The following is a 53,355-nucleotide window of genomic DNA, read 5'->3' as shown; positions in this document are numbered from 1 at the left end:
TCTGTCACCTATTTAGTTCTAAGTTTGTTGATTAAATTCATGGTTTGCTTGCGCGATTTATAGATTAATTTTGATACTGGATAGCGATGCTTAGCCGCAAGGCGTTTAAGCGTATTGATTTGCTCATCTGAAGGGGTTAGCTTCTTTTTACACTCATCGATGAATACATGACACTCACTGGCCGTTTTCTTGGCTTTTTCGGGCATTCGTATCCCTGATTGTTTTGATAATTTTATCGCTTTGAGCATCTGGGCTTGTGTTGGAGGGTTTGAGCTTTTTCCTTGTATCGCCTGTTTACGGATATCAATTCGACGCTCATCACGTAAAGTATTATTACATGTTGATAACCCTGATTGTTCCAACTGCTCTTTCATACTGGAGTGCATAACTGAAGCATTAGCAAGTAGCCATTTCTCTGCAAGCGAATTACTATTTAATACTTGAACAGGGAGCTCAAGTTGCTTCAATCTAGCTAACTGTTTAACCTTGAAAATTAATTCTTTTGAAGGCAACGTATCATTTCCAGACGAAACGCCCTGTACATTACGTCCGTAACGTTTATTCAAAAATTTAATGTATGTTTCTAGTTGAGTGTATATTTTTCTAATAAACCCATCACGCATCTGTTTAGCAAGTTCAAGATCATTACACGTCTCTATCTTATAGAACTCATGTTCCCATATTGCTGTTGTCACAGGGCTTTTAAATTGGTTCGGTAACGTACTTAAAATGGCTTTTCCTTTACCTGTAATAATAATGCAACGACGTTCATCAATAATTGAAATTTCAACATAATCACGCTTAAGTAAAGACGCTACAATTTTATCTCGTGTTGAAGCAGAACCAAGCCCTTTTGTTTCATGCAGTAATTTGGCAACTACTGGATCTGAAACTTGATCCCCAACCTTAAGCATGACTAATGGGATCTCATTTTCTGCATAATATTGAGGGATATCTAGCGCCTCAGCTCTGACATTGATTTTATCCAATAAGATAATATCGCCTTCATTTAGCGCTATGTATTTGCTTTTACTTTTCTCTAGATTTGAAGTGTATGTAGATTTTTCAAATGAGAAAGGGGCGTCTTGCTCCCCCAGCATTCCATTCTTATCATTGGCAAATTTTCCAGTGACCGTTGTTATACAAACAGACTTCTCCCCCTCAAGTGCCGAGGTGAAGCGTTCGCATATTTTGGAATAAACAGCGATTTCAGTATCAGTTAAATTTGATAAATTCGCTTGTGCCGAGGTTGGTGATAATGCCGTATGAGCGGCTGAAATATCATTGCTTTGATTATTATTATCTGGTAATGCATTTTCAATTAACGACTCATGTTTTTCTAAAAAACCTCTTGATGATTTAGAGGTTCGGTCTGACACAGAATTAAGGTTATTGTCCATACTGGCAAATAAAGCGCTTAATTTATCAGAAGTCATATCATCGTCAGGTAATGCCGTCTCATCTGTTCTTGGATAAGTAATCAATCCCTTTTCATACAGTGATTGTAAAACATCAAGTGTTTCAGTTGGCGATAATTCTTTCATATCAGCTTGCATTGAAGCCGTATCATACATATCTGGGGCTGCGACCATATGCATTTCATTGATGACTGATTCAATAACAAATTCATCATTGAGTGATTTTTGTTGAATATATTTTTGAGCTAGACGTGGATCAGATAAAGCCGATGCTGGTAAACCAAGTCGCTGCCAATCATAGTAAAAAGTAACCTTAGCCCCTGATTCCGTTCTTCCTTCGACGTAAGGGCAATGAACTTGCTTTAACTTAACATTTTCAACAAGACAACACTGATCATCAATCAGTTGTAATACAGGAATAAGTACTCTACCGACAGACACAACACTTTTTTGTTTATCTGTATAGCCAGCAAGCAAAGGATGTAAGCACCCTTTTCTACCATAGAACGTCATAACCGATGTTAATAATGCATAACCTAAATCGCCACATAACCGAGCTTGTGCTGAATAATGCTTAGCCTTCGTTTTTCTTGCATCAAACAAATTGTCATACGCAGCGTGGATCAATGACTGAGTAATACCTTTACTCAAATCTAAACGTAAAACTACAGCACTGGTTTGAGCAGAATTAAACAGATCATAAAAAATACGTTCGCCTTCTTTATCTGGGTCGCATGCGTTTACAATAACATCATGCTCTTGCATGAGCATAGGCACACGCTCACGCAAATAACCTGTAGATAACGATCTTTTACGAACACGAATAGTGTAATCAACCGTTGGTAGCATAAACAGCTCTGTAGGCAACGATTCAAATGGTTTCGGGTTCGACCAAGTATACAGTTCATCTTTTAAATGCTTTGGTTGAAATAAATGACCTTGAGAATATGCAATGACATCCCCTGCCTCATTATAAAAGAATGGCCATGAGAACTTCTCGAATTTTAAAACCTTCGCTAATACATGAGCCATGCGATATTTTTCAGCAACGATCAACATAAATTCACCGATTCATTACAAGTTGATTAGATTCATTACAAGTTGATTAGATTCATTAAAACGTTCTTTTTCTTTTTGAAGTCGTTTGTATTTTTTGGTGATGTGCTTTCTATAAACAAAGTGAGGCGCTTTATTCTTTGCATTCACAAACCAGTGATAATTCGCCATTGCTGTTAATGCATTTTTCGCAGTACCTTGACGTAATTCTATTATTTTCGTTCCAACAAATACGTTATCGCATAAGTCATAAAGTACTCTTGACCAATCAACCTTAAATCCTAAACGTAAAAACTCCTCAGCCCATGTTTCATAGTTAATCTGCATCTGCCCTATATCATGCGTACCATCACTTTTATTTCTACGGTATTCCCCTGTAGTTCCAGCTTCTTGCTTTGCAATGGTATAAATATAATCAGGGTGGATTTTATAGTGTCTCGCAGCTTTAATTACACAGGTAGCTAGCTTTTCACCCTTATTGGCCTTGTATTCATAAAAAGCCAAATCCATTGAAGTAATGGTGTTATCTATAGGGATATCCATATCTCTTCCGTCCTAATTCATGTCACCAAACATATCGTTCAATAGATCATCTGCCATTGAGCTTTCTGTTTTGGTTATTGTTGAATGTACCGTTTCTACATAATGCTTTGCGTCATCTTCACTTAACGAATCCAGTACTGGCTTTTCTATGTAATTAGATGGCGCTATATATGCTTCTTTAATCTCTTCGAAATTCAAGCCTGTTATTTGTTCACCATCATTAAATAATTTGGTCACTGTTTTGCTAATCGCTAACTCGCTTTGTTGCCCACTAGAATCAGAAACATTCGAATCATTACTCTCTTGAGTTTCATCTGTTTGGTCACTTTCATCATTTGCGTTATTAGCTTCTGAATCACTACCTTCAAGCGTTCGACCAAATGGTAAAGACTCGCTTTGATTATTTAAATGAGATTCAAGGGCTTCACCTGAAAGTAATAAATGAGATAATGACAACTCTTCAGTCTCTTCATCATCACTTAGTGCTGGTATAGGTTCCTGTTTTTCTGAAAAATACGCTAAATAATCATCATCAATTTCTGGTCGTTCATCGTCTCCGAAATCAAATTCACCGTTAACCTCAGCATTAAACGTGACACCGTCACTCGTCGTTTCATTTTCATCATCATTAATAAGAGGGAAATCACTAACACTTTCAATTGAAAGCCCTAAAGACGAAGCGTTTCTTTTCATAATAGCTTCAGGTGTTAAGTCGTCTTCTTGAGTGTCTTTGGTTTTATCTTCTATTGCCTTCTCTGGGGTATTAGAGCTATGACCATGCGAAGGCAAAGATTCATCACTTTGAGCGCTCTCTGTATCATTGGCTTGCTCTGGTGCGGAAAACTCAGAGAACTCAGAAAAATCATCTTCCGTTGGCTCACTAACAATCACTTCATCGTTATTGCTTGTTATTACATGACGAACATCTACATCAACATTCCCCGTTCTATGCTTCAATTCAGACGTATTTTCTAAAGCACTTATTGCACTATCAAAAGTATCTTCTTGATCTAATAGCAGCTCATCAACGAGTGTGTAAGTCATGATATGAAGCAAATGACGATACTGACTTCCAATATCTTTTGCGGCAGCTAAATTAGAATTTAAAGTGTCAGTAAATGCCTTAATAACTGCATTAGATGATTCTGTTTCATCAATCTTATTAAGGGTATTCGCTTTAACTTGATTATTCATATTCAGCATTGATTTAACACGCTCAACGTCGTCATCAGGTGGTGTTAACAGTTCTGCGAAGATATTTAATTTAAAATAATCTAATGTGCCATCTCTTTTATCATCAGGAAAAAATGTTGCTGATTTAAATGGAGTAACGCTACCACGATAAAGATAGATACCTTCCATTGGGTCAGCCGCAGCCATATCACGAGCATCTATCAACTCTTCTTTCGATAATTGCAAACGGTCTGCATTTCTCCAACCAAAAGTATTATTCGCTTGTAATTCACCTAATTGAGTAGAAACAACAGAACCAACAGATTTAGAAATCAATTCCATTGTTTCGTATACATCTTGAGTAGAAAATAAGAACTTGTTGTTTAAGTTAGCAAGTGACTGACGACCTTCCGATTCCCCTGCATCATAAATACCTTTAAGCGATTGCCCAAGCATTGAGATAGCCACATTAGATGAGCGAAGTAATGATAAAAACTGACTCATACCACGAGTGTAATAGTTAAGAACCTCATCAAAAGAGATCCGAACAGGGATAATTCTGTTTGAAGGTAAAGCATCAACCACTTCAAGCTTAGAACCTTGGATCTTAAACCCTAATAATGGAGCACAGGCTGGACGTAACGCGCCCACAACCATACGCCCCAATTCGGCCATAGCATCAGGCTCTTTTTCAATTGAAGGAAGTAACACAATTACAATTTGGCCATGCGCTATTGCATTACGTAAATTAATATCACTTCCTGTTGAACAAAATATATGCCCTAACGATTCAACCATTTCATTGATTGTTTTTGCGAGCATTGAACGGTTATAAGTATGTTGTTCTTCTGCCTTAGCATTAATTTCAAAGCCTTGATCTACATCCATCGCAAAATGAGCGTCTTCGACGGCATTCAATGTTTTTAAGTATTCGCGTAAAGGCTTAAGTACATCGAGAGGCATACTATTATCAGCCGCTAACCTAAACATGGTTTTTAATTCAATATTTCTTTGAATTACAGCCGCATCTAACGGTTCACCCAGCTCATCACGACGCCAACAAAGAACAGAGAAAACCCCTGTAAGCATGGTATTGGCACGGTCTCTAAAGAAATCTGAGTTACCACCCTCTGAGCTTCGACCAAAGGACATGATTAGCCCTCTCGCTTCTTCTTTATTTAAAACTGAAAAAGGCTGGAATTTATTTGATGACCAATCATCATCTAACATGGCCTTTAAATCTTGGGTTATACCACCAGTTAGAAAGTTTAGAATTCGAAGATCATGAATACGGCCAGCACGAACTATATAAAAAAGAAAATCGTACAAGCCTGCTATAGAGCCTTTACCATCAAAAAGCAGCATAGGCGCACCGTATTTAAAATGGCCATGCAAACACGTTTGATATAATTGAGCATTTTGAGTAACTGTCTTACCTGACCCTGTAGTTCCTAAAATAAGACTCATTCGAGTCTCTCTATCAATAGGGATCCACATCTGGCGGCCAAACAATAAATCATAGCCAATCAACATAAATGCTTTGAGCTTATGTTGTTTTTTGTTTCGTCCATCTTCAGGAATCCACCCGTTACCTTTAGAAAAAGTCGGTGCAGATATTAGATAATCAAATTGAACACTAACGGCATAGATACCAAACAATAAAAATAGAACGAAAATAAAATAACTATATGATGGTAAAAACAACACAGCTAAAGCAGCTAAAAAATACAACACATCTAGAACACAAGGGATTAAAGCAATAATGCGAGCATAAATAGGCCTCGTATCAATGTGACGTGATTTATTCTCAAATAAGTCATTACTCATTGCTAAACGGGTTTTTTGCTTAAAGGTACTCGCAATTGGATCAGACATGCAATCCTCCTCGTATCAGTATCAACATAATCATTTAGCAACCTTCGTGTCATTAAATGAAGCTGAGTTACAAAGAAAAGGAATTTCAATAAATTGTTGCGAATAAATGTGACATAAGAAAACGGACTCTTTCTCATTTAATTGATCATGATGAAAGTCAGTGCAATGAGAACAGTTTTTATTGTGTTCTAAATGAGTGAATACGTTTTCTGTTAATATCATAAATTTGGCTCCAGCTTAGATTTTAATAAACTCATTGCCTCTTTATCGTTAAATTCAAATGCACGAGATTCTGACAAGTCATTATCCTTAAGCATTTGCTGGTTTAACTCTTCAATAAGGTTACGTCTTGGTGGCTTTTTCGCAGCTATACGCATTGCATCTTTTTCCAATACGCTAATTCCAGTATCTACATACGGCTTAATTACTTTTTCACCTGCCAATTTTTCCATAGACCAATGCGCCATAACCCCTAAAGCTTCATAGAACGGTTTCTCTTCACTGGCGCTATATAAGGTAAAATACAAAATACGATCACGACGTTGGATCATATAAAATTCAGTTGATGCGATAATTGCATTAAGACGCACCACCCTTAGTAGCTCAACTAAATAAGTTCTTCGATAGGCATGACGTTTAGTAAGATTTAAAACAAAATCAGCAAGAGGTACTGACGGGTGGTTATATCGAGCGCAAAGCGTATCAAAAACACTTCGTTCGATACCGTTGAACAATAAGCGTAATTCAGAAGCCGTGCCGTTATATTCACGGCCATTATTAATTAAGCCATCTAAAGAGAATCCACCTTGAATCTTTAGTTCCTTCGTTTCAGGGTCTTTAACCACAACAAGCTCAATTAATTCACCACTTTTATCAAATAATCGTGGTACAAAATCCTCATCCAAATAATAGCCACCATGTGAAGGGGGATCTGTTATCTGACGTTCAAGAGATATTCGAGCGCTAATACGACAAAAATCTACCTGCTTTTTATAGCGGTTGATAATGGCAATAGGCCTAAATGATGTTTCTTTTTTATTTAATTCTGCTTCTGAATGTTGCTCTAATTCTTCATTAGAAGCGTTCATAGGTGGGCAAGCTTCAATATAAGTTTGAGGTGAAATAGCTTGAGCATGTCTATTGTGATAGTCACAGCGATTCGAAAAATCATACTTACGATTATTTTTTAACGGATTATCATGAACCAAAGACTCTAATGATTCAGATTCATCAGCATACTGCTCTAAAAGAGTTTGGACATTAAACTCCCCTGTGACTTTCTGTGAATTAAAACGCATACGAACAGCAATAACAATTAACACCCCTGCATATAGGAAACGCAGATATGTATTTAAGCTTGCTTCAAATGCAGAGACAAACTTCCATCCAATTCTATTTGGTGGTGTTTTTTCAAGTTGAGAAAGGAAATGTTCGAAATACTCAATACCGACCAGTTGAAAAGTCGCATTCCACCACCACAACTCAAGTAATCGCATGCCACGCCACACCGTTATGAATTTCTCTGAATGCATATATAGCATTACAATGACTAAAGTTAAGACAATTAGCCAACTAAACCATGCTCCCAAAACTTGAAATGCGCCATCTGGTTTATTCTCTTGCACTTTAATTCCTCCCCTTAGCTTTTCGCTTTAAATTCTAGCCACATATTACGGACTAGTTTTTTAGAAAAACGGAATAACCAAACCAAAAAATATCTAACAGGATCAAGAAGTCTGGTCATTGGTGGAAGGCCCAAGTGCATGCGAACAGCGTTGGATATGAAGGCCAAAAGTAAAAATAAAATAGGGAAAGGAACTAGATATAAACTGTTATTAACAATAAATGGGGGAACCGTAGTACTGCTGTAAAGACTGAAGATAATAAAAGCAAGGAAAAGGGTCGTAATGACAAATCGTATGCAGAGCTTGCCAATAGCGCTAAGGTAACTAGCCATTAACGCTATAACATCACTGTCTTCTCTTTTTTTGAGCTTTCTTGCATAAAGCAATGAAGATGCGCCCAAGATAGAAAAAAGTATGACACTAACAAATACTGACGTTATAACAATAAACATATAAGCATAAATAAAAGACTTACTAGGTGAATTAAACCATTCAGCAAATTTACTTGGCTGAGTAGAGTGTTTTCCATCTTCTTTTAAGTGTTCTGCATCTAAACTTGACATGATTACATTTCCATATGATTTATATTTTTTTTATAATACACTTACACAGGGTTTATACAAGTATCATGAAGTCTATGAAAAAACAAAACAATAGAAATAATGCTGTGGTGGAAGTCAAATTTAATGATGTGATAAGTAAACTACCAGCATCAAATCAAAGACAAATAAGAATTGGTCCATTTTATTTTAACATGCCTAAATTTTGGCTAGATGACAGGAAGTGTGCTTTCGTCGCTAGAGTACTGAGAAATATCACCGTTGTAATGGTGGCTCTAAGCTTAACGCTAGCCACGGTATCCTTAATTATCAACGATAAAAAAAGAGAATGGAATCTACATACATACAATCAAGATGGAGAAGTTAAATGGATACAGAAACTAAACAAAATTCAATAAATGAGAATCAAATCATTGCCGATCACTTCCGTTCAGTTTCATTTAAATCGAGCAGAACGCCATTGATAATACTCGTTACTCTCAGTCTATTATTCTTGGTTTTGGCTGGTTTCTCAAAAAATTTACTAATGAAATCTTCAGGGGTTTTTGAACTACCTACAGACACCTCAAGTGGTGGTATAAATACCTCATTAATTATTGATGAAAAACATTACTTCGATGATCGTGTTGCTTTGGTTCAATCTGTTTCAGCAAGAAATCTTACCGCCATTCTGACACAAACCACCTCAACATTTACCAACATCCACAACACTCTAATTAAATACGCCACCCCTACGGGTTATGCAGATATCAAAGCAAATCTAAAACATTATGGATTAGAAAAAGAACTTACAAATAATGATAAAATACAACGTTTACATATGCGTTTTTCCAAAGGCGTACCACTTGTCATTGTTCCTCACTACCCTGACTGGGTTAATGAAGAAGAAATAAACAATCCATTAGCAAGGCAATTACTTCCAATTGAAAAGTGGACATTACAAGCTGAAGCTATGATAATTTTAGGTGAAAGCTCCAAGTCTCCCACTACTCAGTTTCGTATCAAATTCAACTTTGACATACTCCCAACACAGCCTAACTACACACCTGAAAGTTTGTTGATTGATAGAATGTCGCTATGGGAAGTAATACGATGAAACATTATTTCACTGCTGCTTCTTTGGTATTCATTCTTTTATCATGGGTAGCGGTTATCGCCATGAATTCTTTTATTACTCAAGAACCTGAAAGAATAGCGGTGATGAAAGTAAAAGATAATGATCAAGATAAATTGAAACGGGTTCCCGTTCGAAGTACTGCGAGCTTAACAGACCAAAAATTAATTAACTGGCTTGAAAAAACGATACCAACGTGTTTTTCATTCACCGTAGTTAATATCACATCAAAGTCTGAATATTGTTCAAGCAACTACTTTCAAACCAGTGCAGCAAGAGCTTATAGGAATAATTATGTAAATGAGCTAGAACCATTATTGACATCTAAAGGGGCGAATATCTATGTTGGTCTCCCTTACTCTCCAATAATCATGTCCTCGCCTTCGCGTGAAGAGAAACGTTTCTATTATGTTGTTTATGCTCAAACTATTTCGTCACTTGTGGAAAGGAAAACAACGTCCCCATCATCGAGAGGAATAACATTATGGATTGCACCACAAAAACACGCTAAGAATCCAAATCAGTTTACGATTATAGGGATCAGAATGTAATGAGCAAAAATATCTCGCACGAAAAAGTTGACCCAGCAATGCAAGCTGCAATTGAATATGGCCAATTCATCCGAAAAGAAATTGTTTTCTGGTTTGGTATTATGTGGGTTAGTTTTGGCTTAGTTATTCATACAGCTTATCAGTTTTATACAATTCAAAGTTTTGATTACAATCGTGGGTACATCGCCATAAATGACCATGAGACCCCATTAAAAACAACGCCTTTAACCCAGCCTCATCCAAATAAAAGTGATGCAGAAATCATCGAATGGGCCATTAAGAACCTTACTTACTGCTTAACTTTCGATAATGTCAGCTATGCCATGATAAGTTCAGAATGCAACGCTAATAAATTCTCATTGAATCGACAAAAAGAAAACAGTGAATTTAATCATGGCCAACTCTTCTACCGTGCATTAGAGAAATCTGAATTAATCAAAATAATGATCAGTAATAGCACATCAATGACAGTAGACATTAAAAATGTAGTATTAAAAAACAAAGGAATAAAACAACGAGCAACACCAAGCGGCATGAAAGGTTTTTACACATATGAGCTAGATATGACGCTCCGATTTCTTATTTACGGACAAAGATTAGATGCTCCAATTCGATACATTGTTACCTTGGAGCGAATGAGTGAAATATCTCGACGCGAAGCGATTGGCATTAGAAGCATGGTAAGTAATGATTAACATGTGATATAGCCTCCCATTTTTTAAAAAAATAATGATTTTTTTTATAATGTAGTTATTATGGGTTTATCTTATAAATAATATATCTATTTGTTGACTTATGACTTGTGTATGGAAACACTTTTACATCATGCTAAAAGCTACAGTGAAAACTTTAATCAGTATTTTCATTGTGGCTACTAGTGCGTATGCATCAGTATCCATCGTGACACAAGATGGTATCTTACCTATTGAAGAAATAGCTAAAAATAAACCGCAACCCATCTCTACAAGTTCTGTTAATTACAGCCAAGAACAACAAACCGTTACCCCTTTATCTTTACTTCGAAAATACGGAACAATTGAAAATGCTCTATTTAATCTTGATAATTTATCTCAAGAAGAACAAGAGGTATTAAGAGACTTAGCAATTCAAGAGCTGGTCGCCACTCATCGTAAAATTGAAACAAGAAAAAGAAAAGTTAACTTGAACCAGATTACTAGTGATATCAATTACAGTAATGATTTACACGCGACAACAAATAACCCAGAACAAATTAAACAAAGACGAATTATCAATGCCAGTATAGAAAAAGCTAAAAGTGAGGATATCTATACACCGCAACTATCTATTGAAACAAAACCGATTGATCCCGAAGGGAATGATGTAATATCTGTAAATACAAAGGTAAACAGCCCTGCGGCAGTTTCTTTTTTCGATCAACTAGGAAACCCTTATCCAATTGTAAAATTCTTGCCTAAAACCAATACCGAATTCGACATTGAAACTATTAATGAAAATATATTAATCATTAAAGCCAATAATGATTTTAAAACGGTTAGTGGCTTTATATTCCTCAAAGGCATTAGCCAACCAATTCCGCTCTATTTAACTTCTAATCCAGAATTTTCATTAAACACAAAACTGAATATACAAGTGCCTAAAATATCCCCTGACGCATCACAAACTATTGAGTCAGCTTTAGATCACTATACCAGCACAAGCAATAAAGATGACCCTGCAATGTATCGATTTTTAAATGGTCGAAACGTACCAAATTCTCAACGTATTAACATTGAAGGTCTTCCTCGCAATAGTCAAAGCTGGCGCTATAACAAACATGTTTATATAAAAACGCCACAAAACATGCTGTATGACATGATCGATATTAAGCGAATTGGTAATTGGAAAATTTATAAGGCTCACCCTCGTTCGAGCTATTGGTTTTCAATAAATGGTCGAGATACAGAGGTATTCGTAAATGAGTAAACCATTAGATAGCGGAAGCAACAAAGCGATCCTTTCAATTAAAGAAAGAAAAAAACGTCGTCGCGCAATAATAATTTTTTGTGGTGTGATGTTTTTTGTCGCTGTAGGTAGCATCGCAGCTTACGTCCAATCAGCTAAATCAGCCCAACTATTGACATCAAGACAGAATACTAAAGCTGCTCGCTCAAACGTAAAAACCTCTGCGGCTGAAATTACAAGAGCATCAATGTCTGACGTAAAGCCGAACACTTCACCTTCTATTGTGGCAGCAAACGACGCTCAGGAATTAGAAAAACAAGAAGCTATAAAAAATGGGGTTTCTCATATTAATAACTCCAGTGCTTTATCTTCAACTCCTACCAAAGAAGTTGAGCTTAGTTCTGCGTCGAGTAAAGAAGAACCAAAAAAAGAAGAAAAGCCCAAAACTAAATCAAAGACCAAAGTAGAGAAAAGTAAACCAGTGAAAGCAGAAGTGGTTGCAAAACCACCAACACGAAAAGAAATAGTAAATGGGAATATGGTTAAGTTATTTAAATCTGAAATGAAAAGTTATCAGCCATCGCCATTTAATACCGTTGACTACGTAACCACTTTCGCAACCACTTATACGATGGGGACAACGCCTTCGGTTATACCTACAACTGATATCGGGCTACATAAAAACATTCATGTTAAAAGCATCAAAGAAGATCAATTAGCCAAAGAGCAAGCTAAAAAAGCCCAACAAGAAAAAGACCAAATAACCTCTGAAGAGCAAGGGAATGACTCTAATGGTACCAAGACAGAAGATATGGTCCGTATCCTTAATATGGGAGATAAAGCCGTTGGCCAAATAACAGAGGCAATTAACTCTGACTACGGCTTAGATGTATTTATTGATTTGTATGATCCACCACTAACAGGCGTTCGTATTCGTGCGCAGTTTGAATTAAACCCATACCAAGATGGCATCTTACTAAAGGTAAGTGAATTGCAGTTCAAGGACCATACACAAGCAATTAGCGGTTATGCCGTTGATATTCTACAAGGTAATAAGCCTTTATTTGATAACGATGTAGATACTCACTTTGCGGAACGATTTTGGGCCAGAGGAAGTGCCGCTTTTATCGCGCCTTGGCTAGATTTCGTCACAGCTTCATCAACAACAATTGTTAATGATGGTGTGGTCATTGAAACCCCAAATGTTATCGGGGTAACAGATAGAATTATTGGGAGCTTAGCAAGCGTTGCAAAAGAATTTTTACCTGATTTACAAAAAAGAGCAGACATCCCATCAACGGTATCTGTTCCTATGAACTACCCAGCAGCCGTAGTTTTCTCTGAGCCTTTATATTTACCAAAAGGGCTCTTTGATGCTGATCCTGAAACTGAACCCGATCAATCATTTGAAACGGTTTTCCCTAACTATTATTAACCAAGTACGGAGGCATATTATGTCTGACGAAGAAAACCCTTTAAGTTCTGGTAAGAAAGCCAGTAAAAAAAATAACCTTGCATCCATAGCAGTCATACTTGCGGTATTGAGTTTATTGGTTGGTATCGGTGGTGCTGTTTACAATAACATGAACTCTGAAGCACAAAATAAACGGATTATTATTGCTGTTAATCAAATGTTTTCAGAAAACGATTCTCAACCAGAATTCAATGCTGAGCAAATAAACGCAATTTCAATTGCCGTTCTTGACACTTTGCGTCCTGAGTTACCAGAACTGGTTAGTGGCAATGTTTCAGATGCGTTTGATCATAAATTTGATTCATTAGTTGAAGCCACAACAACGGCAGTTATTAAAAACTTACCCTCTCAACCAGCAACAGAAACAGGATTAACCGAAATACAAGTAAAACAGATTATCGACACTGCTTTTAAAGATCGTTCAGCACGAATTAACGTGTTAATTGGGACTAAATTGAAAGAGTTAGATGACATAAAGGAACAACATCAACTAGGCATTAAAGAACTCAATAAAGCGCAAAAACATATGACCCAGATAAAATCACAAATTGCACAAAGCAATGGTGATACGACGGTGATCATTGAGCGCCAACGTTTAAAAGAATTCAAACTGATTTCTAATTTAAAAAATAACACCCTTTTTGTTGTTGATGCACCGAAACGAGATGGTAAAGACAACACTATTACTTTAACTATTGGTGAAAGATTTTTTAGTAAATTTGGTCGCCATAAGGTAGAGAAGCTAATTTATATTGATAAAAAACCACGCCTTCTAATATCAGGAGGCTGGTTTATTGATGATGTTAGAGAAGAGTTATCAGAAGAAGAAATTAAGCTTTACGCTGAAAAAATAGCCGCACGAAAATCTACAAAAAGTAAACAGAAAAAAAAGGTCGCGCCAGAAAATAAAGTTGTAGAACTACGTGTTGCTAAGACTCAAGAGAAAGAAAAAATTTATCTTAATAGTTGGAAAATAATCACTCCAATTAAAGAGCAACAACGTGTCGTTGCTCTTGATGAAAAAACCAACAAACTAGTTCATTTAAAAATGAATCAGTATGTTAGTGGGCTAGGAACAGTGCGAAACATTGATTACCAAACAGGTGAAACTTGCACTGAAAAATATTGTATTGCAGGCGTAAAATTTAAATAAGGGATAGAAAATGATTTTTCCAAAAAATATCATTAAAAACATACACAATAAGTACTTTACTTGCTGTCTAGCTACCGCAGGTTTTCTTATTAGTCCATCAGTATCAGCCGAAGGTAAAGGCCGTAACTTTCTAAATTTAGTTGAAGATGCAGGCACTCTGGCTGACGCCTCAAGTAAAGCAAGTTTAAGTGTCATCATGCTTATCGGTATTGTTTGTGCTGGTGGTGGCTTATTAGGGGTTGCACTCGCCAATAAAACCAATAATGCACAAACTACTCGTTCTGGTGCGGCAATAGTTATGGTCATTGGCTTTTGTTTAATGGGCTTTGAAGCCTTTTCAAACATGGGTACAAACACCATTACTAACCAAGACGTTGAATATACAGAATTTATCCAATAATGATTAAGGAAGCTAAGTTAATGAAACATATTAGTTGGACGTTATGGTTTATTCTTAGCTTCCCTACTCTTACTTATGCTAATGAGTTCAACGATGGTAATACCGTCGGTGGCTTTTTTACAAGAATGGCAACTGTTCTTCGTGGGGTACTAGGTGAAAGTTTAAGTGTCGTTGCATTAGTTGGTTTGGGTTCTGTTGCTTCTGGGTTGCTATTCATCGCTTGGGCAAACAAAAGACAAATATCACCACGATTTGGCATGATCTTATGCATTGCTGGATTTGCTTTTATGTCACCAAAGGCATGTAGCAATATGGCAACTCGGCAGGTACTCCAATCTGAAACACAGGTTGTCACTGATATTTTAGACCAAGACAGTTCCTTTATTTCACCAAATGAATAATAACGAGTGAGCAAATAATGACGTCAACACTATTTATTGGGGCAATTAGAAACCTAAGCTCAGTTAGTCGAAGTGATAACCCTAATTTCGATGAGGCAAATAAAGAATTCCAACTCGCTCGTGAAAGCTTTGTTCAAAATCGAAAAGCAAGAATGCACAATGATGAAGAGCTGGAGTGTGAAAAATGTACTTTAGCAATGCCCAAAGGATTCCATGTCCATCACAAAGATGGCGATCATGAAAATAATCAAGAAAGTAATTTTTCAATACGTTGCCCATTTTGTCATTTATGTGAGCATATCGGGTGGGTGGGAAAGAACCGAATGGGAGTAATAATTTTCGCTCCTGATATTAGTCAAGAAAACCTTAATACACTATTACTAACTACGTATTGCTTAGAACTTGCATTATCAAAAACAACTGACAATACATCTGAGTACGACACGTTAGAGCAGATTACATTGCAAGCCAGAAGTATTGTACGAGCTTTTGAGCATACAAAGACAAAGGTATTAAGAAATTATCAAACAAACTGCCCTGCTGACTTTGCGGATACATTTCTTGCTATGTCGGAAGATGAATACCAACAAAGAGAAAAAAATACCTTTTATGGTCTCCGTTTATTTTTTCATCCCGATGGTTTTCAAAAAGAAATAGAGATGTTTTCTAATTCAATATTCCAGATACACGACGCTCGAAAATCGAATCCTCTACACCCTGCGGAATGGTTATCTCGTGCCACCATTTTTAAAAATCAAAAAAAAGGAATTGAACGATGAATTATACAAAGATCGGTATCATCTGGATTGATGATAATAAAGCGCTAGGCTCTGGAAGTCGCCTTGTAGATAATGGCTATGAATGTATTTCAAGTCATCCGAACGAAGTAAAAAAAATCAATTTAAATAACCTAAAATCAAATTATATCTACATTACAAACATTAAGCCAAATAACTACAAACGCTTTGGGTTGGATCGATTTAGAAATATTAATTCATCAAAGTTTTTGGGGGTAACCCTCAGCACTATAGCTATTGAGCTTGGATTAAGTGAAAAACTAGATGAAAAACTGCCAATTTTTTACACTGTATGTCAAATGCTGGCTAATAAATTAGAAGCACAATTTGGAATTAATTTGATGAATACTGAATTTACCGCAATAAAGGAGATTCATTCAAAATTACTACCAGATCATCAAAGAAATAGACCATTACTCGCAATGGCTTCAAACCTTGAATTAGAAAGAGCAATTGCAAATTCTATGCAAAAAATGCAAGCAAATAGCTTAAGACAAAGTAGAGATATACAAAGCATTACCTCCGCTCGCTTTCCACGAGTGCCATACACATTAACCTTATTAAATTTGCTATACCCTGCTAGTAATGAATACCAAATCAATAATAATTTTAATGGTCGTTTAATTGGTCAATCTGAGAAGTCTCATATCAGTGGAGACGACGAAGTTTTACAGGAGTTAATCGAGCTAGCAAAAACAAATTGTGGTTTTATTGAAGTTGAGCAAGTAAATACTATTTCAAAATACAACGATTATTGGCCTTTTGGTAAAGAGCTGCAAGCTACGCCTCCTAGACGTTGGGCGGCACTTCCTGAAGCAATTGATATGGCAAATTATTCACTGCTTAAGCTTGGCAGTGTATATGTCACTGAAGGTAAAAAACTTCCTTTTGCGCCAACAATGCCAGAAGTAAATTCAGTTAAATTTTTAAGCTATGTAAATGGTTTAGTTAATGAGGTTATTTGGACTTCCCTTGGTTACTCACAAATGCAAGATAAGTATCCATCCCCAATTAGTACCTATATACGAGCTTATGACCGAATAATGCTTAGATTAAAAGCAAAGACATTTGTCGATAACCAAATAGAAGTAAGTAGCTTTAATACAGGTGCAATTCGCTTTTATATCGATTCGACTGATTCAGCAGAGTCTAAAAAACTTAAAGATCTAATTTTAGCTGAAGATATGATCCCACAAATAGATCTTCTATAAAGGAATGGTGACAAATATGGATAGTAATTTTTCAGAAAAACCACATGTAGCAGCCGACTATTTTACGAATATGAGTCAACTCACTCAACGAGATTTATTATGGAAAATAGCAAAGCAATTTGGTGAGCGAGGTGCTATTACCGCTAAAACTGTTATTCAGTTAGAAGAGGCAAATACAAAAGAACCACACGAACAGAAAGAATATATTGCCAATATTCTAAAAACGGTAGAAGAACGCTTTTTGACCTCAAAAGATAAAGAAAAACCAATATCCTCACATGGCAATGGACATCAATCGCATCAGCAAGAACAAGAAAAACCGATGACATTACTTTTTTAGGAAAAAAATATGCCTTTAGCTATCCCCTCACTTAACGCAATAACTAGCTTGATATCAGATCAACTATCGCATCATGCTTTAGGTCACTGTCAATTACTCACAAAATCAAATATTTGTGAGTACACAGTAATTACAACAAATGGGGGGTGTATTACCGCATTTGAAATTATAGGTATGAGTCGTTATTTAACAGATGCAACCGAAGAAGCTTACTTATCCGATGTATCTAAAACCCTTGAAACAATATTTAGAACCCCTCATCGAAAGATAGGGATTTATCTAACAAGAGACCCTAATAGAACAGCGACTCAACTTGAAGATGTTTTTAGATCAACACAAGACTCTATTTCTCGCTTAGGTATAGAAGCTAAACACTTCTTTGAAGAGCAAATTAAAGATCTCAAAAGTGAATGTTCATTTGAAAGAACGATCTTGACAGTAACAACCAAGTCATCAATTTCAAGTCGAGACAGTATAACCATACCAACAATGGTCGGTGAATCTGTCAATATAGATCAAATGCCAACTCTCGCACAAAATCAATTTATTGAAACGCAAAGCATACTTCAATCTCATCAAGCATTCTGTACAAGTATTCAAGCGAGGTTAGCTGAACACATTACCTTAGAAAAACAAACATCAGATCGCTACTTACAAATAATTAAAGAAGAAGAAGAGCTTGTCGCCCTCAATCAAACAAAATGGAGGGCAAAAGGCATTGGTGATGAATGTGATTTTGCACTCGCTGAAAATGATGAAGATTTTGTTACCTACCCACCTTTAGCATGGCAACTAGTAACTAACGACAAAGAACGTGCTTATGGTGACAGCAGTATCATTGAATCAAATTCCAACTATATTGCCACAGTGGATCGCGAGTATTTTCCTATCACGCCTGAACCTTTTTCAAAACTGTTACGTTCAATTTCGTCACACATACCTTTACGGTGTGCATATGAATTTGAGACAGGCACAGAAGAAATCGTTACTCGTCTGTCTGCAAAAAAAACATGGCTAATGTTTTTCCTTTTTTCCAAGGCTTCAAGAAATATCGATTCCGCTATTAATGAATTAACCACCTATGCTGAAAAAGAAAATGGAACACTACTAGGCGGAGCCCTAAGTGTCGCAACGTGGGCCAGTACTTTAGATAAAGCAAAAGAGTATAAAAAAGAAATAATCCAAGCATTAACCTCATGGGGATCAAGTACCGTCAAAACACCAGACTGTACTTATGCTGCCTATGCTAGTAGTTTGCCAGCGTTTGCAAGAAAGCCATCAGCTCGAAATTGTGTACAGCCAATTGATAAGCATATAATAACAGCCCCTATCACTCGACCTGCTGCACCGATGGCAACAGGAGGAATATGCAGCTCTTCTTTAGATGGAAGGTTATTCCCTATTGATCCTGCAACGTCAACCCAAAACTATTCACTCAACATCATTACTGGTGGTATGGGTTCAGGTAAAACAGTATTTAGTTCTATCTTTAATAACACTTTTATTTTTGGTAAAGGCAATTCCAATTTACCATTAATGGGATACTTAGACTTTGGCTCGGGTGTACATAACTACATCTCTGCACTAAGAAATTGGCTACCTAAAGAGCAACATTATAAAGTTGAATTAATTCAGTTTTTAAATCAATCTGGAAATGCATTTAACATCCTTGAACCACAGTTCGGGTTAGACCAGCTCGAAGAACAAGAACGCGCTTTTGCTGGCGCATTCTTATGTCGAGTGGTCAATGGTACATCAAGTCAATCGGTTCACCCAAAGCTTGCCGATGTTATGGAAGCCATAATTTCAGAGCTATTTCGTACCAATCAAGAATCACCAATGCCATATACTGAGAGGTTAGGCGTTTACTCAGGACAAGAGACTCGTTTACATACTGAAATTCAAGAGTTATTAAACTCAGGTCATATAAACATAAGTAATACAGAGCGAAAAACATGGTATCTAATACGAGATAAGCTATATCAGTTAGGTGATGAATATTTCTCCCATGCTCGTTTCTGCCATCGTCAAGGGAGCGCTTGCCTTACAGAGCTAATGCAATTATTAACGAGTAGTAGCACCTTGCGTAGCAGATTTGCCACCTACAAAACACCTGCTGGTGACTCTATCATTGATTACATTATTATCTCTCTTGACACCCTATTATCTCGATATTCAAAGATTTTTGCTTATCAGTCGCAAATTGATATCTCACAAGCGCGAGTAATAGGAGTCAATCTAAAAGGTATTACAGGTAATTCATCCGATGCTGAAACGGTTAATACAAAAAAACTATTTGGAATGTTAGGTAAATACGTCGCTGAGAAAAATTTCTGGCGTGAACCAAAATCCTTTATGCCTTTAGTTCCTCCGTTATACAAAAAAATGTACGAGAAAATAATTAGCCTTGATACCAGTATGAAAAAACATTCATACGGTGATGAATATAAACAATACAAATCAGATGAAATGGATTCATTGTTAGATAACTCAGCATTGATTGCTCGTAAATATGGCTTATGTATTACAATCTCAAGTCAAAGTGTGCTTCATATGCCTCATGAAACATTAAAGCTGGCAACTAATTTATACATTCTTAAGATGACAAATGAAGACGCTAACTACTTGGCAGAGACCTATGCATTATCCGAATCATTTATATCAGAAGCAACAAGATTGGTTGGTATGTCCAACTCAAGTGACTTTGGTCGAAACATGCTATATATAGGCCAATTTAAATCAATTAAGGGCTATGTAGTTCAAATTCTACGTAACCAAATTACCCCCTCTTATCTTTGGAATTTTGCATCCGATGCTGAAGATGAAATGATAAAAGAATTAGCGATTTTAAGATATGGGGCTAGAGATGCTTACTTACGATTAGCTAAGTTATTTCCACATGGTTCAGCGTTAGCCACGATAGAAGCACGATTGAAAAACTCAAAATTTGATAGTAAAAGATTCACAAAAGAAGACATTATTTTAGAATTAGTCGGCCAACTTTCAGAAGTTAGTATCTAAAATAAAAAATCCTCTATCTAAATTGAATTAGATAGAGGATCATGTTTTAACCTTCATAAAACTCCTACTTAATATACTTTAAAAAGAACTTCGGCTTCTATTATCTAAGCGGCCCGTAGAAAGCTTTAATGCCTTTTCAATTCGACGACAAGCCCAACTACTACGACTATGAGCAGTGCCTTTTTGAATATAAAGTAATACGTCTTCAAAAGGAGATAGTAGCGTTGACATCTGATTAATAACTTCTGAATAATTGGTAGCAGTGGCAAGGATAGCGGTAAGATTATCTCGTCTGAATCGAGAAACCATTGATTCATTGAAGTAAGGTCGTGCTTTATCAAAGAAATCATCATCAATCATATTTTTCGATTTAAGTAATTCAATAAGCTCATTCCATTGAGTCTCATTAGATGATGAAAGTGTTAATGTTATATATGAAGCATCAATGTCCAGCTTATGAGCGGTTTCACTTACCCCTCCATTAAGTCGAATAGCGATGATTAAATTTTGATAATGAGAAGATGAATAATTCGAAACACTTACTTGAATCTTCTCCAATTCAAGTAAATCAAATCCCTTAGTCGCTAAACGCACACTAAAATCAGGATAAGTATCGACTAAAAATGATAGTAAAGTAGGATCCGAAGATATTGCATTATTTATTTTTCTGAAAAATGCTAACTTGACGTCCATTTCCATAAGTAACCTCTTCAACTGCAAATAATTCAAACATAATTATATTTATAAACCATAATTTAACAGCGTAAAATAAGTCTTCATCTTATTTACTATGAAACCGCGTATGAGGTCGCAAAAAATTCTATAAATTTTGAAAAATTCAAAATATAAATCACCTTTTATTTAAATTGATATTTTTTAATTAGATTTAAAAAATAACATGCCGCTAACGACCGCAATATTTACATTGCAAACACGTCATTTACTTTATAATATGGTTACATTTGTTTATGTCGAAAATTATAACGAAAGGATTTGCTATGAAACCATTCATACAACATGTTTTTTTTGGTTTTTTTATTTTGACCACGCTTGGCTGTTCCACAAAAAGTGTTAACAGTAATGCCCCTTTGCCAAGTAACAAACCACATTACATTGATACCGAAATTGAACAATTAGCAAAGCAATTGATCGATGAAAAAAGAAAGTTGGCCAATATCCGTGAAGCAAAGTTAAAAGCAACTACATCACCACAAACAAACAGAGCGAAAGTGCCTCAAAGTGCCATATTTTCAGGTCTCGAAACTAAGCGAACTCTAAAATGCGAAGGGTGCGATCTTAAAGTAGCGCTTCAAAGTATTGCTGTATTGCTTGGGTGGGATATCAACTCTGTATATGAAGTAGGTAGAAAACCAGCTCAAGGTGTTCCCGTTAGTATTGAATTAAATAACGAGCCTTTACGTATTGCACTACAGCAAATCAAAATGGATGCTGGACATATTATGGATCTTAGAATTGACCCTAACTTTAAATCCATGTTGATCGAGTATAAAACTCTAGGACTGTAGGTTTATCATTATGCCACTAAGATTAAACAAACTTTGTCAGATCATATCAATAGTCATGCTTTGTACTGCACTGCCCATTAATGCAATGACGAAAGATGAACTAAATGATTTAGATGCCTCTAACGCTCAATACAGTGCTGATAAGGAACAATTAAAAGATTGGTATGAACAATTAGAAAGAAATGCACAACGTGTCGGATACAATCATGCCTTTAATCGAACAATGATTGAACATGAAGCCCAATTAAAAAAACGCTCTCAAGAATATGACCGCCTACTCAGCTTTGAACATATTACAAGTCTGATAAAAACAGGTGTGGCCGCTGGAATGTACTTAATTGGGGGGATCGTTGATGAAATTGATTCTTCGACTGAAACAATTAATGATCGCGTCATATTAACTCACGAAAAATCCTACCGTATCGTAAAATACCCATATCTTTCAGCGAGCAAACCTAATTGGCGTGACTATCTTTTCTTTCAACAGAAATTAGATCTTGCACCTCCTCCAACCTCACTCTTACCTCGAAACGAAAAGGAACGATTAATCTGGAAAGAAAGTGTGGATAAAGGCTGGTTACGTGGTGAAAAAGCGGCTCACAGAGAAATAATATCGCGTTGGCAAACCCTATTCGCTGATTTACGTGGAATGACTCGTTATTGGGTAGCCGTTGAGACAAACCAAATAAAGGACGCGACCTTAAGTATTCAAACGCAGCCACTTGAGTATGCAAAATACGAAAATGAAGAAGAACTTAGATTAAACCCGACGGTCATTCAAATAAATTCACAAGCGGCCTTTAATCCTAACTTATCAGATTGGAACGCTGTAATAACAGAGCCCAATTCAAATGCTCGCTCAGATGTAAGAAACTCAGTAATTCAAGGGAGTTTAAATATAGAAGAGCTCACTGATGCTCAAGTTATTGTTGAAACGGCTGAGTTTTCTGATATGCGCAACAGTATTAATAATACTAACGTACATAAATAGGCATGGTATGAGTAATGTTGATGTAGACAACAATAATTGGAAACCTCGTAATGTTTTCCGTATGGAAAGTATCTCTGATCATACCGCACAAGACCTTCTTGAACATTGCTTAAATGAAGGATACAGAGACGTTTATTTACAAAGTAATGATTATATTCGGGGCAAAAAAGGCACTGATTATGTATTGATTACAAATAATAAAATTACTCATAAAGAGATCATTGAATTAGCTGGACAAATTAGCTCTAAGGGCCAAGTAAATCAAGTTACGTTAGGTAAGTCTAGCGGTGGTCGAAAAATAATATCTCTCAAAGAAAACCAAAATAAAATACGATCTTTTAGATATTCTATAAGCCAAATTTCTCAAGGAATGCAAAAAGGCCTTGATGTGGCAATACGACCTATAGCCGAATACGCCCCTACCGTTCAAGATGTAGAGTTAGAGGCTGAATTCATCAACCACGTTAAAAAGATATGGAAAGGGCTAGTGCTCATCATTGGTGCTACTGGTGAAGGTAAAACATCCACTTTAGCAGCTCTCATTCGTGAAATTCTTGAGAAACCATCTAATAAGCGGATATTAGAATTTGCTCGCCCTCCTGAATTTGATTACTCAAATTTAAAAATCCATCCATCTAACTCAATTTGTCACCATGAAATTTTTGAAAGTGAAACTTCTGGTGGTGATCTTGTTAGCTACGATGAAGCAAATGCAATGGCTATGAGAAAAGGGGCCGATTGGTTTGCTGTTGGAGAAATGACAGAGCCAGAAAGTTTCCGCTCTGCCATTATATTAGCCAATACGGGGCATATTGTATCTTCAACATTACATGCTAATAGTGTTTCGGCTGGCTTTGCTCGTGTCTATCGCATGTTTCCGTCACACGAACGCGATGAGGTACTTTACGGCCTAATCAATGAAGGGGAAGTGTTTGCATCGCAAAAGTTGGTTAATCGTGTTGGAGGTGGATTGATTGCCATTCGTGAATTCTTTATTAATACACCTGAAGCAAAACATACTTTAAAAAAATGTGATTCTTTACAATCCATTATAGAAACTGTTGACGCCATTATGTTCGAACAAGGTACGACGTTCAGGCAAAGGGCTTCATTCTTATTGGAATCAGGGCAGATCACGCAACAAACACACGATAACTTTATGGTTAGCGTATAGAAAGGATGCATCAGAATGAATAACTCACATCATGAAAATAAACCAGCTAAAGTGTTTTTATGGGAGTGGCCAGTAGCATTGCCATTATTACCATTAGGTGCGGCCCCATCATGGAATCTATTTTATGCATGGTTAGTCTGGATCGCACTACTGACAATATTAGCATTTTTCAACATTCGTATAACAAACATCTTCTGGAGGTGTATTTCTCAATTAAGAGGTAAAAAATTCTACGCACGTAACAAAAACAATCGATAAGAATATTTGCACTTATTGTTTTTTTTATAATATACTAACGTAAAGATATTATCATATTTGAAATATAGGAATTTAAAATGAAAAGGAATTTCAGTCGCATGAAGATAACACTATGCGCAACTATTATTACCCTTACATGTTCAAACATAGTAAATGCTGCTGTTTATATTTCCTATGATTCAATTCAACCTACCTACGAACAAAACCTATCTAATTCTCAATCAGAGTTTAATCGTGAAATAGTCCGAAGCCTTCAACGACAAAGTGAAGTACAAGAGTTTTACGCTTCTGAGATTATTGATTTTCAAAAAGACCAACAATATCGAATTGACGAACGCTCACAGCAAATTGCTGCGCAAAAATTTATTAACGATCAACAAACAAGACAAAACCAAATTGAAACAGATCGTTTAATACAATCAAGAGCATCTTTAGAAGAGCAACGATTAGCCTCTGTTCTTGATTCGAATCGACGTGAAATCGAAATTCTTGAACGTGGTACGTTGCAAGAAAAAGACCTTCTTGATAAGCATCATCAACGCGAAGAAAATTTCTTGCTTGCTCAAACAGCAATTCAAAAAGAAGTGCATGAATTGCAGGTTGGAGTAAAAGCAAGTCAGGATAAATTACTCGAAGAACAATTGCGTTCTGGCGCTCCTTCCAACTTGATTGTTGCATCTAAAGACGCCTCAAACTTAAAAGCGGTTGTAGACCCTAATCAACCCAATGAACTCAACAAGCTTGGTGCAGCCAAACAAGGTGATGTTGTCGTTAATCTAAACCAATTCGTCACCTCTATTCTTCCTACTTATTGGCATTATGAAGCACCAGCAGGTCTCGATAATGAAACGATTAATGCTGTCCAAGGAAAAAACTGGCAATCAGTTCTTAATGTAATCGCCATCAATAATCCGCATTTAGAATTTGTAGTCGATCCATACAAGAAGGTAGTTTCTGCAAAGAACACTCTACAGTATGCCAAAACCAATCCAACGAACAGAACTACCCCCTATTCAACTTGGCACATGACAACCGAAAAAACACTTAGAGAAAACATAGAGTATTTTGCTAAACAAGCAAAATGGACCGTTCTCTGGGAAGCTAAAAAAGTTGATTATCCAACCGTTGCACCAGCCGTTATTCAAGCTAGATTTGCAGGCCCAGACGGTGTCGTTAATAAACTAATGAAATTAACCGAACGAAAAAATACTCCGCTATTTGCTGATTGGAAATTCGGCAACAAAGTAGTTGTCATTAAACGCAAAGGAGCAAGTGTAAAATGATTAATATGATTAATTTTTCTAAAAAACATTACTTAGCTATCGCTATTTCTTGCGCCCTAATTTCTGGTTGTTCAAATACCGATGAGATGGAAGAAATTGATGAAATCAAAGACATGCATGCTCAACTACAAGAAATGGTTGGAAAGCAGTTTGAACTGAGTAATACACATTACCGCGAAAGCGATGATATCTATGTATTAGGTCAAGCATTTGAAACAAAAGAAGAGCAGCCATTACCTCCAATTTTTGATGTAGAGCTCGACTTTGCTCAATTTGATAAAATTCCTTTAGATGAGGTCTTATCAAAAATTAATCAATACTATCAGCAATACGGGATCATAATTTCTGTTGAAAGTGATGCTGATTTTTACTTGCGTAATGTTGAATCAAAAGATTCTAGTTCTTCGTCAAGTTCACTTAATTTAGCCCAAGACAGTACAGCTACTAATGTCCTTCCGATTCAACAACTAAACACTACAGCTTTATCATCAAGCTCGTATGAAGGGTTTTATCCACATAAGCTTACATTAAATTTCACTCATTCCTCTTTACGCCAAATGATGGATTTAATTACAGCAAGTACAGGGTTATGGTGGAAATACGAAAATGGCAGAATCACTTTAAATTATTTCATTGAAGATACTTTCCCTCTAGATGTATCAAATTACAGCTATGAAATCACATCTACTCAGAATAGTAATACTGAAAGTGACAATGCAACCAGTGGCTTTAATATCAATACAGCCTCGGAAAAAGCAGAGCCCTTGACTCAATTAGAAGAGCAACTTAAAAAATATTTAAGTCGCTCAGGTTCTCTTGCTCTTAATAAATTTGATCGTACTGTCACGGTTAAAGATACACCAAATAATGTAAGACGTGTTGAACGATTTATTGATGATTTAAATTACACTGCACTTACTCCTTACTCAATACAAGCCGATGTATATGAGATTATTTGGGAAGTTAATGATGAGAAACAAATTAGCTGGACTGCGGCTTTTGAAAGTGCCTCTTTTGCTTTAAACGCGCTCTCCCCTACAGTTATCTCTGATTCTGGTTTAGGTGGGATTACAGCAACAAAAATTGGGGGGGACTTTGATGGCTCTAACATTATTGGTAAATTCTTAAATGAAAATGCCTCTGTTTATTCTCGTATTACCAATACGATTAAAACTAAAAATAATATCCCAACTCAGTTAATTAGCTCTCAAGACAGAGCTATCGTATCAGGTCGAGAGGTAACCATTGATTCAAATGGATTCTCACAACAAAGCGTTAATACTAAATTAATTAATGAAGGATTCAATATCACAACCAGACCCCGTTTAACTTCAGATGGTAAAGTTGATATGGAGGTAATCGTTAATACTAAATCTATCGGTGATATTAAAACCTTCGGTTCTGAAGAAGACATGGTTCAGCTAGAAGAAACCAAGCAGCACGGTACAATTTCAGGGATCCCTATCCGCTCTGGAGAAACCGTAGTACTAAATGCCTACGAACGAGATCTAAATCGTGCAGAGCTTGCAAGCCTTGCTAAATCACTTCCTTGGTGGACAGGCGGTGGTAAAACTAATACACGCTACAAGTCATCTTTAATCGTAATGGTTAAACCTGTGATAATGGAGCGTTGATATGTCTTCTAGCAAATATTTCATCGAAAGGTTCTCATATCCTGTTATTACAGATATGGAATGGTCATTTGGTTTAGGTATTAATAATCAACGATCTTACCATGAAAATTTTGGAGCACTTTTTAAATCAAATAACACACGAGGCGTATTAAACAAGATAACACCTACATCAATTGAGGTTGGTGTCTTAAACAATGACGTTGTCAAAGGTGAGAGCAATTGCGTTTCATTAGCTCAAGTAGAAAAAGTGGCGATTTTCGCTCGATCTGAACATCTTTTTACACCAGATAATTTAAACGTTTATGTATTCCAATTAGATAATAATGTTTTTCATGTGTTAGCAATTTCAGGTCAAACGATAAAAATTGATCGTACTTTGAACTACGGTAAAGACTCATTTGAAGTTGATTTATCTGCGCTAAGTGGAAAGCTGGATGACATTCTTTTTGGTAATCCTCAACCAATACTGATTCGTATCTGCATATCAGATGATGAACCTCGAAATACGGCTTCGTCATTCATAAAGAAGATAGCAGGTGCTATTGATACTGATACTGTAGAACTAAACATAAAATTTGAAAGTTTTCATCTCGTTTCTTTATTGTCTGACGTAAGTAAAAGTCAGATCATTTTTCTAAAAAACATTGAAAAACTTAGTGGCTTAAATAGTACTAATTTTAAATATATTTTCTTAATTCTACTGATTGTTTGCTCTGCTGGTGGCTATTGGTACTCAGAAAAAGAAGCGGAAAAGCAAGAACAATTACGAATAGCCGAATTGCAAAGGCAAATCGATGAACAAAATGCCGCTGAGTACAGTAACCAACCTATTGTCAAAAAAGACTTACGAATTGAATTTGAGCTACAGCGAACAGAAAGAATAAATGATGAAATAAGATGGTATGAGGTATTTAAACGAGTATCAGGAGATAAGCTATTTAAAGAAGCTTCTAAACGTATTAGAAATACTATTGTTGAAGTTAATGGATGGAAAACTCGTGATATTAAGATTAATAATACACTTACATTAGTCTCAGAAAATGTAGATATCGAATATTTACAAACGCTGGATAGAGCTGATAGTCAATACGGAGCAAGAGCGTTACTTGATTTTTATCCAGATGCAAAAATAAACCTTGATGGCATGACAGCACTTAATCAAGAAACTGAACTTATTAATAAAAGTGAAATGATTGGTTGGAATTCAATAAAGAAACAAAGTAATAACTCATCATTAATCATTAATTTAATTAATGACTTGCAACGACTTGAGCACGAAAAGAAAATTCAATCATGGTCATTACGTAAAACTAAAATGGTTACCCCAGTGAAGTTATCTAAAAACTTCATTGATGATTACTACAAGTATCAAGTTAATCCAACAAAAGACTTAAAAGACAGTGATTGGTTAATAGAACCTTCTTTTCATAAGTTAATTGTTAATGGTTCAGATACAAAAATCATTAAATCAATTAGTGACATAGTAAATAAATATAGCTCATCATTTTTAAATAAAATAACGTATTCCATTGATACACAAACTACTGTGTTAGAGGTCATTATTCATGAACAATCTAAAAAATAGCATTTTATTATTTGTTTTACTTTTTACTGCCTTACCATCGGTTGCATCAGAGTTGATTACCGTTGAAGAAGCTGAAAAACGTTACAAAGACATTTTGCATTCACGACAAGAGCCTAAAGAAAAACTAGAACAACTTAAAGTATTAAAGCAATTATTGAATACGTCGCGTGAAATCGATTTAATGCTGAATCCACAACGAAATAAAAAAAACGTTACATCACCTAGCCCTGTTGCTAAATCTAAAACTGAGTCTGAAAACAACAAAGAGTTAGAACAACGCCTAAACATTAAAGAAGGTGAAAGAAGACAGGAACAAGCATTAAGATTAATGCGAATTCGAGAATTAAGTACTACTTATGATTCTGGTTTTTATATGTCTGAATATGTACGTATTGGAAAAGCCGTTAGTGCAGATTTAATCGTCAATGGTTCATCACATAAAAATATTGATATCAACAACGCAATTAAAAATAAAAAGGTATTTGATGGCTATAGAATTATAGCAGAAGACTCTCGTGAATTAATTGTGTACAACACAAGAACTAAAGAGACTTCAACGGTTAATCAGCGTTCATCAGAAGAAATAATGAGTGCAATGGCCTTTAATCACCAACTTGTTCAAAAATATGCTGAAGCCGTATTAATGGGTGAATTAGAAGTTGAACTAAAAGCGAAGGTTAACGCAACAAAGGAGACGCAAGACCCTTTAGCCGTTAGCTACCCAACGGCTGCAATGCCAACCCCTTACGATTCATCAAATTAAGATATCGTATGAATAATACTCCTATCACAAGTCTTGATTATTTCGGCACTATTTCATCAGTGGTTAATGCTGAAGAGTTAGGCTTTGATCATGAAATAAGTATGCAAGCTGCAATTGTTGTAGGTAATGACCAAAACAAAATGACGGTCTACGCTCTTATTGATAAGGATATTCAGGTCAAACCAGAAAAAGACAAACAATGGCTTGATCAATTTCTGGCGGCTGGAAGAAAAAAAGTATTACAACCAAATAAAGAACGTTTTAGTGATTGCTCGTTTAAAAGAACTTTTGTATCAAAAGACATTATAAAAAATGCTTGCGAACAACATGGCGTAAACTCAAAAACGAGTGTCGATACGCAAAATACTAGAATTAATGAAATCGAGAAAATGTTACTTGATGCAGATACTTTAGGCGCATCTGACATACATATATCTGGAGATAAAGGTCATTCATTCATTAAATTTAGAGTTAATGGTGAGTTACAGTTATATGGGACAGAGCGTAATCAGGACGAAATATTCAGTTTGATATCGGTTCTATACTCGAATATGGCTGCTACAGAAGGCTCAATCGAAGGTGAGCAATTTAATGAATTAGAACAAGCCGATGCTGTTTTATATAGAGGCATTCAAAATAAACGCTTAGGCCTCCGTATTACCACCCACCCTACAACTCGTGAAAAAAAACAATTCTACATGGTTTGCCGATGCCTCGGAGATCAGAAAGAGTACGCTAAAAAAATCGAATTTGAAGAGCTTGGCTTTATTTTCGACCAAGCAAAAAAAATAAAAGAAGCTTTAAGAGCTCGTGGGATGGTATTAACTATTGGAGAAACAAACTCAGGAAAAAGTGTTTCTCAACAAAACTATTTAATGCAAATTCGTGATGACGAAAACAATACAACTTCTATATACGCGATGGAAAACCCAATAGAGCGTCAGATGAAAGGGATCATTCAATTTAATATCATTGAAAGTGGTTCAAGGGTTGATGGTGGAAGTGAAAGACAAGCGGAAGCATTGCAAAAATTCTTTATGCGAGCGGATCCAAATACATTAGCTCTTGCCGAAATTCGAGATCTAATGTCTGTTGATACAGCTCAAAAATTAGCACAAACAGGCCATAAAGTTTTTGCAACATTACACTGTGAAAGTCCATTTGATGTATATGAACGAATGGTTGGATTAGGAGCAAATGCATCAACGCTATCAAATGGTCAAATTTTAGGTGCTGTTATTTCGCAGAAACTCTTAAAAAAAATCTGCCCTACTTGCGCTCACACGATAGAGACATTGCCACATATTAATGAAGACCAAATGATAGCTTTAGAGCAATTATGCACAATGGAATTAGGTCACAAAATAAAAGACATTCGATTTAGAAATAATAGCTCTACCAATTGTACGCATCCTGAATGTAATAATGGTCTTATTGGCCGTAAACTTGTTGCTGAAGTAGTTAACATTGATGTCAACTTACTCTCATACCTTGCTTCTGGAAACAAGCAAGAAGCTCTGAAATATTGGTTAACTAAAGAGAACTTAACAAAATCTGATGTTGCTTTACATGCCCTATTTAAAGGCGAGGTAGAAATTGAAAATATCATCACTGAAATTGGAGATCTAACCTCTACCTATAACATTCGTAAAGAACTTAACATTAATCATCCGAGTCAAATTTATGTTTAATAAAATAAGCCTAGACGCTTTCTCATATCAAAATATTTTTGCCCCTTTACTTACGACAATAAGAAAAGGATTTCGCTCGATAGTATTACCACGTAAATATATTTACGAATATTTAGATATCTTACTTACTAAACTTAAACAGGGGCAAGATTTAAGTGGTGCTATAAAAACAATTGAAAAGAAAAAACAAGAACACTATCCAAAAAAACACAGAGCGATAAAAAAATTCTATTCAACCATACGAGAAAATTGGGCGGCCTCTGAAGAACCACACCTAGCCGATGTAATGGAAGATTACCTTACAGATATTGAACTAATGATTTTGCGCTCGTCAGATAAAAGCTCAGAAGCAATTAAAATGATTTTAGAAAATAATGAAAAATCCAGTTCAAATATTAAGATCCTTATTTTTGCATCAATTTCACCATTTATTTATATTTTATCATTTATAGGGTTAGTTAACGGAAGTCATGGTGAGGTAATAGAGCCAATAGTAAGAACGATTAGTCAAACAGGCAAAGAGCCTGTAGGGGAGCTTGCTGCATTAATTAGTGTTAACGAGCTAGTTTTAAATAATCAATCCTTATTTATTCCGTTTCTCATAATAGTTGTTCTGACGTATAAAATTACATTTGAACTTTTTACTCATCCATCGAGAATATTTGTAGAAAAGATTTTAGTTATTGGGCTGCCGTATAGTCTCCACAGAGCTAATGCATCTGTTGCGTTCTTACAAACGATGGCTACATTAACTCGGTCTGGTTACCCAATGGCAGGCGTATTAAAAACGATAATTGAACATGGTTCTCCTTTTACACGTTATGAAGGAAAGCAAATAGAATCAAATTTTCTTATCACAGGTCAAATATCAGAATCATTAAATACCTCTTTATTTAGCGTAGAAACCAATTACCTATTATCGGTGTATTTAGAAACAAAAACCCCAGCAAAATACATGGCATCAATTGCTGAAAAAATAGCTCAATCTGTAACAACTCGTATAACGTACATATCTTGGATAATTAACTTGACAGGGATGGTTTTAATTGCGTCCTATATTATTTTGCTTGTATTAGCAAACTTCAGTATCAGTACATATTTAACTTAAATGAAAATAAAAGGGATATAAACAATGAACAGAAATAGAAATATGCGTTTTCCTCAAAAGAAAAAAAATGCTGGGTGGACATTAGTCGAAATTGTTATTGCCATCGTTATCGCAGGTATACTTGCGGCTGGAGGTTATAATGTCTATTCAAATTGGCAACAAAACCAAAAATCAGAAAGTATGTTATCGATTCTAAATAAATCTTTCGATACTTTACCAAAAATGAAAACCACTTATGGTTCTTATGACGGATTGAATAATGCTTATGCTTATACATCAAAGCGAATTGTACTCGATACGACCAAATCACCTACAGCAAATAAATTTGTGACTCCATTTTCAACCGACGGCTTAACCTATGATTCCGTTGATAGTGCCACCCTTAAAAGTGGTCGAGTTCTTTCAGGAACAGATCAATTCATAAGTATTATCGCTAATGATGTCGAGGGGGATCTTTGTCAAGATATTGTCGAGGGTATGTTTGCACGAATTGATGAAATACGAGTAGGCTCAACACGAGTAGCCACAGCTCCAGCAATAACTACTGCATGTGCTGCTGCTGGTACGTCAATCAACATTACTTTTATAAATAATTAATATAGGTCAAGTATGATGGCAAACTCTTTTGGTAAGCAAAAAGGTTCGATATTAATTGGAGCAATGCTGGCCACTATTATTATGATGGTGGTGTTTTCAAAATTCACTCAACAGTGGGCCGAAGAAAATCAGCGCTCTGCCATCACTTTACAAGGCCAACGACTAGCAACTATTGCAAATGCAGTTGTTCGTTATCAAAGTAGCGGAGGGGATAGCTCTACGACCCCACCACTACTCTCCCCTTTAGAACAATGGGACCAAGTTGGCCACCCCTTTGTTAATGGGGCTGTCCATTTAGGTCTTGATTGGCTAAAAAGCCAAGATTTTTGTGGAGGTTCTGCAACCTCTCCAGTAGAAAACCTTCACTGTAATACGTTAAATAACCCATTTTTAGGCGGAGATACTACTTACCGATTTGAGATCAGCAATAATGGAACAATTATCAATACTCGGATCCAAATCGTACAAAAAGCAGATCATGCCAATGGAATCCTATCAAACACTGGTGACCCAGATCGCCATCTTGCAAGTGAGATTGCCGTTGCAGCCGAAAAGTTAGTGTCATTCAGCTCAATGGGAGCCACAAACTCATTTTTTACAGCAACAACGACTGCAATTGTACAAGGAGATATCGGCTTAAATGTTGCCAATACTCCTTATTCTCGAAGGGATGGACTTGTTACGATCACCGGTACACAAATACATGAAGATGGTGCAGGTATTGAAGGCGCTGAAACAATTAGTGCAGAGAGATTTGCTGACTATGACAGAGCTACAGATACCGTATCAACGACGCGATTCATTGATATGGATGGTGATAGTGCATTAGAGCGATTAACCGTTGAAGAGTTCGTAACACCACAAGCTGAAATTGACAACCTAACCAGCACATTTATTGATAGTGATGGTGCAATCATAGATACCGCAGAAATTAATGATTTAACTGTCGAATACATACAACAAATTGACGCTTCAGTTCAAAACCAATTTGCAGGTCAAGTTCGAGTAGGCAATGCAACGGATAATGTAACTTTATCTGAAGGTGATGTATCCATGACAGGAACATTAATAAATGCAGACGATGATACTTATTTCGTTGATATGGATCCGTCAGGGATTTCTCGATTGAATGATATTGTTCTTACGTCTTTAGGGAACCGCTCTATTAGTGATGTAATGCCAAAGCTATCCATGCAAGGGGTAAAAATGGTCGCAGCTAATGATTTATTGCCTTTACCTGTATGCGCTTCTGGTGGCTCCCCTCGATTACTAATTACCCCTAAAAGATGGACCACAATTTTCTTAGACAACGGGGCAATTAAAGTAAATAACAACATTAACTATATAGATGCAAATATTGTCGGTACTAACTGGCAAATTGCATTTAAAACTCACGATGTAGGTGATCCAGCTCTGGGGTTGATTGATGACCAAAACGGCTTAGGCCTAGCTGAAGTTTACTGTTATTACCCGTAATGACGTTTTTCTAAAAAATGACGATTGTTGAAATAAGAATATCCACTATTGCAAGAATCAAATTTCATACATATATTGAAGGTATTGCACAATGTTACGTAGATCGATTGCTATATTTGCTCTAATTACAGCCTTAGCAGGCTGTGCATCATCAGAAATGGGCCGCCCTATCAACTATGCTAAATTAGAGCGTTTAACCCTTGGTGTGAGTACTCAAGAAACGGTAAAGGAATTCTTTGGCTACCCACAACAAATAATGTATCCAGACAACCGTACTATTTATAAGTACCGTTATCTTAAAACATCAACATCAAGCCACACTAGACATGCGGTAGATTTTGTTTTTAATCATAATCAGCGCCTCATTGATATTACAATTAATGATGCAATAGATTTGGAATCTATAAAAATGGAGTAAATAACCATGCTTGCAACCAACTTACTAAAATGGCTAGTTACCCCCATTACAGCGGTAATCCTAACGTTAGCATTCATCGTTTCAGCTATCCGTCATAGTTTTTGGTTGCTCGCTCTAATTCCGATTCGAGCTTATAAAAAATTTACTACTTCAAATAAGAAAAAGCGCTTTCTAATTATTAGTGTGGCGCTATTTTTCACCCTTCTTTATCAACCATTCATACAACTTCCAAACGCTGGATTTATTGGTTTTGCTAATCAAATGGAATACCACTTAGATAACCTAACTAACCCTATTGCCGCTAACTCGAATGGTGAATATCCAGTGAGTATAGAAACGGTATCTGGAATTCCAACATCGTTACAAAATCAGGAACCGAGTAATATCTATCATTGGTGGGACTCTCTAAAAAACGATATGTCTGTACGTCCTCAGCACGAGGATCGACAAACTAAAGTAGATTTTCTAGAAAAACGTAATGTTAGCATGATAAATGAAAGTCATTTTGTTCGTGTATACAATCGTGAGCGCATGAATCAAATGATGCCTTACGAACCTATACCTGAGCCAACAACAAGCTTTAGCTTTTTAATCATGCCCATGAGCGAGGTGTTTGAGAGAGGAAGACCGCCTTATCCAAAGCATGTTCTTCTTATTTTAATTGGATATGCCCTTATTATTACTTTGATAAGTAAGCTCATAACTATCATCATAAATAAAACATTTAACCTAAAAAATTCTGACTAACAAAAAAGGCCTCATAATTGAGGCCTTTTTTATTCTTCTATGTAAGGAAAAATTGCATTCATTTCAAAGGCTCGATAATCATATAAAAACCCCTTAAATGTACCAAATTTATCCCTCCTTAATACCCAGCAATGATAGCCATAATACAAATACATAAACACAGCAAACATTGAAAATGACAGCCACATACCAAAACTAACAATTAAATCTAGGCTGGAATCTGAGACCATGAACAACATTAGAATCGACACCAAGCATTTAAATAAACTATAAAAGACTCCAACCGTAGAGACACCCAAGCACCACAGCATTGCATTTTGAGTCGCATTAATTGAATCGACATTACAGTTATCTAGCTGCGATACTATTTCTCTAAATGGACGATTTTCTTCATCTAAATATCGAACTTTATCAATTGCCTTTTCGGTTTCACTATCAGGGTCAATTAAAGATAACCAATCCCTATACGTTGATTTAATAAAGCCATCAATAAAAACTGCATTATGTGGGCTGCTTGGGCGCAAGATCCGAAAGGTATGATCATCAACCGTATTCGATAAACTTCGACCAACACCTTTAATCACAAAAGCACGTTTAGGCTTTTCTGAAGGCGTATTATCAGGTAGCGGAGGTAACTCTTGAGTTCCCGATTGAGGCGGTATTTGAATGACAATAACTTTATCATTCAAATCGCCTAGATCATCACTATGTATGACTACATTATTTGAATTAACAGTCGGTACTTTTTTCTTTTTAGCATCCTCTGTTAACACAATTTGTTTAAAATCATTATCATCCATTATTCAATCACCTTACGCATTCATGCTAGATTGTGATTTTGGTTTATCGCCACCATTAGAACCACCAGAATTTGACGACCCTTGTTCCTTAGCCGATGCAAATTCATCAAGTTTAGATGACAGGCTTTGAATAGCCTGAGTTGAACTTTGTATTTCATTTTCATTATTACCAAATGCCCCACCAACTAAGACACTACTAAACCATAAACCAACGGTATCTACAGTCATGGTCGTAATACGAAATGAATACAAAGCAATAAAAAATAGCCCAACACCATAGCCTAAAAATATAAAGATAATTGCCATTGTCGAATCAAGTAAGCCTAGGCCATCCAACTTAGTAAAGAAGGTCACAAACCAAATTAAATTAAACAATGACATTGTCGTATACCCCATATACATACTTCCAAGAAACCCAATTACGGTTAAAGGTTGACGGATAAAAATTCCATAAATCAAAGACAGAACTCGCTCTGTATCTGGGGCAAATAATCCTTCTCCCTTTGGTATCCCTAAAAGTACTGCGGCAAAAGGAACAGCGGCCATTGCTGCAAAAAAGGTAAAAAACAATCCAGCAAGTACCATCGTCCAGCCAATTACGGGGATGGCAGGTAAACCATAGACTAAAATAAGACTTGTTGTGGATAAGACGGTTACCAACATTCCAAGAGTCTGATTACCCCATTCCCATAAATTATTTAACGCCCGAAGTGGGAACTCTAACCAAAATGCAAGCGGAGCTGCGAGCGGAGTTGTTTGCATTAATGAGTCAGATGTCTTTTCAGCAATTGATAATTGAGTTTTCATCAAAGCATCAAGGGTTCCTCTGAGGCCATGTATAAGAAAAGAAATATCACGCATTCCTTCCCCGACTTGAGTCAGAAATATATAAGGTGAATTTTGACCTGATAGGTTAAACAAAAGACTGTCATCACCTGATAATAAACTCAATCTATCTTGTTCATGACTGCCTATTAACGACCCATCATTTCCACTTAGATTTGCCCACTCCATTCCCTTCCAAACCATTTCAATCAGCCAAACCATGACGCTTGACCACACTCCTAATCCTGTTGATGTCTCTCCATTGCCAATGCTATAAAACCCCGACCAAAGTGCTACATCGACTTCATAATCACGGTCAATGGCTGAAATCGTCGAAGCCATCTGTTTCATTGCCGCTTTTTGTTTTGATACATCAACCATCCAATCAAACCCAATCGTTAAATGGCCTGTTGTCTCACAAGCAAAATCAATTCCATCAACGGAAGAAGAAGATAACCAAGAAAATATACTTCCCTTACATAACTCGGATCCATTATCCATATTAGCGGTTGTTACAGCAAAGCCATTACCATAGCGCTCAGCATCATAAGCAAGGGCTGAAAAGTCTTGATAAAAGCTCCAAAAACTCCCAGCCGATATATAGCCAGATAGATAATTATTAATAATGCGATCTGTTATTGATGTCTCTGGTAGATTATCGCCTTCCTCTCCTAAATGCTCACCAAATACACTGAGTGCCTTCTGAGATATTGATTGTTGGTTGTAGGCTAATTGTTGAGCCAAATAAATTAAGGCATCTCCTGTACCATTGACTTTATCCTTTAAAGAAGAGGCTCCTGATTGGAGTGTTCCAGAATTAATCGCTTCAGGAGCAAATGACTCGCCACCAACATTAGGTTTTTTACTCTCATACAATGTTTTAACTGAAACACTAGAAAATGCATCATAGTAACGCTTTGCAAATTCGGTATAAGGCCTCATTGTTGAAAGTAAAATTGCATTTGCCTCTTTTCTCATTAAATACTGCATTTCTGTGACTAATGAATTTGTGCTTGAGAACATTCCTTTTTGTTTGTCATCTTCCGCTTTTGGATCCCCTTGTAACTGAAACGTCAATGAACCGCATGATTCATTGGGACCACCTAATCGAATTCTAAGAAAGCTTGGAAGTCCTCCTTCCTCGGGTAATGCTATTTCATCCCAACTATCTGCGCCTTGCAAAGATTTAAAGGTAGGTATATTTTCACGGCCTGATAAATAATAGAAAAGTTGCTCTCCATTACTTGCCCCTATGGTTTTATGATAAAGATAGTTACAGGTAAACGCCCGAGCAAATGAATTAGAGCGATCAATCGTATTTCGAATAGGTGATGCCCCTCCAATATTAAATTCAAATAAAGCTCGCGTTGATTGACCCCATAACCAATCGGCAATAGCCCCTCCCCCAACGATTACTCTCATTGTATTAAGCTGAACATTACTGATCGAAACGTTATAGTCCTTCATCGCTTCAATACCAGCGCTTGTAGGCATGAGTAAGCTAAAAGCCATCAGTAAACGAATAGGAAGAAATTTACTATTACCAGATGCGATATCAGCAGTAACTAAACCAGATAAAAGAGACTTACCTCCAGTAAAAGCCAAGACAATTAATAATGCAGCCAACGCAACGATGTTTAACGAAGCTAACGCGATCATTAAAGCTGAAACGGGGTAATTAATGGCGGCAGAATCATTAAAGACACCTAAAACCCAATCACCATACCAAAGAGTCAACCAATGTATAATTGATGGCTCAGCAAGATAGTCAATAGCATTACCAAGCCCATCAAGTAACCCTGTATTCTCTTCCATAACTGTTCCTTGTTATTTACTTAAGTGAACATTTCCCATAGTTCAAGGGGGTGCATAAATGCCACACCGAGAATAAGTTGAGTTAAAGCCCCACCAAATGTAGGAGGAGCTTTCCCACTTACAGCGTTATCTCCAAGTCGGCCAACATTATGCCAACCACGTCCATACGCAATCGCCCCAAATATTTGCATCAATGCTGTAGTTAAATTGAAAAAATTCGCATTAATAACCTGAGACTCCCATGATTGATTCTGATAGAGACCCAAATCATAATGAAGACAACCTTCCATACTCCCATTGGCACAAGAAATCGATCTAAACATTTCAATTGAGTAAGGGGCAAAATCTTGTGACACAAAAATAGAATTAGCGATTAGCGCTTGGCCTTGCCCATAAGACATTAAGAAAACACTAGCAAAGAATCGCCCTATGATTGATAGCGGAGAAACATCAGCCATTTGAAAAGCTGTTTGTGAGTAATTACCCGTTAATTGCTTAACATTTTTAAGAGTCGCGATACACCAAATAAAGTAATACCAACCAAGACCCATAAAAATAACTTCAATTAATAAATAAAGAGATGGGATCTCATACTCGACCATGAACTTAAAGAATTCATCAAGCATATTCATTTACATCTGAACCTTTGATTGAATCGCAATAAGAGCATTGCTTGATAGCGCGGATTCTGTAGTTAAAAAATCCAAAGCAAGTTGTAGGCTAATCATTTCAGCGATCATGCGAGTAACTTGCTCTGACGATACTGGTTGCTCACTTGACGGTAATGTTTGTAAATAAGAAAATTTAGCTTCTGGGTGCATTGTCCCCCAATCGGCAGGCAGGGAGTCTTTTGAGTTGGTATTCGTAATTAATTTTAAGAACTCTTCACTATTATAATACTGAACTCGTTCTTCTAATTGGGCGATAATTGATTTTTTACCGTCTTGATGATCGTACAATCCTTTGATTCGTTTTAACGCAGAATTTGGAATTGATTCAAGAGCGTGTTGTCTAGCCCACTGAGTCGTAGCTGCTATCGCATGGGGATCATCATTTGTAGCTAAACTACCATCCAAACGTCGAGGTAGTGACTTCGTATCTTCCACTCCAAGAATTAATGCAAAAGCATCATCTTGGGCTTGTTGTTTATCAGGACTCATTACCCCGTCACCAACACCAAGTACGGTTCCACCATCTAGCATTGCGGCAAGAGATTCACCATCTTTATCATTTACAGCCGAAACTAAACGACTTGAAATGCTTTCTCTTTTCTTTTTTAACGCACCACAATGTAATCCTGAGCCACCAACCCCACAGTCTGTGATTTTTGATAATTCCAAACTTTCCACAGCAACCTTTGATTCGTCTTCAGCACATAAATTGGCTGAAAACGAATCATAAAGAGCTTTAGCTCCTTGGATTGCAGAACAAGCACTAGGTGAAGCAATATATCGCTCTTCAGCATGAGCATTAGCCGTTGAGGATACCGATGTTGTAACTGCTGAAATTTCAGCACTTGCACGGTATTCACTTTGCATATTTTCAAATTCGGCTAATGCATTCTCTTGAGCATATTCAGCCGCCCAAGCTGACTTTTCTTCAACCCAACGAGCAGCCGACGATACCATTTCTTCTAATTGGAGGGCGTTACCAATCGCGTCTATACAAACAACAGCATTAGCTTTAAATGGAAAACTAAGTGCAATAATTACGGCTAAGTGTTTTTTAGAAAAATACATCGTTACATCCCCATTTTTTCCATTTCCATTGAGTTATCCATCTCAATATCATTGCTAATGTCAAACGGTTGCTCTAATTGTGTAGTCACATCACCAAGCGTAAAAATAGGTTCATTGTTATTTTCAATAGCTGTAAGTAAGCGGTTATCAAATGCTTGAGGATGAAAAGATTCAACTTGAAGTGTGAAATCTTCCATAGATAGACAAGAATCAGGATTCCAACGAGGAGAAGAGGATAACAAGGGCTCTTGAAGATCTACCGCTAGATTTCGTCTAGTTAATGATTGTTCGAATTCCATTGCACTATCCCTAAAAAATTACTAATGTAACCATATTATAAATAAAATACGGTTATAGCAATGGATATAGATAAATACACAACGTATAAGTCACAATATTTAGAACAGTACAGTCAAGATGTTCTCGCAATTTGGCATTCATTCGAAGAAAAAGAAACGTGGACGCTAAATAGTGAAATTCATGATATTGCTAAAATATTTAACAATCTGCCTTCAGTTTGTCGCTATCCTCTGAGTGATAAAACAGAGCATGCTCTCGCTGATCTAATAGGATTAATTGCTTACCTTCCTTTCACTGAATCTATCACCGCAATGGCGTGGTGCGGTTTTAATAGTGACGCTTGGGGAACCGCTATTTACGAATATGCTTACACCACCTATAACGAATCTATAGAAAAAAATACACTAGTTAACAATCAAATAGTTATCGCTTCAAAGACTATTGTTCAAAGAGTCGAAGAAGTCGCAAAAATATCAACGTTACAAACCATTACAGGACATTCGATATGAAAATAAAAATGGCATTAATAGTGGCTTTGTTTTCTACTTCTTACGCATTTGCTGAAAAATCAGAACCGCAAAAAACTTGGGCTATAAGTCCATCTAATTCATGTGACTCTTTAACTATAACTCTCCCCTCTCCAGCTATTGATTATGAATGCGATATTGATACTACGAGTGGGAACCCTTCAACATGGTTCAATCCAATGGCAAGCTGTAACATGGATTTTGATTTGATTGGGCTCCCTACTCTTGGTGATATAGCCGCAGGGTTAACAGGACAAGTATGTAGTGAACTAAATGCTATCAAAGATAAAACCATAGATGATTTGTTTGGTGACGATGATAACGGAGGTAATAGCGGTAATGGAAATGGTCTCCCTAATCCCGACCCAATACCTACAGAACCAGAAGATGAAATGTGTTACACGCAAGATAGTACAGGAAAAAATATTATTGTTCCTTGTTCCATAACAGACAGTGAACCTTCAAGTCCAGATACCTGTTATTTAAAAGAAGGGGATGCTTTCTCGGATGAATGGAGAAAAATTAAATGTAGCCGTCCGACCGTTGACTACGAGATGTGTGTAATTGGTTATGAGACGGACGATGAAACAAAACAAATTAAACGATACCCCGATGGGACGCCTATTCCAATAGTAGAATCCTGTAAGAATTTGCCAGCCAATATGAATCTTGGTTCAGCTTGTTATGTCAGCGGTTCAAGCATAGACAATACTGGCAAACGTGCCGTTGAATGTGGTCGAATTGATGGGCCAGTGAGTCAATACAATCGCATGTGTAAACAAACAACAAAGTCACTATCAGGGCAATTGATAACAGAAAGCGTAAACTGCATCGAAGTTGATGAAACTTGTTACGGTCATTTAAACGGTATTTTTAAAGCCGCATCATGCAGCGTTCATACTGATAATTTTTATAAACAATTACCTGAAAGTAATAGTCCCAATCAAAAATCAAATAGCCCTTCAACAGAAGGCAGGGGGATTGATGATTCTTGGGAGTGGTAAAAACATTATTGTTGAGAGTCCAAAGATTGCGGCTCTTTTACAGCATAATTTATTTAAACTAGGGGTAATTACAAGTGTAATGGCCACTTCTGGCCACCTATATGATTATACGTTTCATAATAATAATATTGTTCAACAACCAATAAACAAAACCATTATTGAAGATTTAAGAGCGCTAAATGGACAACCAATAATCATAGCAACAGACCCCGACCCTCAAGGAGATTTAATCGCTGAACATATTAAAAACTTAACACCTGACTCTGAGCATGGACGTTGTATCTTTAATGATATTAGTGAAATAGGCATTACTTTAACTTTGAATCGATACAATAAAGGCGAGTTTGATTTTGATCAAAACCAAGCACTCAAAGCCGCATTGATTAAAGTGACTAATTTACATATGCGCAAAATGAGCTCAAAGTCGAACCGTAATAACTATCTAACAACCACAGGGATCTCTTTAGCAAAACAATTTGATGCTGTAGGGCGAATAAACCAAGTCCAACAAAGAGGGTTTAATGTAGAAGGCGTTCAACATGTTTGTAATGTACCCACACAATGGCATGATGCAAATGCCGCAACTAAGGTTAACCCTACGATTACCCGAGATTTAATCACGGATAGAGCTCTATCAGGTAGAAAATTGACTGTAGCAGAGGAACTTCAAGATGCATTCATTAACGGTAGAATTAGTTATACTAGAACTGACTTTAAATTCTTACCAAGTATCGCTGATCAAACGTTAAGTGAATACACGCTATCAGGAGAGCTTATTCATCATGAGCAACACCTCGACTTTCAAAGTAACACTGCTCATTATGCTATTTATAATCTGGCTCACCCGATTACCCCCATAGAATATCTAATTAAAGAACAAAACCGCACATCATTGAATCATAGCTTTAATGATTGTTCAGTAATGCATTTTGATTCGGGAAGTGTTCTTGCTCGAACGGGTAGTTTTATTAAAAATGAGCTTACTCTTTCACCACAAAATGAAATCGCTTATCTATTAGCGTCATCAAAAGACACAAGTCCTTCAAACATCGAATTATCTGCTAAAAAATATTCCACACTCTTCTTTAACGGTAATCATTGTAATACTAAATTAATATCCTCTACATTAAAGCAAGCTGAAAAACATTACCCAAAATTGATTGAGTTCGGCTTAAACCACGTCCTAAATGAACTCATCGTACAACAAGAAAAGAATATTGATTCTGATATCCAGATCAAACCTGAAAATGAATTAAGAACCGTAAAACTAGATAATATCATCGAAGAAATAAACACTAACTTCAGCATATAAAAAAAGCCCCATCGAGGGGCTTTCATTAATCTTGTCACTCTATAACTACAACATTCCCCACTTAGATAGCAAAGAACTCGCTGGGAAATATCCACGAGCTACATTACCTTCATCATTAATAATAATAGGGGTTTCCCTGCTTGTTAAGATATCTCCTATTACCTTATAGATAAAAGAGACTTGCTGGCACTTTTCAGATGGTAATGACACACCATTTCCGCTTAAAACTTTGCTTTTATATAGTGTAGGATTTGACAACAGTGTATCAAATAACTCACCCTTTTTACTCGGTAATTGACACTGTGCTAAAGAGTTATTCTTACCAACAGCGGTCAATTCTCCGTTGCTCATATACGATGCTCGACCATAAGGGAATACACGAACAGTGACACCAGCATCAAGGTATTTCTGTGTTTCATCATGAAGTTTTCGACAATAAGGGCAAGTAAAGTCAGAAATAATCGTAATGCTTCGTTTCGCATTAGGAGCCTCATAGACAATTAGATCTTTATCGTCCAATTGGGGGATAAGTTTTGAAGCATAAACTTCGCCACATTTTTTCATTACACTTTCTGATTTCATGCTTTGGTATAAGTGATACATCTCAGCGTAAGAATTTGCGCCTAGCGATACAGTTAAACACTTATCTTCAAACGCTATATCTGAAAGTGATAACGAAGAGGCCATATTCAATAAGTCAGGGGCTATATTAAGCTGCTGATCCAACCCCATCGGAAGCTCAGTAAATTTACTATTGTTACTCATTGAAGAAGCGCGAGTATCTGTATCAACGGTGATTGAATTCATCGCTGCTTTGTTGGATTTATGACTAATTCCCTTTGAGTTTGTGGCTACAGGTAAGGCATGAGTCTGACTAATACTTGCCTTTTGGTTAGAGGATTCTTTATATTCATAACTTTTAACTATCCGATTTTGATTTTTTCCATCTAAAAATGAATTCACGCCATCAAGCCGAGCAGAACGTAAAGCTGTTAAATGACGACTCGCGCTATTAATTTCCTCTTGAATTAAATCTGATAGTATTAAGTTATTCTCTATATCTAGAAGGCGTCCATCTAACATGTAAGTTCCTGTGCTATCAACAAAGAACATATCATCACCAATAACGGCAAGATAAAGTGGTGCTCCTTTAATGTTTTTCAGAAAAACATGACGCTGAAATTGAACTGTTAATTTCGCTTCTAATTCGCTAATACTCAAAGGAGTTAATGCAACATCCTCCTTTGCCTCTAATAAATCAAAAGCATCGCTCGCTATAAATGGATCTGCATTTATAACTTTAATGGGTACTGGTAAAGATCCTAAAGGCTGGTCGGACTTTGAACCATAATAAGTATTGAAGATGACATAAATATAAATCAAAGCAAAAACAATAAAACCAAATACACCAACAATTTTAAGTGGTTTACTAAATTTGCTATTTACATGAACAGGCTCTTTTTGATCATCCATAAATTAATCCTCGAAAATCTGTTTTTTTGTTATTGATATTTGCTCATTTTGCCCTTCAATCGCTTCACTATCTGGCGACATATGATGAAGATGCAAAACAATACAAGCTTGAATTTCCAGTGCGTTTTTTCTTCTTAAAGGGAGTCGAATAGTTAATTCACTTCCAGATAGATGAATCTCTTTTTCCATTCCTACCGCAGTTCTGTATGAGCTTACATGCTCTTCATCAACGTGATAATGAAGAGATAAGTAATTTAAACTTATAGAAAAGCATTGAAAATCTATTTGAGAAAACTTGGCCCATAACTCATCAGGAACACCAATATGACATTGAGTATTATCAGATTTAAAACCAAAGTAGTTCGAAAGTGAGGGTGAAAAAGTCATTATTTTATTTGATAGGTCGATATCGTTCTGTAAAGCAACAAAAAGTGTGATATCAGCCCTAGAACAGAGAGAAGCATAAACAGCAGGCTTATACAGTGGGGTCAAACTCGGGTTAATTACATTCATTTGTTTTATAATTCACATACGTATATATTGTAATCAAACATTACGCATAAGAGAGCAAAATGTCAAAGATAAACCAAACAATTATTGAGTATGCTCATAAGCAGTGCGACTTGCTCCGCATAAATAAGGCTGATTTAAAATACGCTGGATTAAACCTAGAAAAAGCATTGGAATTGGGTTATTTGACTGCCGATGTTGTTTTCCAAATGCAACATTTAGCAAGCATTTTCAAATCATTTGTAAATGAATACGTCGTTATAAATGAAGGTCGAGATGAAATAGAAATTTATTCTGTTTATGAAAAAGACATGGCTACCGATGAGCAAATCGGAATATTAAATTCATATTATCAGACTCACCATAATCGTTTTACAGAGGCCGATAATACCTTAACTACTTTTCTCTTATATGCATCAGTTAGAAGCGCATTATTTAATCGAAACGATATCAATCAGAGACGACTAGGGTATGCAAAAATGCTGACCTCATTGGATGAGGGTATTGTCATTGTCGATCATGTTACGGCAACAATACGTAACTTAAGACTGCCGAACAAGATGTTACATGTCGAGTTAGGCCACTCTATTCCTGAAGAGGTTAATATGAATTATGAAACGCCAACTATCGAATAGCATTACCTCATTCATAATTGTAGCGGCACTGGTTATAAGCCCTGTGACTTATAGCTTTTTCTCCCCTATTTGGTTTATCACTGATTTTATTCGTGATGGTAACTGGTTTTTGAAAATGACTAGAGAAGCTATTTTACAAGACGAACGCATGAGCAATCATGATGAAATAATGAAGCAAGCTAAAGCTCTTTCTGAAGGGCTAAATGATCAAAAAAATGCCAATCAATCAGCAGAAATACAAGCTAAAACATCAGCAATTTCCATCACTGAAAATAATTATTCTGAAGAGCGCTACTCTGCACCTTTTCAGAGTAAAGAAACATGCAAGGTAATTAATGAGAGCTTAGACAAGGTCAATACAACTTTAAGTGAAAGTTGTAATTTTGAAAAACAAAAAGAAGAAAGCACATTCCATATAATCACTGGTGCGATGAATAATGAAACTCCAACAAACATTAGTTTCTTTAATCACATAAAAACTGAATCAAAAAATAGCTCTCAAAATGGAAAAGACAAGCAATTTCTCGAAACCTTCAGTATGCAGCTTTCTGATACATCCCAAATTCTAAATAATTACTCGTTACTAAATGAAGACGAACTAGTTAAGGCCAGTAACTTTATTGAATTAATTTTTGGAAGCGATATACGAACACCATCAGCAGAACAAATTTCTTTGATTGGATTACCACAAGGTCCGATAGAGCTTCAACAATTAAGAAAATCACTCCTTTATAAAGGGTTTATTGACGACTCATTAAAACGAAGAACGCTTATAAACAATAAGGCGAGAGATGCCGCTTTCATTAATGATGGTTCAACACTGGCTCATTCAGAAAGAATCGAATCACTTAACCAAGTGCAAATGACTCCAGAGATAACGCGCCATCTGGCTCTTTATTATAGTAAATCACTAAATAGCACATTAACTAAATTGGAAAAAAGCCTAAGAAGCGAAACCTTACAGGCTTTAAAGTTGAAAGATATAAGGATAAATCATGAAGACTAAAAGAAGCTGGCCACCTGAAGGATTTCGCTCTCCTATTGAATTTCGGGATTGCAGTATGGATAAACTCGTCCAACTCAATAAATCAAAACAGATAGAGGCGAACAATATACATCTAAAGTTTGGAGACCTCTTCTCTGAGCAACTGAACAATAAAATAGCGTCGAATTATCATCATATTGATAACCAAGGTAACGATGCTTTTTATATGCGCATGGAATCTAATAAGGACATTAGTTACGCCACAGGGGATTATTCTGAGCGCCCTTCTTCTAATTCTAGTTATGTTGAAAATACAATACATACAACTATTGAAGGAAGTAAAGTAAAAACAGCACAGCAATATATCGAAGAATTAAGAGAGGAATTAGCCAAGGCTCAAGCTGAATTAGAATTAGAATTAGAGCTGGGCGGTCTTAACCAACAAAAACAAGAATCAGAGCCAGTTCAGGAACAAATAAATCCATCTAACAATAATATGGATCCTTCAAGACAATCCATAAAAGAAAAAGAAAAAGAAAAAGAACAAGACCTAAATAAAAACGCTTCAAACCCAACGATAGGTCAGCTTATTGCAGCAGCGATCCATAATAAAAGAAATCAATCACCCAAGAGCACTAACAGCACTAACTTCCCGTTAAAGAATGCCCTTAGTGAAAGTATCCCAGAGCAATGTATTAAAATGCAGGCATTAGTAAGTCAGATAGCCTCACCGTCTTCTTTAACAAAAGAAGAACTCGCAAAAAAAACCAATGAGTTTAAGAATTCAGCCATAAAGCTTGGGCAGTCAATAATGAGTGAAGTAAAGCAAGGCTTATTTATGAATGACAATAACAAACTTGCTCATATGGAAAAACTTAAAAAAGATTTAGAGTGCGTTCAACCTCTTCTTGATCACATCAATAAGAAAGCACCTGAATTAAATAAATTGTTCGAAAAATCAGGGATCGACTTAAATGCTGACTCAATAAGCACCAAGCTTAAAGACATCACAAATCAAGTTAAGCAATCACTATCAACAATGATAACAGCCCTATCAAGAAATGGTTCTGAGATAGGAATGAAATTATGAGTATGTTGATCTCAAAAAATGAAACCGCAACTTTAATTAAAAGTCTTCCTTCAGCCATATATTCAAGCACGATATATCAAAAATTAGCTGGTAATCCTCTATCAGAAATTATTAAAGCTCAGTTTATAGATGTTGATTGTGAGCAAGAAGAGCTAAATCTGAACTACCTTTTAAGACTTGGTTATATCGACAATGATAAAAAAATGATTTGTGCTTGTATGCATGAAGAAATTTTCTATCTTCATGATCTAAGCGGCTTAACTCCAGAAACTACCATCTTTGCTGATATAGAGTTAAAACAATACTGCCATAACAATGCTATCGCCATCTTTAATCTTAATAGTGAAATAATCATAGCTGCATCTAATTATGAATTAGTAGAAAAATTACAAGCTATAAATGAAGAATCACAAACAATAATTGATGATCCTCTTCTTTCATTTATTCAATCATGCACTTTCTCTACTTTTCATTTAATCGGGTCAACCAAGCAGCAGTGCATAAAAGCGATGACACAGAAAAAGATAAAACTAACTTCTACTGTTACACTTGAAGGCATTTATGCCCCCTTAAACTTATTACTTCATGAAATTGAAGAAAATAATAGCTTTTCTGTTCAAGCTGAACTTAATTCCAAGACCAATGAGATCCTTCAATTATCAACATTCAAGCATGAGAAATTATTTACTGAGAGTAAATGTCAAAAAGATACAAGTTTAGGCTTAGCATTAAAAACACTGAGCAATTTATATTATTCTCTCAATGAGAATCAAATGGATAACACTACCTCATTAATCCATTTTTCAGGAAAACACTCTACATTGAAGTGTAAAATATCTCAGTACAATACAAACAATGATAATAAAATAATCATGCTTAGTTTCATTAGATTTATGGATGATTCCCTTTCATTGCCAACCTTTCACTACACACTTACAACACCAATTAAAGACTTACTGATTCAAGCCAAAATAAAATTCAAAGATGGTGAGTCGGTTGTTTTGTGTCTACCTAAAAAATACTGTTTACAAATTGCTAGTACTGTACTGATCGTTGAGGCTATCAATTTATACAAACAAGGAGGGTTTGCTTTTGCAATTAATACAGACGCCTTCGATTATCAAGGAAAATCATTTAGTCCTGTTAATAAAAAAGTATTATCAGCACTAACTACCCTTGAGGATCTAATTGTAAATGCCGTTATCTATGGCCCATTAAAAACAGCAAACGACATTAGTAATGCTGAAATACTATTAGAAAACCTACACAACGTCATCGCAGTTACCTATGCGAATAAAGAACATTTACCCCCTCACCTTAAGCGCTGCGCTATTCAAATTAAATAAAGGATTATCAATATGAATGAAATCAAACACGATACCATTGATACTTTAAGCAAAGTGCTTCAAGGATCAAGAGATGACCTAAATATTCCCTCGGCCTTAGATTCATCAAAAACAATAAGATTGCCTTATGTTGGCGATAAGGGGAAATTTACAGAATATTATGGAATGACATTTGGGCAACTTGGAGGACGTGTTGAGCAATTAAAAGTTCCACCTCAAATTCCAATGTTAAAAAACATCGCGAATGCAGCATTAAGATACAGTGCAAGTGCAATGTTGCCCGTTAACCATAGCTTTCATAATGAGGTTCGTCGCTTACATAGCAGCCTTATTTCTATCAATAAATCCGAACGATCCAAACAAGAAAAAATAACAGATAAAAATAAAGCGCTCGTAAAAATAAACAAAGCATATTCAAATCGTTTTTCTAAAAAAAATCCAAACAACGAATATAAAAAAACAAGAGAATTAGCAGAACAACTCGTTAATGAGTCAATAAATGAGCTAGAACGGTTAGACCAACTCGGGGTATATAGCCGATCAGATGCCCTAAAACTTGCTAATGGTTACTTATCCATTTTTGAATCAAACGTTATTGTAAAAAGTACATCAGACGTTGAGAAATTATTAATACAAGAATTTTTATATAGTGAAGATTCACAAGTTGCTTTTTTGAAAAAAAAATTCAACTCAGATAACCCACATGTATATTTGAAAATGTTATTAGAACAAAACATCAGTGTCTTTGATTCTGCGGCAAAAGAAGCTAATATCGATGCCGATGCTATGATTGACCTCATTGAACTTAGCGAAAATGATTCACCTGTTGATAATTTAGCAACATCTATTTCGAAAAAAGCTGCATTAAACGCGAAAAAATCAGTTCGAGGTGCGTTTAACGCTTACATCAAGAATGACCAAAAAAATAGCAGATTTAAGAACGTATTATTAAATGTACATATATGGAAAGGTGGAAAAAAAGAAATCGAATCTTTTTATTTTTACCCTTCCTTTGAAAATGCAAATGATCCGCACTCACGTAATGAATATACTGATTTCTTAAAAGAAGGAAATGTACCAAATGTAGTCTTTAATGAAAAATCAGTTCAAGAATTCCAGCAAAGGGAAGCTGATCGTAGCATCAAAAGACAACAAATTTTGCACGAGATTGAATTAGAAAACATTGAAAAATTAGCTAGCGCTAAAAACAATTATCTACAACAAACACCTGTAACGTCTCAGGAACAATTAAAAAGCACCTATTGGGAACAAAAAGGACTTGTCGTTGAAGCAGCTCAACATCTGACGGGATTAAGAATTGATTCTAACGGTACAACATGGCTACCACTAGATCAGTCTCTTAACGAAGAGAGAGATATAAGCACGACAACAGGTTATCAAAAAATATACGCTGAAAAAATAGAGATCAAAAGAGACGGTGAAGAAAGTGAATATCTAAATAAGATGTTTGATGGCCTTGGTGATGGTACTAAAAAACAAGCGTTCTATACCATTGGGAATCCTAGTGAAGCGAGCATAATCATTACTAATGAAGGCATCGCAAATGGTTTGCATGCTTACGTTGAATCAAAAAAACGCGGTCTTAATGCATTAGTGATTTGTGCAATTGATGCTGGAAATATAAATCACGCAATACGTGCTGCCCTCAATAAGTACCCTACACTCCCAATTATAAACATGGCAGACAATGACCGCTTTAATAAACATGGCCAAGAGCGCTTTGCTCCAGCAATTTCATATACCGATTTAACAACTAAAGAAGTCGTTCGGTTGGAAAATACTGGCCTAAAAGTGGCTAAAGACTTTAAAGATGCAATTGAATTAGCAAGTGTTTTTGTTGATTTCAGTGATATTAATGGTAAAGACTTCACTAAAGAACAACAAGAAAACAAGCTGTCTGATATTGATGATTTAATTCATACATTAGAAAATCACTATCGTAGTGAAGGCGACTCAAATGAAATAGCAAGAGATAAAGCCCGAAATGAAGCTGGTGATTATTTATTACATGCGATTACAACCACACTTCAAACGAGTGTAAGCCCTAACTGGAACATAGAAAACCAGTATAAATATAAATGGATCCCTACCGATATCAATTTAAACAAAGAACAATTTCAAAATTTTTACGACATAAAAGATTCGTTAATACATGCGTATGATTTTTTCAAAGCATCTAATAGTCAACACCTAGATTATCAAACATATTCTCAAGTAATAAAAACAGGTAGAGAGATGAACTTAATCTTCAATGATAGTTCTCCTTCAACTCAAAAGGCCCAAAAGCCAGCTCAAAAAGTAGAGACTAACTTAGTTTCAATACAGGAAATTCCATTAGTTGAAATGCACGGTCAATTACCTTTAACTCAACTCTACGAAAATAAAGAAGTTCTTCAAGAACAGATTTATGACTTGGAAAACAGAATAGATAATTTAGCTTTATCCTCTAGTGATAAAGCACAAGACAAAATTGCAAATTATGAATTAAAACTGAATTCATTAACTCAAGAACTAAAGGTGCTTCAAGATCAGATAGCTAAAGTTGAACCTGAAAAAGTCACTAAATCAACACTAAAAGTAGAGTCTGACGATTTTGTACAAAAAATGAGTGACGCTTTCTCTATCCCAAAAGAAATCCATGATTTAAAAAATAAGCTCTCTATTTTTAATGAAAGCATAGTAAAAAATGAACTGAACGAAACTGATCTGTCACTCAAGCAAACAGCAATAGAATTAAACCTCATTTTATTAGACATCAATCAAGAACCCACAATTGAGCATGATATTAATGAGACTAAATTAATAGATTTAAATTTACAGAATATTGCATTAGCACAAAACATCATTGATTCTTATCTAACGATGGATTCTGATTTGCAAGAGTCAGTACAAGCAGACGCAGCATTAATTTCATCTGCCATTGATGAGGAAATTAATAAAGTTAATAATATAGCGATAGCCTCTTCAACTGAGAAAACTGAAACCGAGCAATCTGCCGTGGTCGAAACCCCTGAGCCTGAATTAGCAGAAGAGATCCAGCCTCAAGTCGAGGCTGAGCAACCTGACATGGTGGAAACCGCTGAGCCT

At 36.1% G+C, this 53,355-nt stretch carries 48 protein-coding genes (1 of these 48 only partly in view); 35 read left to right on the top strand and 13 right to left on the bottom strand.

What is annotated here, in order from left to right; genetic code table 11:
- Positions 1-8 precede the first annotated feature (8 nt).
- From AC2IP4_RS21620 to AC2IP4_RS21600, 5 genes are all read right to left on the bottom strand, one after another.
- On the bottom strand, positions 9-2,477 hold the full coding sequence (locus tag AC2IP4_RS21620; protein WP_486317195.1) for a DNA topoisomerase: 2,469 nt from the start codon (positions 2,475-2,477) through the stop codon (positions 9-11).
- Positions 2,478-2,492: 15 nt separating this feature from the next.
- Positions 2,493-3,017 (bottom strand): transglycosylase SLT domain-containing protein, encoded by a 525-nt coding sequence (locus tag AC2IP4_RS21615; protein ID WP_486317194.1) that lies wholly within the window; start codon positions 3,015-3,017, stop codon positions 2,493-2,495.
- 12 nt (positions 3,018-3,029) lie between these two features.
- Positions 3,030-6,065, bottom strand: coding sequence for a type IV secretory system conjugative DNA transfer family protein (locus AC2IP4_RS21610; protein WP_486317193.1), 3,036 nt, complete (start codon positions 6,063-6,065; stop codon positions 3,030-3,032).
- 218 nt (positions 6,066-6,283) lie between these two features.
- Positions 6,284-7,690: a secretion/conjugation apparatus DotM-related subunit gene (locus AC2IP4_RS21605; RefSeq protein WP_486317192.1), complete on the bottom strand. Its 1,407-nt coding sequence runs from the start codon at positions 7,688-7,690 to the stop codon at positions 6,284-6,286.
- A gap of 14 nt (positions 7,691-7,704) precedes the next feature.
- The gene (locus tag AC2IP4_RS21600) at positions 7,705-8,253 is read right to left on the bottom strand and encodes a hypothetical protein (RefSeq protein WP_274440630.1); all 549 of its coding nucleotides are present in this window, start codon (positions 8,251-8,253) and stop codon (positions 7,705-7,707) included.
- A gap of 74 nt (positions 8,254-8,327) precedes the next feature.
- On the opposite strand from AC2IP4_RS21600, the gene AC2IP4_RS21595 reads away from it, so the two are divergent.
- From AC2IP4_RS21595 to AC2IP4_RS21535, 13 genes are all read left to right on the top strand, one after another.
- Positions 8,328-8,648, top strand: a complete 321-nt coding sequence (locus AC2IP4_RS21595) for a hypothetical protein (RefSeq protein ID WP_486317191.1) — start codon at positions 8,328-8,330, stop codon at positions 8,646-8,648.
- Entirely contained in the window at positions 8,618-9,346 is a 729-nt protein-coding gene (locus AC2IP4_RS21590) for a hypothetical protein (protein WP_274440631.1), read from the top strand. Before AC2IP4_RS21595 ends, AC2IP4_RS21590 begins: the two co-directional genes overlap by 31 nt.
- Positions 9,343-9,915, top strand: a complete 573-nt coding sequence (locus AC2IP4_RS21585) for a hypothetical protein (RefSeq protein WP_192957881.1) — start codon at positions 9,343-9,345, stop codon at positions 9,913-9,915. The genes AC2IP4_RS21590 and AC2IP4_RS21585 overlap by 4 nt, the downstream gene beginning before the upstream one ends.
- A complete protein-coding gene (locus tag AC2IP4_RS21580; RefSeq protein ID WP_192957882.1) occupies positions 9,915-10,610 on the top strand; it encodes a hypothetical protein in 696 nt (231 codons plus the stop codon). The genes AC2IP4_RS21585 and AC2IP4_RS21580 overlap by 1 nt, the downstream gene beginning before the upstream one ends.
- Before the next feature lie 130 nt (positions 10,611-10,740).
- The gene (locus AC2IP4_RS21575) at positions 10,741-11,859 is read left to right on the top strand and encodes a DotH/IcmK family type IV secretion protein (protein WP_255257958.1); all 1,119 of its coding nucleotides are present in this window, start codon (positions 10,741-10,743) and stop codon (positions 11,857-11,859) included.
- Positions 11,852-13,273 (top strand): TraB/TrbI/VirB10 family type IV secretion system protein, encoded by a 1,422-nt coding sequence (locus tag AC2IP4_RS21570; RefSeq protein WP_192957884.1) that lies wholly within the window; start codon positions 11,852-11,854, stop codon positions 13,271-13,273. The genes AC2IP4_RS21575 and AC2IP4_RS21570 overlap by 8 nt, the downstream gene beginning before the upstream one ends.
- Positions 13,274-13,292: 19 nt before the next feature.
- A complete protein-coding gene (locus AC2IP4_RS21565) occupies positions 13,293-14,465 on the top strand; it encodes a hypothetical protein (protein WP_192957885.1) in 1,173 nt (390 codons plus the stop codon).
- Positions 14,466-14,475: 10 nt separating this feature from the next.
- Positions 14,476-14,865 carry a DUF6750 family protein gene (locus AC2IP4_RS21560; RefSeq protein ID WP_192957886.1) on the top strand — a complete coding sequence of 130 codons (390 nt, stop codon included), beginning with the start codon at positions 14,476-14,478 and terminating at the stop codon, positions 14,863-14,865.
- 20 nt (positions 14,866-14,885) lie between these two features.
- Positions 14,886-15,266: a hypothetical protein gene (locus tag AC2IP4_RS21555; protein WP_486317190.1), complete on the top strand. Its 381-nt coding sequence runs from the start codon at positions 14,886-14,888 to the stop codon at positions 15,264-15,266.
- A 17-nt stretch (positions 15,267-15,283) separates the two neighbouring features.
- The gene (locus tag AC2IP4_RS21550; RefSeq protein ID WP_486317189.1) at positions 15,284-16,045 is read left to right on the top strand and encodes an HNH endonuclease family protein; all 762 of its coding nucleotides are present in this window, start codon (positions 15,284-15,286) and stop codon (positions 16,043-16,045) included.
- Positions 16,042-17,274: a hypothetical protein gene (locus tag AC2IP4_RS21545; RefSeq protein WP_486317188.1), complete on the top strand. Its 1,233-nt coding sequence runs from the start codon at positions 16,042-16,044 to the stop codon at positions 17,272-17,274. Before AC2IP4_RS21550 ends, AC2IP4_RS21545 begins: the two co-directional genes overlap by 4 nt.
- Before the next feature lie 16 nt (positions 17,275-17,290).
- Complete coding sequence (locus AC2IP4_RS21540) at positions 17,291-17,614, top strand: hypothetical protein (protein WP_255257960.1); 324 nt, start codon at positions 17,291-17,293, stop codon at positions 17,612-17,614.
- A 9-nt stretch (positions 17,615-17,623) separates the two neighbouring features.
- The gene (locus AC2IP4_RS21535; RefSeq protein ID WP_486317187.1) at positions 17,624-20,635 is read left to right on the top strand and encodes a hypothetical protein; all 3,012 of its coding nucleotides are present in this window, start codon (positions 17,624-17,626) and stop codon (positions 20,633-20,635) included.
- 78 nt (positions 20,636-20,713) lie between these two features.
- Here the strand turns inward: AC2IP4_RS21535 and AC2IP4_RS21530 are convergent, their stop codons facing one another.
- Positions 20,714-21,334 (bottom strand): hypothetical protein, encoded by a 621-nt coding sequence (locus AC2IP4_RS21530; protein WP_274440637.1) that lies wholly within the window; start codon positions 21,332-21,334, stop codon positions 20,714-20,716.
- A gap of 299 nt (positions 21,335-21,633) precedes the next feature.
- Here AC2IP4_RS21530 and AC2IP4_RS21525 point away from each other — a divergent pair, with 299 nt between their 5' ends.
- The 14 genes from AC2IP4_RS21525 to AC2IP4_RS21460 all read left to right on the top strand — a co-directional run bounded on the left by AC2IP4_RS21525 (position 21,634) and on the right by AC2IP4_RS21460 (position 35,886).
- A complete protein-coding gene (locus AC2IP4_RS21525) occupies positions 21,634-22,161 on the top strand; it encodes a hypothetical protein (RefSeq protein ID WP_274440638.1) in 528 nt (175 codons plus the stop codon).
- A 10-nt stretch (positions 22,162-22,171) separates the two neighbouring features.
- Positions 22,172-23,152 (top strand): type IV secretory system conjugative DNA transfer family protein, encoded by a 981-nt coding sequence (locus AC2IP4_RS21520; RefSeq protein ID WP_486317186.1) that lies wholly within the window; start codon positions 22,172-22,174, stop codon positions 23,150-23,152.
- Between the two features lie 7 nt (positions 23,153-23,159).
- A complete protein-coding gene (locus tag AC2IP4_RS21515) occupies positions 23,160-24,326 on the top strand; it encodes an ATPase, T2SS/T4P/T4SS family (RefSeq protein WP_486317185.1) in 1,167 nt (388 codons plus the stop codon).
- A 15-nt stretch (positions 24,327-24,341) separates the two neighbouring features.
- Positions 24,342-24,584 carry a hypothetical protein gene (locus AC2IP4_RS21510; RefSeq protein WP_130066585.1) on the top strand — a complete coding sequence of 81 codons (243 nt, stop codon included), beginning with the start codon at positions 24,342-24,344 and terminating at the stop codon, positions 24,582-24,584.
- A 98-nt stretch (positions 24,585-24,682) separates the two neighbouring features.
- Positions 24,683-25,867, top strand: a complete 1,185-nt coding sequence (locus tag AC2IP4_RS21505) for a TcpQ domain-containing protein (RefSeq protein ID WP_486317184.1) — start codon at positions 24,683-24,685, stop codon at positions 25,865-25,867.
- On the top strand, positions 25,864-27,501 hold the full coding sequence (locus AC2IP4_RS21500; protein WP_486317183.1) for a hypothetical protein: 1,638 nt from the start codon (positions 25,864-25,866) through the stop codon (positions 27,499-27,501). The genes AC2IP4_RS21505 and AC2IP4_RS21500 overlap by 4 nt, the downstream gene beginning before the upstream one ends.
- 1 nt (position 27,502) lies before the next feature.
- Positions 27,503-29,086 carry a hypothetical protein gene (locus tag AC2IP4_RS21495; RefSeq protein ID WP_486317182.1) on the top strand — a complete coding sequence of 528 codons (1,584 nt, stop codon included), beginning with the start codon at positions 27,503-27,505 and terminating at the stop codon, positions 29,084-29,086.
- Positions 29,067-29,849 (top strand): hypothetical protein, encoded by a 783-nt coding sequence (locus AC2IP4_RS21490; RefSeq protein WP_192957894.1) that lies wholly within the window; start codon positions 29,067-29,069, stop codon positions 29,847-29,849. Before AC2IP4_RS21495 ends, AC2IP4_RS21490 begins: the two co-directional genes overlap by 20 nt.
- 8 nt (positions 29,850-29,857) lie before the next feature.
- Complete coding sequence (locus tag AC2IP4_RS21485) at positions 29,858-31,540, top strand: ATPase, T2SS/T4P/T4SS family (RefSeq protein ID WP_486317181.1); 1,683 nt, start codon at positions 29,858-29,860, stop codon at positions 31,538-31,540.
- Positions 31,533-32,648 carry a type II secretion system F family protein gene (locus AC2IP4_RS21480; protein ID WP_486317180.1) on the top strand — a complete coding sequence of 372 codons (1,116 nt, stop codon included), beginning with the start codon at positions 31,533-31,535 and terminating at the stop codon, positions 32,646-32,648. The genes AC2IP4_RS21485 and AC2IP4_RS21480 overlap by 8 nt, the downstream gene beginning before the upstream one ends.
- Before the next feature lie 24 nt (positions 32,649-32,672).
- Positions 32,673-33,245 carry a prepilin-type N-terminal cleavage/methylation domain-containing protein gene (locus tag AC2IP4_RS21475; RefSeq protein ID WP_274440647.1) on the top strand — a complete coding sequence of 191 codons (573 nt, stop codon included), beginning with the start codon at positions 32,673-32,675 and terminating at the stop codon, positions 33,243-33,245.
- A gap of 12 nt (positions 33,246-33,257) precedes the next feature.
- Positions 33,258-34,721, top strand: coding sequence for a type II secretion system protein (locus AC2IP4_RS21470; RefSeq protein ID WP_486317179.1), 1,464 nt, complete (start codon positions 33,258-33,260; stop codon positions 34,719-34,721).
- Between the two features lie 91 nt (positions 34,722-34,812).
- Positions 34,813-35,139 carry a hypothetical protein gene (locus AC2IP4_RS21465; RefSeq protein WP_486317178.1) on the top strand — a complete coding sequence of 109 codons (327 nt, stop codon included), beginning with the start codon at positions 34,813-34,815 and terminating at the stop codon, positions 35,137-35,139.
- Positions 35,140-35,145: 6 nt separating this feature from the next.
- The gene (locus AC2IP4_RS21460) at positions 35,146-35,886 is read left to right on the top strand and encodes a hypothetical protein (RefSeq protein ID WP_486317177.1); all 741 of its coding nucleotides are present in this window, start codon (positions 35,146-35,148) and stop codon (positions 35,884-35,886) included.
- Positions 35,887-35,915: 29 nt separating this feature from the next.
- Here AC2IP4_RS21460 and AC2IP4_RS21455 read toward each other — a convergent pair whose 3' ends face one another.
- From AC2IP4_RS21455 to AC2IP4_RS21435, 5 genes are read right to left on the bottom strand one after another with little or no spacing between them, the layout of a single operon-like run.
- Positions 35,916-36,686 carry a hypothetical protein gene (locus AC2IP4_RS21455; protein WP_486317176.1) on the bottom strand — a complete coding sequence of 257 codons (771 nt, stop codon included), beginning with the start codon at positions 36,684-36,686 and terminating at the stop codon, positions 35,916-35,918.
- Between the two features lie 12 nt (positions 36,687-36,698).
- Positions 36,699-39,326 (bottom strand): hypothetical protein, encoded by a 2,628-nt coding sequence (locus tag AC2IP4_RS21450; RefSeq protein ID WP_486317175.1) that lies wholly within the window; start codon positions 39,324-39,326, stop codon positions 36,699-36,701.
- Between the two features lie 20 nt (positions 39,327-39,346).
- Positions 39,347-39,958, bottom strand: a complete 612-nt coding sequence (locus AC2IP4_RS21445) for a hypothetical protein (RefSeq protein ID WP_486317174.1) — start codon at positions 39,956-39,958, stop codon at positions 39,347-39,349.
- Positions 39,959-41,065, bottom strand: coding sequence for a hypothetical protein (locus AC2IP4_RS21440; protein WP_192957904.1), 1,107 nt, complete (start codon positions 41,063-41,065; stop codon positions 39,959-39,961).
- 2 nt (positions 41,066-41,067) lie between these two features.
- Positions 41,068-41,364: a hypothetical protein gene (locus AC2IP4_RS21435; protein ID WP_192957905.1), complete on the bottom strand. Its 297-nt coding sequence runs from the start codon at positions 41,362-41,364 to the stop codon at positions 41,068-41,070.
- Between the two features lie 60 nt (positions 41,365-41,424).
- On the opposite strand from AC2IP4_RS21435, the gene AC2IP4_RS21430 reads away from it, so the two are divergent.
- The 3 genes from AC2IP4_RS21430 to AC2IP4_RS21420 are packed head-to-tail and all read left to right on the top strand — an operon-like array spanning position 41,425 to position 44,208.
- Entirely contained in the window at positions 41,425-41,874 is a 450-nt protein-coding gene (locus tag AC2IP4_RS21430; RefSeq protein WP_192957906.1) for a hypothetical protein, read from the top strand.
- Positions 41,871-42,896, top strand: coding sequence for a hypothetical protein (locus AC2IP4_RS21425; protein ID WP_192957907.1), 1,026 nt, complete (start codon positions 41,871-41,873; stop codon positions 42,894-42,896). Before AC2IP4_RS21430 ends, AC2IP4_RS21425 begins: the two co-directional genes overlap by 4 nt.
- A complete protein-coding gene (locus tag AC2IP4_RS21420) occupies positions 42,877-44,208 on the top strand; it encodes a toprim domain-containing protein (RefSeq protein WP_192957908.1) in 1,332 nt (443 codons plus the stop codon). The genes AC2IP4_RS21425 and AC2IP4_RS21420 overlap by 20 nt, the downstream gene beginning before the upstream one ends.
- Positions 44,209-44,253: 45 nt before the next feature.
- On the opposite strand, the gene AC2IP4_RS21415 is transcribed toward AC2IP4_RS21420, so the two are convergent.
- Together AC2IP4_RS21415 and AC2IP4_RS21410 are read right to left on the bottom strand one after the other, a co-directional pair.
- The gene (locus AC2IP4_RS21415; protein ID WP_486317173.1) at positions 44,254-45,681 is read right to left on the bottom strand and encodes a hypothetical protein; all 1,428 of its coding nucleotides are present in this window, start codon (positions 45,679-45,681) and stop codon (positions 44,254-44,256) included.
- Between the two features lie 3 nt (positions 45,682-45,684).
- On the bottom strand, positions 45,685-46,194 hold the full coding sequence (locus AC2IP4_RS21410; RefSeq protein ID WP_486317172.1) for a hypothetical protein: 510 nt from the start codon (positions 46,192-46,194) through the stop codon (positions 45,685-45,687).
- A gap of 59 nt (positions 46,195-46,253) precedes the next feature.
- On the opposite strand from AC2IP4_RS21410, the gene AC2IP4_RS21405 reads away from it, so the two are divergent.
- The 5 genes in view from AC2IP4_RS21405 to AC2IP4_RS21385 are tightly spaced (at most 12 nt apart) and all read left to right on the top strand, a layout consistent with a single transcriptional unit that may run on beyond the window.
- Positions 46,254-46,826: a hypothetical protein gene (locus AC2IP4_RS21405; RefSeq protein ID WP_486317171.1), complete on the top strand. Its 573-nt coding sequence runs from the start codon at positions 46,254-46,256 to the stop codon at positions 46,824-46,826.
- Complete coding sequence (locus tag AC2IP4_RS21400) at positions 46,804-47,832, top strand: hypothetical protein (protein WP_486317170.1); 1,029 nt, start codon at positions 46,804-46,806, stop codon at positions 47,830-47,832. The genes AC2IP4_RS21405 and AC2IP4_RS21400 overlap by 23 nt, the downstream gene beginning before the upstream one ends.
- Entirely contained in the window at positions 47,822-48,901 is a 1,080-nt protein-coding gene (locus AC2IP4_RS21395) for a hypothetical protein (RefSeq protein WP_486317169.1), read from the top strand. The genes AC2IP4_RS21400 and AC2IP4_RS21395 overlap by 11 nt, the downstream gene beginning before the upstream one ends.
- Positions 48,898-50,247, top strand: a complete 1,350-nt coding sequence (locus AC2IP4_RS21390) for a hypothetical protein (protein ID WP_486317168.1) — start codon at positions 48,898-48,900, stop codon at positions 50,245-50,247. Before AC2IP4_RS21395 ends, AC2IP4_RS21390 begins: the two co-directional genes overlap by 4 nt.
- A gap of 12 nt (positions 50,248-50,259) precedes the next feature.
- Positions 50,260-53,355 carry the 5' portion of a primase/helicase family protein gene (locus tag AC2IP4_RS21385; RefSeq protein WP_486317167.1) on the top strand. 2,202 nt of this gene lie beyond the right edge of the window, so the window shows 3,096 of its 5,298 coding nt (coding positions 1-3,096); the start codon lies at positions 50,260-50,262; its stop codon lies off the right edge, out of view.

This window comes from Aliivibrio thorii, from assembly GCF_057368585.1.
This window is presented reverse-complemented; position numbering and strand designations above follow the sequence as displayed.

Coding starts and splice junctions, on each gene's coding strand:
- AC2IP4_RS21505 (WP_486317184.1), top strand. CDS start 24,683: ATGAAGATAACACTATGCGCAACTATTATTACCCTTACATGTTCAAAC.
- AC2IP4_RS21520 (WP_486317186.1), top strand. CDS start 22,172: ATGCCACTAAGATTAAACAAACTTTGTCAGATCATATCAATAGTCATG.
- AC2IP4_RS21530 (WP_274440637.1), bottom strand. CDS start 21,334: ATGGAAATGGACGTCAAGTTAGCATTTTTCAGAAAAATAAATAATGCA.
- AC2IP4_RS21450 (WP_486317175.1), bottom strand. CDS start 39,326: ATGGAAGAGAATACAGGGTTACTTGATGGGCTTGGTAATGCTATTGAC.
- AC2IP4_RS21500 (WP_486317183.1), top strand. CDS start 25,864: ATGATTAATATGATTAATTTTTCTAAAAAACATTACTTAGCTATCGCT.
- AC2IP4_RS21525 (WP_274440638.1), top strand. CDS start 21,634: ATGAAACCATTCATACAACATGTTTTTTTTGGTTTTTTTATTTTGACC.
- AC2IP4_RS21485 (WP_486317181.1), top strand. CDS start 29,858: ATGAATAATACTCCTATCACAAGTCTTGATTATTTCGGCACTATTTCA.
- AC2IP4_RS21600 (WP_274440630.1), bottom strand. CDS start 8,253: ATGTCAAGTTTAGATGCAGAACACTTAAAAGAAGATGGAAAACACTCT.
- AC2IP4_RS21615 (WP_486317194.1), bottom strand. CDS start 3,017: ATGGATATCCCTATAGATAACACCATTACTTCAATGGATTTGGCTTTT.
- AC2IP4_RS21410 (WP_486317172.1), bottom strand. CDS start 46,194: ATGAATGTAATTAACCCGAGTTTGACCCCACTGTATAAGCCTGCTGTT.
- AC2IP4_RS21510 (WP_130066585.1), top strand. CDS start 24,342: ATGAATAACTCACATCATGAAAATAAACCAGCTAAAGTGTTTTTATGG.
- AC2IP4_RS21465 (WP_486317178.1), top strand. CDS start 34,813: ATGTTACGTAGATCGATTGCTATATTTGCTCTAATTACAGCCTTAGCA.
- AC2IP4_RS21555 (WP_486317190.1), top strand. CDS start 14,886: ATGAAACATATTAGTTGGACGTTATGGTTTATTCTTAGCTTCCCTACT.
- AC2IP4_RS21595 (WP_486317191.1), top strand. CDS start 8,328: ATGAAAAAACAAAACAATAGAAATAATGCTGTGGTGGAAGTCAAATTT.
- AC2IP4_RS21610 (WP_486317193.1), bottom strand. CDS start 6,065: ATGTCTGATCCAATTGCGAGTACCTTTAAGCAAAAAACCCGTTTAGCA.
- AC2IP4_RS21415 (WP_486317173.1), bottom strand. CDS start 45,681: ATGGATGATCAAAAAGAGCCTGTTCATGTAAATAGCAAATTTAGTAAA.
- AC2IP4_RS21560 (WP_192957886.1), top strand. CDS start 14,476: ATGATTTTTCCAAAAAATATCATTAAAAACATACACAATAAGTACTTT.
- AC2IP4_RS21405 (WP_486317171.1), top strand. CDS start 46,254: ATGTCAAAGATAAACCAAACAATTATTGAGTATGCTCATAAGCAGTGC.
- AC2IP4_RS21480 (WP_486317180.1), top strand. CDS start 31,533: ATGTTTAATAAAATAAGCCTAGACGCTTTCTCATATCAAAATATTTTT.
- AC2IP4_RS21515 (WP_486317185.1), top strand. CDS start 23,160: ATGAGTAATGTTGATGTAGACAACAATAATTGGAAACCTCGTAATGTT.
- AC2IP4_RS21455 (WP_486317176.1), bottom strand. CDS start 36,686: ATGGATGATAATGATTTTAAACAAATTGTGTTAACAGAGGATGCTAAA.
- AC2IP4_RS21475 (WP_274440647.1), top strand. CDS start 32,673: ATGAACAGAAATAGAAATATGCGTTTTCCTCAAAAGAAAAAAAATGCT.
- AC2IP4_RS21585 (WP_192957881.1), top strand. CDS start 9,343: ATGAAACATTATTTCACTGCTGCTTCTTTGGTATTCATTCTTTTATCA.
- AC2IP4_RS21490 (WP_192957894.1), top strand. CDS start 29,067: ATGAACAATCTAAAAAATAGCATTTTATTATTTGTTTTACTTTTTACT.
- AC2IP4_RS21545 (WP_486317188.1), top strand. CDS start 16,042: ATGAATTATACAAAGATCGGTATCATCTGGATTGATGATAATAAAGCG.
- AC2IP4_RS21420 (WP_192957908.1), top strand. CDS start 42,877: ATGATTCTTGGGAGTGGTAAAAACATTATTGTTGAGAGTCCAAAGATT.
- AC2IP4_RS21445 (WP_486317174.1), bottom strand. CDS start 39,958: ATGAATATGCTTGATGAATTCTTTAAGTTCATGGTCGAGTATGAGATC.
- AC2IP4_RS21535 (WP_486317187.1), top strand. CDS start 17,624: ATGCCTTTAGCTATCCCCTCACTTAACGCAATAACTAGCTTGATATCA.
- AC2IP4_RS21400 (WP_486317170.1), top strand. CDS start 46,804: ATGAAACGCCAACTATCGAATAGCATTACCTCATTCATAATTGTAGCG.
- AC2IP4_RS21495 (WP_486317182.1), top strand. CDS start 27,503: ATGTCTTCTAGCAAATATTTCATCGAAAGGTTCTCATATCCTGTTATT.
- AC2IP4_RS21435 (WP_192957905.1), bottom strand. CDS start 41,364: ATGGAATTCGAACAATCATTAACTAGACGAAATCTAGCGGTAGATCTT.
- AC2IP4_RS21425 (WP_192957907.1), top strand. CDS start 41,871: ATGAAAATAAAAATGGCATTAATAGTGGCTTTGTTTTCTACTTCTTAC.
- AC2IP4_RS21575 (WP_255257958.1), top strand. CDS start 10,741: ATGCTAAAAGCTACAGTGAAAACTTTAATCAGTATTTTCATTGTGGCT.
- AC2IP4_RS21460 (WP_486317177.1), top strand. CDS start 35,146: ATGCTTGCAACCAACTTACTAAAATGGCTAGTTACCCCCATTACAGCG.
- AC2IP4_RS21570 (WP_192957884.1), top strand. CDS start 11,852: ATGAGTAAACCATTAGATAGCGGAAGCAACAAAGCGATCCTTTCAATT.
- AC2IP4_RS21395 (WP_486317169.1), top strand. CDS start 47,822: ATGAAGACTAAAAGAAGCTGGCCACCTGAAGGATTTCGCTCTCCTATT.
- AC2IP4_RS21430 (WP_192957906.1), top strand. CDS start 41,425: ATGGATATAGATAAATACACAACGTATAAGTCACAATATTTAGAACAG.
- AC2IP4_RS21565 (WP_192957885.1), top strand. CDS start 13,293: ATGTCTGACGAAGAAAACCCTTTAAGTTCTGGTAAGAAAGCCAGTAAA.
- AC2IP4_RS21470 (WP_486317179.1), top strand. CDS start 33,258: ATGATGGCAAACTCTTTTGGTAAGCAAAAAGGTTCGATATTAATTGGA.
- AC2IP4_RS21590 (WP_274440631.1), top strand. CDS start 8,618: ATGGATACAGAAACTAAACAAAATTCAATAAATGAGAATCAAATCATT.
- AC2IP4_RS21550 (WP_486317189.1), top strand. CDS start 15,284: ATGACGTCAACACTATTTATTGGGGCAATTAGAAACCTAAGCTCAGTT.
- AC2IP4_RS21540 (WP_255257960.1), top strand. CDS start 17,291: ATGGATAGTAATTTTTCAGAAAAACCACATGTAGCAGCCGACTATTTT.
- AC2IP4_RS21440 (WP_192957904.1), bottom strand. CDS start 41,065: ATGTATTTTTCTAAAAAACACTTAGCCGTAATTATTGCACTTAGTTTT.
- AC2IP4_RS21620 (WP_486317195.1), bottom strand. CDS start 2,477: ATGTTGATCGTTGCTGAAAAATATCGCATGGCTCATGTATTAGCGAAG.
- AC2IP4_RS21390 (WP_486317168.1), top strand. CDS start 48,898: ATGAGTATGTTGATCTCAAAAAATGAAACCGCAACTTTAATTAAAAGT.
- AC2IP4_RS21580 (WP_192957882.1), top strand. CDS start 9,915: ATGAGCAAAAATATCTCGCACGAAAAAGTTGACCCAGCAATGCAAGCT.